56 protein-coding genes, 1 tRNA gene and 3 pseudogenes (2 of these 60 only partly in view) are annotated in these 56,063 nt (G+C 59.0%); 42 read left to right on the forward strand and 18 right to left on the reverse strand.

From position 1 onward, the window contains the following. The 4 genes from AWB80_RS08175 to AWB80_RS08190 all read left to right on the forward strand — a co-directional run. On the forward strand, nucleotides 1-345 hold the 3' end of the coding sequence (locus tag AWB80_RS08175) for a vWA domain-containing protein (RefSeq protein WP_244206450.1). The gene continues 846 nt to the left of window position 1, outside the view; only the last 345 of its 1,191 coding nucleotides appear in the window; its start codon lies off the left edge, out of view; the stop codon is at nucleotides 343-345. Further along, on the forward strand, nucleotides 336-878 hold the full coding sequence (locus tag AWB80_RS08180) for an SRPBCC family protein (protein WP_061174141.1): 543 nt from the start codon (nucleotides 336-338) through the stop codon (nucleotides 876-878). Before AWB80_RS08175 ends, AWB80_RS08180 begins: the two co-directional genes overlap by 10 nt. Continuing rightward, nucleotides 851-1,870: an XdhC family protein gene (locus AWB80_RS08185; protein ID WP_061174142.1), complete on the forward strand. Its 1,020-nt coding sequence runs from the start codon at nucleotides 851-853 to the stop codon at nucleotides 1,868-1,870. The genes AWB80_RS08180 and AWB80_RS08185 overlap by 28 nt, the downstream gene beginning before the upstream one ends. A gap of 132 nt (nucleotides 1,871-2,002) precedes the next feature. Next, nucleotides 2,003-3,211, forward strand: coding sequence for a PepSY-associated TM helix domain-containing protein (locus AWB80_RS08190; RefSeq protein ID WP_244206438.1), 1,209 nt, complete (start codon nucleotides 2,003-2,005; stop codon nucleotides 3,209-3,211). A gap of 29 nt (nucleotides 3,212-3,240) precedes the next feature. Here AWB80_RS08190 and AWB80_RS08195 read toward each other — a convergent pair whose 3' ends face one another. The 3 genes from AWB80_RS08195 to AWB80_RS08205 all read right to left on the reverse strand — a co-directional run bounded on the left by AWB80_RS08195 (nucleotide 3,241) and on the right by AWB80_RS08205 (nucleotide 5,427). Next, the gene (locus tag AWB80_RS08195) at nucleotides 3,241-3,963 is read right to left on the reverse strand and encodes a PepSY-associated TM helix domain-containing protein (protein WP_061174143.1); all 723 of its coding nucleotides are present in this window, start codon (nucleotides 3,961-3,963) and stop codon (nucleotides 3,241-3,243) included. A gap of 177 nt (nucleotides 3,964-4,140) precedes the next feature. Then, nucleotides 4,141-5,172: a serine/threonine protein kinase gene (locus tag AWB80_RS08200; protein ID WP_061174144.1), complete on the reverse strand. Its 1,032-nt coding sequence runs from the start codon at nucleotides 5,170-5,172 to the stop codon at nucleotides 4,141-4,143. Between the two features lie 42 nt (nucleotides 5,173-5,214). Then, on the reverse strand, nucleotides 5,215-5,427 hold the full coding sequence (locus tag AWB80_RS08205; protein ID WP_061174145.1) for a hypothetical protein: 213 nt from the start codon (nucleotides 5,425-5,427) through the stop codon (nucleotides 5,215-5,217). A 326-nt stretch (nucleotides 5,428-5,753) separates the two neighbouring features. Here AWB80_RS08205 and AWB80_RS08210 point away from each other — a divergent pair, with 326 nt between their 5' ends. Then, a complete protein-coding gene (locus AWB80_RS08210) occupies nucleotides 5,754-7,016 on the forward strand; it encodes an MFS transporter (protein WP_208635626.1) in 1,263 nt (420 codons plus the stop codon). A gap of 223 nt (nucleotides 7,017-7,239) precedes the next feature. Continuing rightward, nucleotides 7,240-7,425, forward strand: a complete 186-nt coding sequence (locus AWB80_RS08215; protein ID WP_061174146.1) for a hypothetical protein — start codon at nucleotides 7,240-7,242, stop codon at nucleotides 7,423-7,425. Between the two features lie 41 nt (nucleotides 7,426-7,466). Here AWB80_RS08215 and AWB80_RS08220 read toward each other — a convergent pair whose 3' ends face one another. Continuing rightward, a complete protein-coding gene (locus tag AWB80_RS08220; RefSeq protein WP_061174147.1) occupies nucleotides 7,467-8,171 on the reverse strand; it encodes a dienelactone hydrolase family protein in 705 nt (234 codons plus the stop codon). Nucleotides 8,172-8,713: 542 nt separating this feature from the next. Between AWB80_RS08220 and AWB80_RS08225 the strand changes: the two genes are divergently transcribed. Beyond that, a complete protein-coding gene (locus AWB80_RS08225; RefSeq protein WP_061174148.1) occupies nucleotides 8,714-9,859 on the forward strand; it encodes a branched-chain amino acid ABC transporter substrate-binding protein in 1,146 nt (381 codons plus the stop codon). A gap of 54 nt (nucleotides 9,860-9,913) precedes the next feature. Here the strand turns inward: AWB80_RS08225 and AWB80_RS08230 are convergent, their stop codons facing one another. Beyond that, nucleotides 9,914-11,137, reverse strand: coding sequence for an MFS transporter (locus tag AWB80_RS08230; RefSeq protein ID WP_061174322.1), 1,224 nt, complete (start codon nucleotides 11,135-11,137; stop codon nucleotides 9,914-9,916). A gap of 162 nt (nucleotides 11,138-11,299) precedes the next feature. Here AWB80_RS08230 and AWB80_RS08235 point away from each other — a divergent pair, with 162 nt between their 5' ends. The 3 genes from AWB80_RS08235 to AWB80_RS08245 all read left to right on the forward strand — a co-directional run bounded on the left by AWB80_RS08235 (nucleotide 11,300) and on the right by AWB80_RS08245 (nucleotide 13,968). Continuing rightward, a complete protein-coding gene (locus AWB80_RS08235; RefSeq protein WP_061174149.1) occupies nucleotides 11,300-11,980 on the forward strand; it encodes a HugZ family pyridoxamine 5'-phosphate oxidase in 681 nt (226 codons plus the stop codon). A 359-nt stretch (nucleotides 11,981-12,339) separates the two neighbouring features. Beyond that, nucleotides 12,340-12,642, forward strand: coding sequence for an H-NS histone family protein (locus AWB80_RS08240; RefSeq protein WP_061174150.1), 303 nt, complete (start codon nucleotides 12,340-12,342; stop codon nucleotides 12,640-12,642). 132 nt (nucleotides 12,643-12,774) lie between these two features. Next, entirely contained in the window at nucleotides 12,775-13,968 is a 1,194-nt protein-coding gene (locus AWB80_RS08245; protein WP_061174151.1) for a cation diffusion facilitator family transporter, read from the forward strand. Between the two features lie 6 nt (nucleotides 13,969-13,974). Here AWB80_RS08245 and AWB80_RS08250 read toward each other — a convergent pair whose 3' ends face one another. From AWB80_RS08250 to AWB80_RS08260, 3 genes are all read right to left on the reverse strand, one after another. Beyond that, the gene (locus AWB80_RS08250) at nucleotides 13,975-14,433 is read right to left on the reverse strand and encodes an Lrp/AsnC family transcriptional regulator (protein ID WP_061174152.1); all 459 of its coding nucleotides are present in this window, start codon (nucleotides 14,431-14,433) and stop codon (nucleotides 13,975-13,977) included. Nucleotides 14,434-14,528: 95 nt separating this feature from the next. Then, nucleotides 14,529-15,164: a 3'-5' exonuclease family protein gene (locus AWB80_RS08255; protein WP_061174153.1), complete on the reverse strand. Its 636-nt coding sequence runs from the start codon at nucleotides 15,162-15,164 to the stop codon at nucleotides 14,529-14,531. After that, a complete protein-coding gene (locus AWB80_RS08260) occupies nucleotides 15,161-15,805 on the reverse strand; it encodes an MBL fold metallo-hydrolase (RefSeq protein WP_061174154.1) in 645 nt (214 codons plus the stop codon). Before AWB80_RS08260 ends, AWB80_RS08255 begins: the two co-directional genes overlap by 4 nt. 665 nt (nucleotides 15,806-16,470) lie before the next feature. On the opposite strand from AWB80_RS08260, the gene AWB80_RS08270 reads away from it, so the two are divergent. Further along, nucleotides 16,471-17,079 carry a septal ring lytic transglycosylase RlpA family protein gene (locus AWB80_RS08270; protein WP_061174155.1) on the forward strand — a complete coding sequence of 203 codons (609 nt, stop codon included), beginning with the start codon at nucleotides 16,471-16,473 and terminating at the stop codon, nucleotides 17,077-17,079. A 54-nt stretch (nucleotides 17,080-17,133) separates the two neighbouring features. Here the strand turns inward: AWB80_RS08270 and rsmI are convergent, their stop codons facing one another. Next, a complete protein-coding gene (gene rsmI, locus AWB80_RS08275) occupies nucleotides 17,134-18,024 on the reverse strand; it encodes a 16S rRNA (cytidine(1402)-2'-O)-methyltransferase (protein ID WP_061174323.1) in 891 nt (296 codons plus the stop codon). A 47-nt stretch (nucleotides 18,025-18,071) separates the two neighbouring features. On the opposite strand from rsmI, the gene AWB80_RS08280 reads away from it, so the two are divergent. The 7 genes from AWB80_RS08280 to AWB80_RS08310 all read left to right on the forward strand — a co-directional run bounded on the left by AWB80_RS08280 (nucleotide 18,072) and on the right by AWB80_RS08310 (nucleotide 22,673). Beyond that, nucleotides 18,072-18,458 (forward strand): YraN family protein, encoded by a 387-nt coding sequence (locus AWB80_RS08280; RefSeq protein WP_087131115.1) that lies wholly within the window; start codon nucleotides 18,072-18,074, stop codon nucleotides 18,456-18,458. A 103-nt stretch (nucleotides 18,459-18,561) separates the two neighbouring features. After that, nucleotides 18,562-19,149: a phosphoheptose isomerase gene (locus tag AWB80_RS08285; RefSeq protein ID WP_061174324.1), complete on the forward strand. Its 588-nt coding sequence runs from the start codon at nucleotides 18,562-18,564 to the stop codon at nucleotides 19,147-19,149. A gap of 24 nt (nucleotides 19,150-19,173) precedes the next feature. Beyond that, nucleotides 19,174-19,980 (forward strand): BON domain-containing protein, encoded by an 807-nt coding sequence (locus AWB80_RS08290; RefSeq protein WP_061174157.1) that lies wholly within the window; start codon nucleotides 19,174-19,176, stop codon nucleotides 19,978-19,980. A gap of 2 nt (nucleotides 19,981-19,982) precedes the next feature. Then, the gene (locus AWB80_RS08295) at nucleotides 19,983-20,321 is read left to right on the forward strand and encodes a c-type cytochrome (RefSeq protein WP_061174158.1); all 339 of its coding nucleotides are present in this window, start codon (nucleotides 19,983-19,985) and stop codon (nucleotides 20,319-20,321) included. A gap of 67 nt (nucleotides 20,322-20,388) precedes the next feature. Further along, a tRNA-Ala gene (locus AWB80_RS08300) sits at nucleotides 20,389-20,464 on the forward strand. Nucleotides 20,465-20,847: 383 nt separating this feature from the next. Continuing rightward, the gene (locus AWB80_RS08305) at nucleotides 20,848-22,056 is read left to right on the forward strand and encodes a tyrosine-type recombinase/integrase (RefSeq protein WP_061174325.1); all 1,209 of its coding nucleotides are present in this window, start codon (nucleotides 20,848-20,850) and stop codon (nucleotides 22,054-22,056) included. A 29-nt stretch (nucleotides 22,057-22,085) separates the two neighbouring features. Then, nucleotides 22,086-22,673, forward strand: a complete 588-nt coding sequence (locus AWB80_RS08310; protein ID WP_061174159.1) for a hypothetical protein — start codon at nucleotides 22,086-22,088, stop codon at nucleotides 22,671-22,673. Nucleotides 22,674-22,796: 123 nt separating this feature from the next. Here AWB80_RS08310 and AWB80_RS43130 read toward each other — a convergent pair whose 3' ends face one another. Then, nucleotides 22,797-23,597: a fimbria/pilus periplasmic chaperone gene (locus AWB80_RS43130; RefSeq protein WP_143327992.1), complete on the reverse strand. Its 801-nt coding sequence runs from the start codon at nucleotides 23,595-23,597 to the stop codon at nucleotides 22,797-22,799. A 331-nt stretch (nucleotides 23,598-23,928) separates the two neighbouring features. On the opposite strand from AWB80_RS43130, the gene AWB80_RS08320 reads away from it, so the two are divergent. Together AWB80_RS08320 and AWB80_RS43135 are read left to right on the forward strand one after the other, a co-directional pair. Further along, entirely contained in the window at nucleotides 23,929-24,600 is a 672-nt protein-coding gene (locus AWB80_RS08320) for a LuxR C-terminal-related transcriptional regulator (protein WP_061174161.1), read from the forward strand. A gap of 218 nt (nucleotides 24,601-24,818) precedes the next feature. Continuing rightward, on the forward strand, nucleotides 24,819-25,106 hold the full coding sequence (locus AWB80_RS43135; protein ID WP_143327993.1) for a hypothetical protein: 288 nt from the start codon (nucleotides 24,819-24,821) through the stop codon (nucleotides 25,104-25,106). Between the two features lie 361 nt (nucleotides 25,107-25,467). On the opposite strand, the gene AWB80_RS08330 is transcribed toward AWB80_RS43135, so the two are convergent. Further along, a complete protein-coding gene (locus AWB80_RS08330) occupies nucleotides 25,468-25,896 on the reverse strand; it encodes a PRC-barrel domain-containing protein (RefSeq protein ID WP_087131116.1) in 429 nt (142 codons plus the stop codon). Between the two features lie 412 nt (nucleotides 25,897-26,308). Here AWB80_RS08330 and AWB80_RS08335 point away from each other — a divergent pair, with 412 nt between their 5' ends. The 6 genes from AWB80_RS08335 (at nucleotide 26,309) to AWB80_RS08360 (ending at nucleotide 30,904) form a co-directional block, all read left to right on the forward strand. Next, nucleotides 26,309-26,512: a helix-turn-helix transcriptional regulator gene (locus tag AWB80_RS08335; protein ID WP_087131118.1), complete on the forward strand. Its 204-nt coding sequence runs from the start codon at nucleotides 26,309-26,311 to the stop codon at nucleotides 26,510-26,512. Nucleotides 26,513-27,036: 524 nt separating this feature from the next. Then, nucleotides 27,037-27,216 (forward strand): hypothetical protein, encoded by a 180-nt coding sequence (locus AWB80_RS08340; protein WP_087131119.1) that lies wholly within the window; start codon nucleotides 27,037-27,039, stop codon nucleotides 27,214-27,216. Next, entirely contained in the window at nucleotides 27,209-27,634 is a 426-nt protein-coding gene (locus AWB80_RS08345) for a hypothetical protein (RefSeq protein WP_061174165.1), read from the forward strand. Before AWB80_RS08340 ends, AWB80_RS08345 begins: the two co-directional genes overlap by 8 nt. Next, nucleotides 27,631-27,861: a transcriptional coactivator p15/PC4 family protein gene (locus tag AWB80_RS08350; protein ID WP_061174166.1), complete on the forward strand. Its 231-nt coding sequence runs from the start codon at nucleotides 27,631-27,633 to the stop codon at nucleotides 27,859-27,861. Before AWB80_RS08345 ends, AWB80_RS08350 begins: the two co-directional genes overlap by 4 nt. Next, nucleotides 27,858-28,193, forward strand: a complete 336-nt coding sequence (locus AWB80_RS08355) for a hypothetical protein (protein WP_061174167.1) — start codon at nucleotides 27,858-27,860, stop codon at nucleotides 28,191-28,193. The genes AWB80_RS08350 and AWB80_RS08355 overlap by 4 nt, the downstream gene beginning before the upstream one ends. Then, a complete protein-coding gene (locus AWB80_RS08360) occupies nucleotides 28,190-30,904 on the forward strand; it encodes a DUF927 domain-containing protein (RefSeq protein WP_061174168.1) in 2,715 nt (904 codons plus the stop codon). Before AWB80_RS08355 ends, AWB80_RS08360 begins: the two co-directional genes overlap by 4 nt. A gap of 1,286 nt (nucleotides 30,905-32,190) precedes the next feature. On the opposite strand, the gene AWB80_RS08365 is transcribed toward AWB80_RS08360, so the two are convergent. Next, nucleotides 32,191-33,015: a hypothetical protein gene (locus AWB80_RS08365; RefSeq protein ID WP_061174169.1), complete on the reverse strand. Its 825-nt coding sequence runs from the start codon at nucleotides 33,013-33,015 to the stop codon at nucleotides 32,191-32,193. A 299-nt stretch (nucleotides 33,016-33,314) separates the two neighbouring features. Next, the gene (locus AWB80_RS43880; protein WP_160147421.1) at nucleotides 33,315-33,491 is read right to left on the reverse strand and encodes a hypothetical protein; all 177 of its coding nucleotides are present in this window, start codon (nucleotides 33,489-33,491) and stop codon (nucleotides 33,315-33,317) included. 249 nt (nucleotides 33,492-33,740) lie between these two features. Here AWB80_RS43880 and AWB80_RS08370 point away from each other — a divergent pair, with 249 nt between their 5' ends. From AWB80_RS08370 to AWB80_RS08410, 11 genes and pseudogenes are all read left to right on the forward strand, one after another. After that, nucleotides 33,741-34,400, forward strand: coding sequence for a flavin reductase family protein (locus AWB80_RS08370; protein WP_061174170.1), 660 nt, complete (start codon nucleotides 33,741-33,743; stop codon nucleotides 34,398-34,400). A 52-nt stretch (nucleotides 34,401-34,452) separates the two neighbouring features. Next, the gene (locus AWB80_RS45285) at nucleotides 34,453-34,587 is read left to right on the forward strand and encodes a hypothetical protein (protein ID WP_279628642.1); all 135 of its coding nucleotides are present in this window, start codon (nucleotides 34,453-34,455) and stop codon (nucleotides 34,585-34,587) included. 39 nt (nucleotides 34,588-34,626) lie between these two features. Continuing rightward, complete coding sequence (locus tag AWB80_RS44845; RefSeq protein WP_244206439.1) at nucleotides 34,627-34,764, forward strand: hypothetical protein; 138 nt, start codon at nucleotides 34,627-34,629, stop codon at nucleotides 34,762-34,764. Nucleotides 34,765-35,431: 667 nt separating this feature from the next. Continuing rightward, the gene (locus AWB80_RS08375; RefSeq protein WP_087131121.1) at nucleotides 35,432-37,087 is read left to right on the forward strand and encodes an oleate hydratase; all 1,656 of its coding nucleotides are present in this window, start codon (nucleotides 35,432-35,434) and stop codon (nucleotides 37,085-37,087) included. 883 nt (nucleotides 37,088-37,970) lie between these two features. Continuing rightward, nucleotides 37,971-39,887, forward strand: a complete 1,917-nt coding sequence (locus AWB80_RS08380) for a YadA-like family protein (protein ID WP_087131123.1) — start codon at nucleotides 37,971-37,973, stop codon at nucleotides 39,885-39,887. A gap of 126 nt (nucleotides 39,888-40,013) precedes the next feature. Continuing rightward, nucleotides 40,014-41,027 (forward strand): DUF535 family protein, encoded by a 1,014-nt coding sequence (locus AWB80_RS45540; RefSeq protein ID WP_087131124.1) that lies wholly within the window; start codon nucleotides 40,014-40,016, stop codon nucleotides 41,025-41,027. A gap of 507 nt (nucleotides 41,028-41,534) precedes the next feature. Beyond that, the gene (locus AWB80_RS08390) at nucleotides 41,535-42,731 is read left to right on the forward strand and encodes an efflux RND transporter periplasmic adaptor subunit (RefSeq protein WP_061174173.1); all 1,197 of its coding nucleotides are present in this window, start codon (nucleotides 41,535-41,537) and stop codon (nucleotides 42,729-42,731) included. Between the two features lie 2 nt (nucleotides 42,732-42,733). Then, nucleotides 42,734-44,746, forward strand: coding sequence for an ABC transporter permease (locus AWB80_RS08395; RefSeq protein ID WP_061174174.1), 2,013 nt, complete (start codon nucleotides 42,734-42,736; stop codon nucleotides 44,744-44,746). Beyond that, the gene (locus AWB80_RS08400; RefSeq protein ID WP_061174175.1) at nucleotides 44,739-46,196 is read left to right on the forward strand and encodes an efflux transporter outer membrane subunit; all 1,458 of its coding nucleotides are present in this window, start codon (nucleotides 44,739-44,741) and stop codon (nucleotides 46,194-46,196) included. Before AWB80_RS08395 ends, AWB80_RS08400 begins: the two co-directional genes overlap by 8 nt. Nucleotides 46,197-46,447: 251 nt before the next feature. Continuing rightward, entirely contained in the window at nucleotides 46,448-47,389 is a 942-nt protein-coding gene (locus tag AWB80_RS08405; RefSeq protein ID WP_160147423.1) for a phosphotransferase, read from the forward strand. Between the two features lie 87 nt (nucleotides 47,390-47,476). Beyond that, nucleotides 47,477-48,014: pseudogene (locus AWB80_RS08410) on the forward strand (IS66 family transposase); the annotation flags it as partial. Nucleotides 48,015-48,205: 191 nt separating this feature from the next. Here the strand turns inward: AWB80_RS08410 and AWB80_RS44850 are convergent. Further along, nucleotides 48,206-48,457 (reverse strand): annotated as a pseudogene (locus AWB80_RS44850) (MFS transporter); the annotation flags it as partial. On the opposite strand from AWB80_RS44850, the gene AWB80_RS42920 reads away from it, so the two are divergent. Further along, nucleotides 48,417-48,584 carry a hypothetical protein gene (locus tag AWB80_RS42920; protein ID WP_208635627.1) on the forward strand — a complete coding sequence of 56 codons (168 nt, stop codon included), beginning with the start codon at nucleotides 48,417-48,419 and terminating at the stop codon, nucleotides 48,582-48,584. The pseudogene AWB80_RS44850 and the gene AWB80_RS42920 sit on opposite strands and share 41 nt — an antisense overlap. 171 nt (nucleotides 48,585-48,755) lie before the next feature. Here the strand turns inward: AWB80_RS42920 and AWB80_RS08420 are convergent, their stop codons facing one another. Then, the gene (locus AWB80_RS08420; protein WP_061174177.1) at nucleotides 48,756-49,079 is read right to left on the reverse strand and encodes a hypothetical protein; all 324 of its coding nucleotides are present in this window, start codon (nucleotides 49,077-49,079) and stop codon (nucleotides 48,756-48,758) included. 450 nt (nucleotides 49,080-49,529) lie between these two features. Then, the gene (locus tag AWB80_RS08425; protein WP_061174326.1) at nucleotides 49,530-50,174 is read right to left on the reverse strand and encodes a TetR/AcrR family transcriptional regulator; all 645 of its coding nucleotides are present in this window, start codon (nucleotides 50,172-50,174) and stop codon (nucleotides 49,530-49,532) included. 236 nt (nucleotides 50,175-50,410) lie between these two features. Between AWB80_RS08425 and AWB80_RS08430 the strand changes: the two genes are divergently transcribed. Continuing rightward, nucleotides 50,411-50,884, forward strand: a complete 474-nt coding sequence (locus AWB80_RS08430) for a nuclear transport factor 2 family protein (protein WP_061174178.1) — start codon at nucleotides 50,411-50,413, stop codon at nucleotides 50,882-50,884. Between the two features lie 24 nt (nucleotides 50,885-50,908). After that, nucleotides 50,909-52,345 carry an MFS transporter gene (locus tag AWB80_RS08435; RefSeq protein WP_061174179.1) on the forward strand — a complete coding sequence of 479 codons (1,437 nt, stop codon included), beginning with the start codon at nucleotides 50,909-50,911 and terminating at the stop codon, nucleotides 52,343-52,345. 361 nt (nucleotides 52,346-52,706) lie between these two features. Here AWB80_RS08435 and AWB80_RS08440 read toward each other — a convergent pair whose 3' ends face one another. Then, entirely contained in the window at nucleotides 52,707-53,666 is a 960-nt protein-coding gene (locus tag AWB80_RS08440) for a LysR family transcriptional regulator (protein ID WP_061174180.1), read from the reverse strand. A gap of 95 nt (nucleotides 53,667-53,761) precedes the next feature. On the opposite strand from AWB80_RS08440, the pseudogene AWB80_RS08445 reads away from it, so the two are divergent. After that, nucleotides 53,762-54,513 (forward strand): annotated as a pseudogene (locus tag AWB80_RS08445) (SDR family NAD(P)-dependent oxidoreductase). Nucleotides 54,514-54,797: 284 nt separating this feature from the next. Here AWB80_RS08445 and AWB80_RS08450 read toward each other — a convergent pair. Continuing rightward, nucleotides 54,798-55,385, reverse strand: a complete 588-nt coding sequence (locus AWB80_RS08450) for a DUF308 domain-containing protein (protein ID WP_061174181.1) — start codon at nucleotides 55,383-55,385, stop codon at nucleotides 54,798-54,800. A 156-nt stretch (nucleotides 55,386-55,541) separates the two neighbouring features. Between AWB80_RS08450 and AWB80_RS08455 the strand changes: the two genes are divergently transcribed. Then, nucleotides 55,542-56,063 carry the beginning of an HD domain-containing phosphohydrolase gene (locus tag AWB80_RS08455; protein WP_061174182.1) on the forward strand. 960 nt of this gene lie beyond the right edge of the window, so the window shows 522 of its 1,482 coding nt (coding positions 1-522); it begins with the start codon at nucleotides 55,542-55,544; its stop codon lies beyond the right edge, outside the window.

The following is a 56,063-nucleotide window of genomic DNA, read 5'->3' on the forward strand; positions in this document are numbered from 1 at the left end:
ACGCGCATCGGCGCGGCGCTCGCGGAGTTCAATCGACGCTGGGCGCGCCGCGTGCTCGCCGGCCGGGCGACGGTGCTGCTCGTCACCGATGGCCTCGATCACGACGCCATCGACGTGCTCGACGCCGAGATGCGCAGGCTCAAGCGCTTTGCGCATCGGCTCGTGTGGCTCAATCCGCTGCTGCGCTTCGCCGATTTCACGCCGCGCGCGCGAGGCGTGCGCGCGATCCTGCCTCACGTCGACGCGATGCTCGCGGCGCATAACCTCGACAGTCTCGGCGCCGTTGGCCGGGAACTCGCCGCCCTGTCGCGACCCAAGTCCTTAGGAGCTGCTTCATGGAACTGACCGAAACGCACACGTTGCCCGTATCGCAGGCGCGCACGTGGGAAGCACTCAACGACACGTCGATGCTGAAGGTCTGCATTCCGGGCTGCGACAGCATCGACGCGGACGGCGAAAATGCGTACAACGTCGCGATGACGGCGGCGGTCGGCCCGGTGAAGGCGCGCTTCAAGGGCAGAATGGAGCTGACGAATATCGACGCCCCGCATACTTATACGATCGTGTTCGAGGGCCAGGGCGGCGCGGCCGGTTTCAGCAAGGGCAGCGCGACCGTGAATCTCGAACCCGGCGCCGATGCCGACACGACCACGCTCACCTACAGCGCGAACGCGCAGGTAGGCGGCAAGCTCGCGCAGATCGGCTCGCGGCTCGTCGACGGCGCGGCGCGTAAGATTGCGGGAGAATTTTTCAAGCGATTCAGCGCGCAGTTGCAAGGCGGGCAGGAATCACAGGACGCAGCCGCCGACGATGAAAGCGGCGGAGAAGGGCAGGAGAAAGGAAAGAAATCATGGACAGCGTGGATCTCGAAGTCCTGAAGAACAGCGCGCGATGGCTCGAAGACGGGCATCGCGTGCTGCTCGTGACGGTGGTGAAAACGTGGGGCTCGTCGCCGAGACCCGAAGGCGCGATGCTCGCCGTGCGTGGCGATGGCCACGTCGTCGGCTCGGTGTCGGGCGGGTGTATCGAAGACGATCTCATCGAGCGGGTGCGGCAGCGGGGCATCGAGCAGACCGAGCCGGAAGCGGTGAAGTACGGCATCAGCGCGGAAGAGGCGCATCGCTTCGGCTTGCCGTGCGGCGGAACGATCCAGCTCGTGCTGGAGCCTTTGACGACAGCGAGCGGTATCGCGCAACTGTGCACGGCGGTGGAAAGCGGCCAGCTCGTTGCGCGCACGCTCGACATGGCGACGGGCGCCGTGCGCCTCGAACCCGCGCAGGCCACCGACGGCGTGCTGTTCGACGACGCGCGGCTTTTGACCATCCACGGTCCGCGCTATCGCATGCTGGTGATCGGCGCGGGACAGTTGTCGCGGTATCTGTGCAGCATCGCGGTCGGGCTCGACTATCAGGTGACCGTCTGCGATCCGCGCGAGGAATACACGGAAGAATGGGACGTGCCGGGCACGACGATCGTGCGCACCATGCCCGACGACACCGTCATGGACATGAAGCTCGACGAACGCTGCGCGGTGATCGCGCTCACGCACGATCCCAAGCTCGACGATCTCGCGCTGATGGAAGCGTTGAAGACGCCGGCGTTCTATGTCGGCGCGCTGGGTTCGCGGCGCAATAACGCGGCGCGTCGCGAGCGGCTCAAGGAATTCGATCTGAGCGAGGCCGAGCTGGCGCGCCTGCATGGGCCGGTGGGTATCTATATCGGCAGCAGGACGCCGCCGGAGATCGCGGTGTCGATTCTCGCGGAGGTGACGGCGGCGAAGAACGGCGTTTCGCTGCCCGAGCTATTGCAGGTCGAAGGCGCGAAGGCGGCGCGCGAGGTCGCGGGGAAGGGCGAAGTGTGCGGCGTTTGAGCGCGTCGCAATTATTACAAAAACCTGACGATATGCGGTCCGCGCGCATCGTGCGACCATATAATAATCGTTCTCATTTGCGCGGCCGTTGCGGCTGACGCGATTCGTCCTTCAGTTCAGAATCTTTATCGAATGCCCGGCAAGTTTCTGACCGGCGGAGATCGGCGTGCAGCCGCGCGCGCCGATGCGTCGCCCGACACGCGCACGCCCGCGGACAAGCGTCACATGAGCCAGCGCGCGCTGCGCGCGTGGTCGATCGTGCATCGCTGGACGAGTCTCGTCTGCACGGCGTTCATGCTGCTGCTTTGTCTCACCGGTTTGCCGCTCGTGTTTGGGCACGAACTCGACATCCTGACCGGCGATGCGATCGAAGCGCCCGCGCTGCCCGCATCGCAAGCCGATGCGCGCGCGAGCTACGACGCGGTCCTGCGCGCCGCGCTGAAGACGCATCCCGGCCACGTGCCGCAATACATGATCTGGGAGCCGGACGAGCCGCTTTTGCCGATCGTCGTGAGCGCGCCTCACGCCGACACGCCACCCGACGACACTCTCAGCACCACCGTCGACGCCCGCACCGCGCAGCCGCTCGGCATGCCGCCGGGCAAGGGTTCGCTCAAGTTCGTCCTGCTGAAGCTGCACGTCGACATGTTCGCGGGGCTGTTCGGCAAGCTCTTTCTCGGCGCGATGGGCGTGGTGTTTCTGGCGGCGATCGTGTCGGGGATCGTCGTGTATCTGCCGTTCTGGCGCAAGGTCGGGCTCGGGCGCGTGCGGCTGAAAAAGAAGCGCCGCGTCGTGTGGCTCGACTGGCACAACGCGATCGGCATGCTGACGCTCGCGTGGGCGTTGCTCGTCGGCGCGACGGGATCGATCAACACGCTCGCCGATTTAATGCTCGAAGCGTGGCGCAACGATCAGCTCGCGCAGATGGTCGCGCCGTATCGGGACAAGCCGCCGGTGACGGTGCGCGCGTCCATCGACGATGCCGTGAAGACGGCGCGAGGCGTCGCGCCGGACATGATTCCGTCGTTCGTCGCGTTTCCGGGGACGCGCTTCGCGAGCCCGCATCACTATGCCGTGTGGATGCGCGGCGACGGCATTCTGACGACGCGGATCATGCGGCCGGTGCTCGTCGATGCATCGACGGGCGCGCTCACCGATGCACGCGAATTGCCGTGGTATCTGAAGGTGCTGCTCGGCTCGCAGCCGCTGCATTTCGGGGATTTCGGCGGGATGCCGCTCAAGATCTTCTGGGCGGCGTTCGATGTGCTGACGATCGTGGTGTTGGGGAGCGGGCTTTATTTGTGGCTCACGCGGCATAACCCGAGGAAGCGGCGGGGCTGATACACCGGCACGACCCGACCGCAACTACTTTAAATCAACCCGCAAACAATCGCCGCAATCAGCGACGCCGCCACGATCACCACCCCGGCCGTGCGTTTCTTGTTGAGCTCGGTCCACAGCAGCACGCCTGTCAGCGACAACAGGACGATGCTGCCCGCGAACGTATCGATGAGCAGCACCCAGCCCGCGCTCAGGCCCACACCCTTGTGCAGGTTGGTCATCATCGCGAGGAAGGTGTTCTCGGTGCGCTTCACCGAAACAAAGTTGTTGCCCACCCAGTACTCGGCCATCACGCTGCCGCCCGGCGACGCCACCATCGCCGACCACTGTTCCGGCTGCATCGTGCTCTTGTCGCCCCAGCCGACCGGATGCGCCGGCTCGCGGCGCGTGCGCCCGAGATTGCCTTCGATCTTCAATTCCTTCTTGAGCCACGTGCCCATGTCGCGCGGCGTCTTGAAGCCTTCGGCGGGCAGCGGCATCTGCATCTGCGTGACCTGCGGCTCGCCGGTCGGAATGCGCAAAGTCGCACGATGATTCAGCAGAAATCCGGTCGTGCCGAACAGCAAGCCGAGCAGCGCGCCCCACAGGCCGATCCAGCCGTGCACCTTGCGCAGCCACTTGAGAAAGGTCGAGCGCCGCGAGCGGTTCTTGCGCACGAACTGCTCGGCATCGTCGATGAGGCGCCCGTGCGGACGATATTGCGTCGAGCCGCTCGTCGCGGGCTGCGGATTCAGTGTGTCGGGCGCGTTCACGCGTCTCTCCAGGATTCGGGCATTGGCAGGCAAAACCGCGCCCCGATCGGCTAGACGCGCGGGAACGCGTGGCGATCGACGAAAGGCGGGCGAATGAGAATTGTTATCATTACATGCGGAAAAGCGCTTTTCAACGATTTGCGCCGATGCAGTCGCATGCGTTTGTCACAAAAAATTTCACACGGGCCAGAGCGGGCCTTCGTGCATCGCGCCGACTTGCTCGCGCAATTCGAGGATGCGGTCTTCCCAATAGCGCTGCGTGTTGAACCAGGGAAAGGCGGCGGGAAACGCCGGATCATGCCAGCGCCGCGCGAGCCACGCCGAATAGTGAATCAGCCGCAAGGTGCGCAAGGCCTCGACCAGATGCAATTCGCGCGGATCGAAATCGCAGAAATCTTCATATCCGGCGAGCAGGTCCGTCAGCGCGCGCGATGCGTCCGCGCGGCCCGCCGGCAGCAGCAGCCACAGATCCTGAATCGCCGGGCCCATGCGGCTGTCGTCGAAATCGACGAAATGCGGGCCGGCGTCGGTCCACAGCACATTGCTCGGGTGACAGTCGCCGTGCAGACGCAGATGCCGCACGTCGCCCGCGCGTTCGAAGCATTGCGCGACGCCTTCGAGCGCCATCGACACGACGGCTTCCCAGGCTTCGCGCACATCGGCCGGAACGAAGCCGTGCGTCAGCAGAAACTCGCGCGGTTCGTGGCCGAAGGTGTGGATATCGAGCGTCGGCCGCTCGCGATACGGCTCGATCGCGCCCACCGCGTGAATCCGCCCGATGAAGCGCCCGAGCCATTCGAGCGTGTCGCTACGATCGAGATCGGGCGCGCGTCCGCCACGCCGCTCGAAGATGGAAAAGCGAAAACCATCGAACTCGTGCAGCGTCGTTCCTTCGAGCACGCGCGCCGGAACGGCCGGAATCTCGCGCGCGACGAGGCTCGCGACGAACGCGTGTTCTTCGAGAATCGCGGCGTTCGACCAGCGTTGCGGCCGATAAAACTTCGCGACGACCGGCGCGCCGTCTTCGACGCCAACCTGATAGACGCGGTTTTCGTAGCTGTTGAGCGCCAGCTGGCGGCCGTCGGTGCGCTCGCCTGCGGGAATCAGCACGCTGTCGAGCGCATCGAGCACGCGTTCGGGCGTGAGGCCGGAGAAGGGCGGCGCGTCAGCTGCGGGCGCGCCCTGGGAATCGGGATGGATCGAGTTCATCCCGGCATTGTGCCGCGCCTTCGCGCGGAACGCGCCGCTTTCTCAATGCACGACCGTGTTCGCCGGGCGAACGATATCGCCCGTATCGATCAGGTCTTCGAGAAAGAACGGCTCCGTATTGAGCAGTTTGGTCACGCCGGGCTCGCCCTCGTACCACGCGACCATCGCCATGTCGCCGAGAATACGCATGACGATGCCGCGCGCGCCCTGGGGCACGGCAATATGCACTGAGCGGACAATCGAACCGATTTGCATGATGAATCCCCGTTTCAGCGCCGGCTGAGGATTAAAGCGCCGGTCAAATGTATTTCACCAAGCACAGGCTTTTCACGGCTCGTGCACCAGACTTATCGCCGCGTCATTGTTTCGAGAGGCGCGACATGCGCGGTCTTCATGAACGACTGTGCTCTAACTTTAGCGCATGGTGGCGCTTCAGCGGACGCCAATCGCCGCGTTGTGTTGCCGATCGCAGACGCGAAGCAGTAATTACGTGGTCATCGTCGCCGAAAAGTGCTTGCCGTATTAGGCGAAACCCTTAGGTTCGGCGTATCGTTGAGAGTTTTTCAGCGGAGACTTCATTCGTGAACGCTTCACCGGCGCCGCAGCGCCCGACTTCCAAGGGTAACGCGCAACGCAGCGCCGACGCAGCGCCGTATCTCGAGCGAGGCTCGCGCGCGTACTGGCGCGCATCGCTTGCGCTGCTGTTCGCCGGATACGCGACCTTCTCGCTGCTGTACTGCGTGCAGCCGCTGCTTCCCGAGTTCACGAAGGCGTTTGGCGTCAGTCCGGCGGTCAGCGCGCTTGCCGTGTCCGTGAGCACGGCGGCGCTGGCCGTCGCGATATTCATCGCGGGATTCGTCTCGGAAAGCTGGAGCCGTCATCGGTTGATGACGCTTTCGCTGCTGGCGTCGTCGGTGCTGACGGTCATCGCCGCCTTGCTGCCGGACTGGCACGCGCTGCTCATCGTGCGCGCGCTCGAAGGCTTCGCGCTCGGCGGCGTGCCCGCGGTCGCGATGGCGTATCTCGCGGAGGAAGTGCATCCCGAAGGCCTCGGCCTCGCGATGGGTCTCTATGTCGGCGGGACGGCCATCGGCGGGATGGCGGGGCGCGTGATCAGCGGCGTCCTCGCGGATCTGTTCAGCTGGCGCATCGCGATCGGCGGAATCGGCTTGCTGGGCTTGCTCGCCACGCTCGCGTTCCGCGCGCTGCTGCCGCCGTCGCGGTGCTTCGAGCCGCGGCGCGGCGTCGGGTTCGCGCATCATCGGCGCTCGCTCGCCGGGCATCTGCGGCATGGCGGTCTGCCGTTTCTGTTCCTGATCGGCTTCGTGCTGATGGGCAGCTTCGTCACGCTCTACAACTACGTCGGCTACCGGCTGCTCGGCGCGCCGTTCCAGCTCAATCAGACGCAGATCGGCGCGATCTTCACGGTGTATCTGACGGGCGTGGTCGCGTCGCCGTGGTCCGGCAAGATGGCCGATGCGTTCGGGCGTGGCCGCGTGCTGATCGCGAGTCTCGTCCTGATGATGCTCGGCATCGCGCTCACCTTGTCGAATTCGCTGACGGTGATCATCGTTGGCATCGCGTGTCTGACTTTCGGGTTCTTCGCGGGGCATTCGGTCGCGAGCGGCTGGGTCGGACGTCTCGCCGCGCAGGCGAAAGGGCAGGCGGCCGCGCTCTATCTGCTCGCGTATTACATCGGATCGAGTCTGATCGGCTCATATGGCGGTCACTTCTGGACCGCGTTCGGATGGCCGGGCGTCGCGGGATTGATCGGAGTGCTATTGCTTCTTGGGCTTGCAGGCGCGCTCTGGTTGAACCGGCGCGAACGCGTTGCGGCCGCCTGATTAGAAAGCCGATTGAAATAAGAAGAAGATAAGGGTTTTTACGTGTCCGCTTAAAAATGCCGCGCGCAACGCCTTGTGCCATAAGGTTCTGCGTCACGTCATCGTCTTCCGCCGCACGAAGTTGGCCCGACGCCTCGCATTGAGCCGCCTATACTCGAATTGTCGATGCAGCTTTTCCACGCGCGACACTCGAAGCCAGAAGCAGGACGATGGGAGACGCACAATGACGACGTACTTCACGATCGGCGACTTCATTCTGATCATCCCGATGGCGCTGGCTGGCGCACTGTTCCTCGGGGCCATTCCCTGCGCGACGCATTTCAAGAACAACGTGCTGCGTGTGTTCGGCGCGCTGCTCGGCGTGCTCGCCGCGTTTCTTCTCGTGGAAGGATTGCCGGCGCTGATATAGCGAGCGCGCCATTCAGGCACGCTCGCCCAGGCAGGCTTCTGCTACAGATATTCGCCGATGAAGGTCAGCGTGCGTCCGTGCGCGAGCGCCGACGCCTTCGCGTTGTATGACGCGCGATCGCCACAGTTGAAGCCGTGGTCGGCTTGCGGATAGACGTACAGCGCCGAATCCTTGCGGCCCGCGAACTCCTGGCGTACGGCGTCGACCGCGTCGGCGGGAATGTGTGCGTCGAGTTCGCCGTAGTGGAACTGCATCGGCACCTTGACCTGATCGGCCTTGTCGAGCGCGTTCTGAATGCCGCCGCCGTAATAGGCCACAGCCGCATCCACCGAGCCCTGCGCCGCCGCGAGATACGCGAGCCGGCCGCCGAAGCAATAGCCGATCGCCGCGACCTTGCCCGCCACTTCGGGCAACGCGCGCAGCGCCTTGGCGGCCGCGCCGACATCCGCGACCGCGGCATCGAGTTGAGTCTTTTGCAGCAGTTCCATCGCCTTCTCGCGATCCGCGCCTTCGTAGCCCAGCTCGACGCGCGGCTGCGTGCGCCAGAAGACATCCGGCGCGAGCGCGACATAGCCGTCGGCGGCGTATTGATCGGCGACGCTGCGGATATGGCCGTTCACGCCGAAGATCTCCTGCAGGATGATCACGGCGGGGCCGGTGCCGGTTTTAGGCAACGCGAGATAGCCCTGGAAGCTGTCGCCATCGGCGGGAATGTCGATCCAGCGTGAAGTCACGGATACGGTCACGTCAAAGCTCCTTGTGTTTGTGAAATCGCAGGCGAGTGAGTGTGCCAGCTTTCCCTTTCAGTCGCCCTGAACGCTCGCGGCCAGGCTTGGCACGCCGCTTGACGCGCGATGGGATTTTTTAGAGGCGCTGGTCTAAACGCAAGCTGAAACGAGCTTAAAAAAACAGCTTAATGATGTCGGTCGGCAGGGATTATCGGCACACGCCCGCCGGACTTGAATGATGCCCAAACCTTTGCGCGCCGATTCTCGGAAACCCGCATGTACAGGGCGTCTTCGAAGAAACGCACCACAAACGGCGGCGCATCACAACTGGACGTTAATTGGTAGTGACACCACTATCTTAAAAAACTTCCCTAAATTAATTTGACAACCCTACACTTGCGCGCAGTGCGGATGGCGGCTGCCACGAACGGCCTGCCGGAAGGACTTGCCAAGTGCATGACGATGCATCCGGCGTGGTCGTCCACGGGACTGAGCGATCGTGATGAAAGACGGGGCACAGGGCGATTACGTTGTTTTTGGGACCGAAACTGGAGACTTACATGAACACCAAGCTTCACAAACTGTTGCCGATCAGCGCTGCAGCCGTGCTGTTCGCTACGTTGGCAACGTCCGCAGCAGCCGACCAGGTCGTCAAGATCGGTCACGTCGCTCCGCTGACCGGCGGCATTGCTCACCTGGGCAAGGATAACGAAAACGGCGCGCGGCTCGCAGTCGAAGAGATCAACGCAAAGGGTCTCACGATCGGCGGCGAGAAGATCACGCTGCAACTGGACCCGCAAGACGACGCCGCTGACCCGCGTACCGCCACCCAGGTCGCGCAGAAGCTCGTCGACGACAAGGTCGTTGCGGTCGTCGGTCACCTGAACTCCGGCACGTCGATCCCGGCATCGAAGATCTATAGCGATGCGGGCATCGTGCAGATTTCTCCGTCGGCAACGAACCCGGCCTACACGCAGCAAGGCTTCAAGACGACGTACCGCGTCGTTGCGACCGATGCGCAGCAAGGCCCGGCGCTCGCCAACTACGCGGCGAAGAATCTGAAGGTGAAGACGGTCGCTGTCGTCGACGACTCGACCGCTTACGGCCAGGGTCTCGCGAACGAGTTCGAGAAGACCGCCAAGTCGCTCGGCCTGAAGGTGATCTCGCACGACGCGACGAACGACAAGGCTGTCGACTTCCGCGCGATTCTGACGAAGATCAAGGGTGAGAATCCGGACGCCGTGATGTACGGCGGCATGGACGCGACCGGCGGCCCGTTCGCCAAGCAGGCGAAGCAGCTTGGCCTGCGCGCGAAGGTGCTCGCGGGCGACGGCGTCTGCACGGAAAAGCTGGCTGACCTCGCCGGCGACGCGACCGACAACGTCGTGTGCTCGGAAGCAGGCATGGCGCTCGAGAAGATGGACGGCGGCAAGGCGTTCGCTGCCAAGTTCGAGAAGCGCTTCGGCCAGCCGATCCAGATCTACGCGCCGTTCACGTATGACGCGGTGTACATCGTCGCCGACGCGATGAAGCGCGCCAACTCGACCGATCCGGCCAAGATTCTCGCCGCGATGCCGAACACGGACTACAAGGGTGTGATCGGCCAGACCTCCTTCGATTCGAAGGGCGATCTGAAGCACGGCGTGATCTCGCTGTACGACTACAAGAAGGGCAAGAAGACGCTGCTCGACGTCGTGAAGATGTAATCGAGGCGGGACTTCGGTCTCGACAGGCGCGCGGAGCCGAAAGGCCCGCGCGCCTTATATTTTCCAGCGCCTGAGAATGCGCGGCCCGATCACCGTGATGATCAGGCAGCACGCCGCGACGACGCATAGCCCGATCGGCAGATTGCTGATCTGCGCGACGCCGCCGATCAGCACCGGACCGAGCAGCAGGCCGAAGTAAGCGAGACCCGCAACCTGCGCCAGCCCTTCGGCCGCCGTCACGCCTTCGACGCGCGCCGCCGCCGCGAACAGCACCGGCATCATGTTCGCGAGACCGAGACCCATCAGCGTGAAGCCGGTCATCGTGACGATGGTGTTCGGCAAGACGAGCGCCATCACCATGCCGATGAACGCGAGCCCCGCGCTGCCGAAGATCAGTTGCGGCGCGCCGAAGCGCGCGCGCACCGCGTCGCCGCCGAAGCGTCCGGCCGCCATGCCGCCGGAAAACGCCGCGTAAGCCGCGCTCGATACCGACGGCGTGGCCTCGACGATATCGCGCATGTAGACGGTGGCCCAGTCGTACATCGCGCCTTCCGCGATCAGCGCGACGAGCGCGAGACCGCCGAGCGCCCACAGCGCGCCCGAGCGCCAGCGATTTGACGACGACGCTTTCGCGTGTTCGTCGTGGTGCGGCACGTGCGGCAGCACGGCGGGCATCGACACGAGCAGAACGAGCAGACTCACGCCCGACGCCAGCGCGAGATGCACCGCAGGCGCGAGCCCGTGCGCGAGCAGCGCGCCGCCCGCCGCCGCGCCCGCCATGCCGCCGATACTGAACATGCCGTGCAGCGACGACATGATCGGCTGCCCCAATGCCTGCTCGACCGCGCTGGCTTCGGCGTTCATCGCGACATCGAGCGTCGCCATGCCGAAGCCGAACATCGCGAGGACGAACAGCAGCATCCAGTAGTACGGCGTCACGAGAATCAGCGCGCCGAAGAGCATCATCGTGATGCCGCCGGCCATGCATGCGGTGCGCGTGCCGGCGCGCGCGATCCACGATCCGGCGGTGAGCATCGCGAAGATCGAGCCGCCCGCCACCGCGAGCAGCGCGAGCGAGAGCATGCCCGGGCTCAGCCCAAATTTGTCGCGCACGGTAGGCACGTGCACGCCCCACGACGCGTACATCATGCCCGCGATAAAGAACACGGCCATCGTTGCGTAGCGGGCGCGGGCGCGCGTGACGCGCGGAAGGCTGCGATGCAGCGCGAGCGTCGGATTGGACTCGGGGGCGGAGGATGCAGTGGTGGAGTCGGACACGAAAAAAGCCGTTTTGGGAAGTTGCGCGAAAGGTTGCAGGCAAGGCAACCTGAGATGATGCCATCGGACGCGAAGGCTTTCGATTCTATCCAACGGCCAGGAGACACGCTCGGAGCCGCTGCATTACCATCGTCCGGTCATCGACGAATTCACGAGGCCCGGATGAACATTCCGCCACAAGCGCCGCTCCATTTGCTGCATCGCGTATCGGAAGGCACGCTCGCCACGCATTCGCGCGAGCCGCGCGGCTTTCCTTATCCGACGGCTTTGCCGTTCGCGCTCACCGTGCAGCACATGCCGATGCTGCTCATCAGCCATCTCGCCGAGCACACGCGCAATCTTCACGCCGATGCCCGCGCCGGATTCCTGGTGGCGCACGTAGCGGGCGGTGGCGTGCTGGAGGGCCAGCGCCTGACGATGCTCGGCAGTTTCGCGCCCGCGAACGCCAGTGAAAGCGACGACCTTGCGCGGCGTTATCTGCGATATCACCCGGATGCGGCGCGCTATCTCGCACTCGGCGATTTTTCATTCTGGGTGATGTCGCTGGAACGCATGCGGTATATCGGCGGTTTCGGCGCGATGGGATGGCTCGGCGGCGACGAACTCGATTCGCTCGATCCGCTTTCCGCGTCCGATGAAACTGCGCTTTGCGAATATTCCGATGCTTATCAGGGCCGTCCGGAGAATCTCCAGTTATTGGGGATAGACCGGTACGGCTGCGATCTGCTGCTTGCTGGCGCCCGCAATCGTTTTACATTCGATTACCCCAAGCTGACGAACGCGGATTTGAAGGCTGCGCTTATCGATTGTTTTGAGCGCGAAGGCGGCATTCCGGCGCAATAGCGCGGGCTTGTTGCGGCCCGATTTTGCTTTGGGTCAGGCGAATTTCGGAACGAAACGTGTCGAAGTTGTCATTTCATGAAATTTTGCAGTCGCAGGCAATTGCGGTGTTTTCATCCGATGCCAATGGTCAGCCTTGAACTCGTCGCGCCCGCTGTTTTTACGTAAGAACACCGGGGTGCCCGGACTTCGGAATTATCGGCAAATGTTACGAAGAAATTTGCAGATCTTCTTTTAAGTGGCAATACGCACATGCCGCGATAATACGAACTGTGTTAATCTGCGTGCCAGTCCGAGGTTATACTCACAACTGAAAGCGAGCGCATCGATTCGCAAGTCAGCAAACCACTTAGGGAATTGCCATGCCTTCATACAAAGAACTCCTCGCACAACGCGAGTCCCTTGAACGCCAGATTGAAGAAGCGAAGTCGCGCGAATACGCCGAAGTGCTTAATGAGATCAAGCAGAAAATGACGGATTACGGCATTACGCTTGCGGAACTGGCTGGCGGCCGGGGCGCGAAAGGCGCAAAGGCGGCGCGCAGCCGCTCGGGCGTCGCGCCGAAATACCGCGACCCGGAAAGCGGCAGCACGTGGTCTGGCCGTGGAAAGCCGCCGAAGTGGATCGCCGGGCAGGATCGCGACAGCTTTCTGATCGGCAAGTAAGTTCTGAGCCGGATCCTGAATTAGAAAGGCCGCGTCGTCGACGCGGCCTTTTCATTTCCGGAGCCCGACGCTGGGCGCGAAGCAGAGTACCGCCTGATAAAATGAAAAAATGCATGTGACGAGAGATATTACATGTCGCTTTCGACGACGCGCGTGGCGGAGAAACAAGACGTTGCGCGAAGGACCACCTGGACGAGCATTGCGCTAAACAGCGTACTCGCCACGGCGCAACTCGTCGTCGGGTTCGTTGCGCACTCTCAGGCATTGATTGCAGACGGCATTCATTCGATCGCGGATATCGTGTCGGATTTTATCGTTTTGATTGCCAACCGGCACGCCGGCGCCGCGCCTGACCTCGACCATAACTATGGGCATAACCGCTATGAAACGGTCGCCTCATTATTCCTCGGCGGATTGCTGGTCGCGGTCGGCGTCGGAATGTTGTGGCGCGCCGGTACGCGCATCGTCGATCTTCAGAATATCCCGCCAGTAAAGGCGGGCGCGCTCGCAGTCGCGACAATCGTGCTGGTTTCGAAGGAAGCGCTGTTTCGCTTTATGCTGCGCGCCGCTGAACGCGTGCGTTCCGCGATGCTCGTCGCAAACGCGTGGCATGCGCGGTCGGATGCGGCGTCTTCACTGGTCGTCGCGCTGGGGATTATCGGCAGCCTGGCGGGATTCCGAATTCTGGACCCGATCGCGGCCGCACTCGTCGGTTTTCTGATCGGGAAAATGGGATGGACGTTCGCGTGGGACGCTTTACAGGATCTTTCCGATCGGGCACTCGATCAAACGACCACGGACGATTTGCGTAATATTTTGTTAAACACATCGGGCGTGCGTGAGGTTCACGAACTCCGCACCCGGAAAATGGGCGATCTCGCCATCGTCGATGCGCACATTCTCGTCGATCCTCTGATTTCGGTTTCGGAAGGGCACTACATTGCCGAATCGGCGCGCGCAAATGTGCTGGCCGATCAGCGCGTCATCGATGCGCTCATTCATGTCGATCCCGAGAGCGACGCGCTCAATCCGCTGCCGGGCAATTTTCCATTGCGTTCGACCGTGAGCGACGTAGTGCGCGCAGCCTTCGCGCAAAACGGACTGCCGGTCGCGGCGCTGAATCTGCATTATCTGAGCAGCGGCTTCAACGTCGACGTCGTGTTGCCGGCATCGGGCGCGGCAGATACAGCCGCCAGGCTGAAGGCGATCGATTTCGACGCACTGAAGCGGAAGATCGGCGCGCGCGAGATCCGCGTGACGCAGGAACTCGGCGTCACGCCTGCAACGGCAGTGACGCCGACGCGCGTGACGGATACGTCGCGCTGACAGCCGTCAGAGCGGCAGTTGCGTATCGAACTTGATTTCGCGCAGCACAACGCTCGTTCGCACCTGCGCGACGGCAGGAATCTTGAAGATGCGATCGTGCAGAAAGGCGTCGTACGCCTTGATATCCGGCGCGACGATCTTGAGGATGTAATCGGCCTCTCCGGTCGTGCTGTAGCACTCGGTGACTTCCGGGCAGGTCGAGATTTCGCGCTCGAACTGCTCGACGCCGCCTTCGGTGTGCCGCGTGAGATGGATATGCGCGAGCGCGCAGACGTGCAGGCCGAGCTTCTCGCGATCGAGCAGCGCGGTATAGCGCTGAATGACGCCCGATTGCTCCATGTCCTTGATGCGACGCCAGCAAGGCGTGCTCGACAAGCCGACCTGGTCGGAAATTTCCTGAACGGAGCGCCGCGCGTCAAGCTGCAGAAGACGCAAGATTTTTTGTGAGAATGTATCGAGAGTCAACTGCGCCTCCGTTCGGTCGCGATCTGACTCTAATGGTAGAGGCGCCAGAAAAGAAACGCAATGCAATGCGCCCGCACTGAGGGAGTTTCCCTAACTCACTGGCCTGACGGCGCGTTTTTCCCTTCGCCGCCTTCGTTCGATTCCGCTGATGTCAGCGTCTGCTTCGCCTGCGAGGCGCGCAGCTCGGCGAGCATGTTGCAAAAGAGCGCGCCTTGCTCGATTGCGTCATCGAGCGCCACGTGCGTGTGCGGCAGATCGTCGAACCAGTGCTTCGGCAGACGCGGCTTGATCGCCTTGCGATACGGCAGGCCGGTCATCGCAAAGGCGAGCGTCTTGATGTCGAGCGCCGACCACGAGAACGGGCAGCGCTCGGCGAAGCGCATCATGTACCAGAACATATAGGTGAAGTCGAAGCCCGCCGGATAGGCGACGAACACCGGCTTGCCGGGCAGCGCCTCTACCCATTCGACATAGGCCGGCAGCGCGATCTCGGCTTTCTGCAAATCCTTGCGGCACGCGGCCCACGCGTCGGGCTGCGTCTTCCACCACGCGGCCTGCACCGGATGCGGCGCCGCGCCTTCGAGCGTTTCGAGGTTCGCGGAGAATGTGCCGATGAGCTGCTTGTCGGCCGTGTACGCCGCCGAGGCAAAGCTCAACATCGAATGCGGGCCGGGAATCGGGCCGTCGGCTTCGACGTCCGTGCTGACATAGATTTCGGGAATCGCGTTCACGCCGTCACTCCGTCGCGCACGAATGGATTGCTGCGCCGTTCCTCGCCGAATGTCGATGCCGGACCGTGACCGGGAACGAACGTGACGTCGTCGCCGAGCGGCCAGAGCTTTTCCCGGATCGAGCGGATGAGATCGGCGTGATTGCCGCGCGGGAAATCCGTGCGGCCGATCGAACCGGCGAACAGCACGTCACCGACGAACGCCAGCTTGTGCTCGCGGCTGAAGAACACGACGTGGCCCGGCGTGTGGCCAGGGCAGAAATAGACGTCCATCGATTCGTTGCCGAACTGCACGGTGTCGCCATCGGCGAGCCAGCGCTCGGGCGTGAACGCTTCGGCGTTCGAGAAACCGAAGCGTTCGGTCTGGGCGGGCAACTGGTCGATCCAGAACGCATCCTCGCGATGCGGTCCTTCTAGTTGTATGCCGTAATGCGTTGCGAGCGCCTTCGCGCCGCCGCAATGATCGAGATGCCCGTGCGTCAGAAGAATCTTTTCGACAGTCACGCCCTGCCGTTCCACTTCCGCGATGATGCGCTCGATGTCGCCGCCCGGATCGACCACGGCGGCGCGCTTCGTCGCCTCGCAGATGACGATGGAACAGTTCTGCTGAAAGGGCGTCACGGGAACGAGAATGACTTTCATATGACTGTCGCCGGTGCAAGTCGGGCTGTAAAAACGTCCATTGTACCGGTGTCGCATCACACGCGAAGAAGGCCGGCGAGCCGCTCAAAATATGCCAAAAAGCGGCAATTCTTACGCTCATAGCGAAAATCAATGACGATCCATGCAGTCTGGCGAGACGAACCCCGGTTTTTTTGTATAATGGCACTACTTGTGCATGGAGCTAACCATGCCGTCAATAGGCGAGTGCCGAAACGCTAGTGCGTTTTTACAATCGCCGTCAGTACGCTGTTGGGGGCCAAAAGCCTCGCAATTGCAACTCAAGCACCCATCAGATGGGTGCACACGTCTTGTCCGGCCAGACGCCGCGCGTCTGTCAGATGGCTTTTGCAGTCATCACGCCGGATGGGGCCTACGCCGCCGTTCCTGCGCTCGCACTTGGTTTTTCAGCGCACGAACGTGATGCCACGTTCGATGGCGGCATGTGGGGTCTGGTCAGGCTGCCGGGGACAGGTTGCGCCAGACGTGAACGATAACCGGGCATTTGCGGCACGAGTACGCCGCGTCCGAGCAAGGCTCGCCGTTCGCTTGACCGAACGGCGTTGTGCTTTGCACGGCAAAGCCTCGAGCAGCCTTGCGCGCGCCGACCAGCGCAGCGCGGCCGCTCCTTTTACGTTGGTAAACCTATGAAAGCTCGATTTATTCGACATGTCGGGAGCCTGCTAGCAGTTGGCGTGCTGGCCGGTTGCGCCACGCCGGGTTCGGGCGATGTCGCGTCCAATCCTCAGACCACGAACTCCACCAGCACGAGCAGTGCCCGCTCGACGGCACCGCTCGCGTTCGACTCGCACCTGTCCGCGCTGCCGGCCGACAAGCCCGCGCAACCGGCACAGTCGCTCTCCGACGCCCAGCCGATCACGACGGGACCGAACGTCGGCGAATTCGAACAGAAGGGCAAGGCGTCGTGGTACGGCCGGATGTTCCATGGCCGCAAGACCGCCAGTGGCGAGAAGTTCAACATGAACGCGATGACCGCGGCGCACCGGACGCTGCCGCTCGCATCGTGGGTACGTGTGACGAACGAGTCCAACCACAAGACCGTGGTCGTGAAGATCAACGATCGTGGTCCTTATGTGCATGGACGCGTGATCGACTTGTCGTATGCTGCCGCGGCGGTGCTCGGCATGCGTGGCGCCGGCACGCAGAAGGTGAAGATCGAAGGTCTCACGCAGCAGGAAGCGCGTGCCGCGCGTGAAGAACAGGCTCAGGCGCTCGCCGACGACAACGTGAACTGATCTCGCGCTGCAACTTGCAGAACCATGACGGGCTGTCTTTCGACAGCCCGTTTTCTATTCTTCTTCCGATTCGTCGCGTTTGGCGAGCTTCAGTGCGCGCTCGTAGAGTCCGCTGCGCGATGCGCCCGTCAACGTCGCTGCGATGCGCGCGGCGCTCTTCACCGACAACTCGTCCAGCAGCATCGTGAGCAACGCGTCGTGCGCGTCGTCGGCATCCTGCGTTTCGGGCGCGCCTTCCACCACCAGTACGAATTCTCCGCGCTGTCGATTGGCATCGGCTTCGAGCCACGTTGGCCCTTCGGCCAGGGTGCAGCGATGCAGGCTCTCATGTAACTTCGTCAACTCGCGCGCGATCAGCAGTTGCCGTTCGCCTCCGAAGGCTTCGGCAAGCGCGCGCGTTGTCTCGACGATGCGATGCGGCGCCTCGTAGAACACCAGCGCCATCGGATGATTCGCGAGCGAGCGCAGTTGCGCGGCGCGCTGTTTCGCCTTCGTCGGCAGAAAGCCCGCGAACGAAAAGCCGCTGACCCATGCACCCGCGGCGCTCAACGCTGTCGTGAGCGCGCTCGCGCCGGGAAGCGGGATCACGGGCAGGCCGGCTTCGCGCACGGCATCGACGAGGCGCGCGCCGGGATCGGAGATGCCGGGCGTGCCGGCATCGGATACGCATGCGATGCGCTCGCCGTTCTTCAGATGCTGGATCACGCGTTCGGCGGCGCTGCGCTCGTTGTGCTCGTGCACGGCGATCGACGGCTTCGAGATGCCGTAGCGCGCGAGCAGCTGCGCGGTGTTGCGCGTGTCTTCCGCCGCGATGCGATCCGCGAGTGCGAGCACATGCAGCGCGCGCACGGTGATGTCCGCCGCATTGCCGATGGGCGTGGCGACGACGTATAGCGCGCCTGTCGGATAGTGCTGCCCGGCGGCGAGTTCGGAGATCTGAAGCATGAGCGCGGGCGTCGAAGGAAAGGACGTCATTTTGCCATGCGCGATCCCTGCGGCCAGTCGACAACTTTTATGGAGGCGCCTTGTCCAAAACGCTCGGCGATGCTTTCGAGGCTCACGCGCTCGAATTCCTGCAGCGGCGGCGCATGCGCCTCGTCGCGCGCAACGTGACGTGCCGCGGCGGCGAGATCGATCTCGTCATGCTCGATGAACGCGACGCGCTCGTATTCGTCGAAGTGCGCTCGCGAACGAGCGGCCGCTATGCGAACGCCGCCGCGAGCATCGATGCGAGAAAGCGCGCGCGTCTCGTGCTTGCCGCGCAGCATTTTCTCGCGACATGGCGTGGCGCGTTGCCCGCGTGCCGCTTCGATGTCGTCGCGTTCGATGCGGGCCGCATCCAGTGGATGCCCGATGCCTTTCGCGCCGACGAAGCATGAGCGCGGTTCATCGCCGGGTGCATGCGGTAAACTGCGCAACAACCGACGCTTTGAGCGTTCAAGCCAGATACCGCCGCGCGCCGCGGCCTATGATCGAGAGTCGATGTCAGTCGAACGTATTCAACAGCAATTCCGCGACAACGCGGCACTCACACTCGAAGCACTCGACGCGCTGGCGGTTCCGATCGCGGCCGCCATCGACACGCTGTTCGGCGCACTCGCCAATGGCAACAAGATTCTCGTCTGCGGCAACGGCGGCTCGGCTGCCGACGCGCAACGCTTCGCCGCGCAACTGATCGGCCGTTTCGAACGCGAGCGTCCGGGCTTGCCGGCCATCGCGCTCACGACCGATACATCGATTCTCACGGCTATCGGCAACGACTATGCGTTCGAGCAGATCTTCTCGAACCAGGTCCGCGCGCTCGGTCAGGCGGGCGACGTGTTGCTCGCGATCAGCACGTCGGGGAACTCCGTCAACGTGCTCGCGGCGATTCAGGAGGCGCACGAGCGCGAGATGATCGTGATCGCGCTGTCCGGCAAGGGCGGCGGCGCGATGTCCGATGTACTCGCCGATACCGACATCCATATCTGCGTGCCGTCCGATCGCACGGCGCGCATCCAGGAAGTGCATCTGCTGACCATTCACTGTCTGTGCGACGGCATCGATGCGATGCTGCTCGGCGACGACTGAAACTGACAAGGGGGAACGGAGTTGATGAACAAGACACGCGTCAAGGCGACATTGGCCCAGGCCACGCTCGTGGTGGGCATGCTGTCGGGAGTTGCATTGACGTTGCAGGGCTGCGCCCTCGCGGTCGTCGGCGCGGCGGCTGGCGGAACGTTGATTGCCACGGATCGTCGCACGCTCGGCGCGCAGACGGAAGACCGCGAGATTCAGGTGAAGGCGCTTTCGCGCATCAACGAGAATCTGCCCGATACGGCGCATGTCAACGTGACAGTGTTCAACCGGCGCGTGCTGCTGACCGGCGAAGTGCCCGACGAAGCGTCGAAGCAAAAGGCCGAGGCGGTCGTGCGCGACATCAACAACGTGGGGAGCATCGTCAACGAACTGTCGGTTCAGGGCGCGAGTTCGATTTCATCGCGTGCGAACGACTCCTATCTCGAAGGCCGCGTGAAGACCGCGATGGTCGGCGAGAAGGACTTGCGCGCGAACTACTACAAGGTGGTGTGCGAGCGCGGCGTGGTCTATCTGATGGGTCTCGTCACGCAGGACGAGGGCGCGCATGGTGCGGATGTGGCCGCGCGCGTACCGGGCGTCGAGCAGGTGGTGAAGGTGTTCCAGTACATCAAGCCTGAAGAGGCCAAGGCACTGGAAGCGGCGGCGGCGTCCGATGCGAGCGCGGTGTCGGCGGCGAGCGCGCCGGCTGAAGCGACGGTGGGCACGGTGCCGGATTCGGGCGTGACGTCGCGTCCGCTGGATATGCAGTCGCCCGCGCCTGTGAAGAACTCGGATGTGCATCCGGGCAATCCGAATCCGGTTTCGGCTCCGGCGGTGAAATAAATATGGTGCGTGTGATTTTCGGCGCGGTGTTGATCGCTGCGTCTTTGGGCGTGTCGGCCGCCGAGCAGCCCGTGTCTTCTGCCAATGCGATGGCGATCGCGCGCAGTAATGCCTGCATGGGCTGTCACGCGATCGATCGCAAGCTCGTGGGGCCGTCGTTTCAGCAGATCGCGGAGAAATACAAGGCCGATCCGCAGGCGAGCGCGAAGCTGGAAAAGAAGGTGAAGAATGGCGGCGCGGGGGTGTGGGGGGCGATTCCGATGCCCTCGCATCCCAGGATGAGCGATGGGGACATCAGGACCGTAGTTGCGTGGGTTTTGATGGGGGCGCCGGAGAGGTAAACGGCGAGCGGGATCGCCCGGAGGCTTGCGTGTGGGCGATTTGGCTGTGGTACAATTTTTCTTCGTTGGGGGGGTAGCTCAGCTGGGAGAGCGTCGCGTTCGCAATGCGAAGGTCGGGAGTTCGATCCTCCTCCTCTCCACCACACGATATTCTCAGGCAGTCTCAGAAAGTCCCGAAACCCCGCAGCCAGCAAGGCTCGCGGGGTTTTTTCATTCCAGTGTCATCCGACATCATCCTATGTCATGCCACGTCATGCGGGGCATATTCAGGGGGCATGCCTAGCCGCCACATGGACGATGCCCCCAGCACGATTCACGGCGCTTTGACGCGCTCCTCAGGCCAGTGGCCGGAACTCTTGATTCAATCTCACAGCGCTCCCGCGCTCCCTCAAGGGCAAGCGGTCGATCAATTACTGCACGTTATATACGGATACAAAAAAGTTCTAACGCGATCCCCTCTAAAGCCTTGACGAATGTAGGGTTTTCAGCCGATTCTAGATAGCCGTTGTTTGGTATGAGGAATGCGGTGTCGTTGACGGATGTAGCTATAAAAAACGCGCGCCCCAGGGACAAGGCATATCGAATCACCGATGGTGCCGGAATGTACCTGGAGATTACCCCATCCGGCGGTAAGCATTGGCGGCTGAAATATCGATTTTCCGGTAAGGAAAAGCGACTCGCTCTTGGGTCGTATCCGCTGGTTTCGCTCAAGGATGCCCGCAGGCGTCGTGACGACGCTCGCCGTTTATTGGCTAACGGCATCGATCCAGGCGTTGAGCGTCGTATCCAGAAAGCAGCCGCTGTCGCACGTTCGGCCAATAGCTTTGAGGTTGTTGCTCGTGAGTGGTTCGCAAGACAGGCTCCGACGTGGGCAAGGTCGCACGCCGATAAGGTCATTGCTCGTCTCGAGAATGACGTCTTCCCGTGGCTAGGCGGTCGGCCAATTGCGGATATCTCAGCACCCGACGTCCTCGCCGTCCTACGGCGCGTGGAGAAGCGGGGAGCTCTTGATACGGCTCATCGTGTTCACCAAAACTGTGGTCAGGTATTTCGCTACGCTATAGCGACAGGTCGTGCGTCTAGAGATGTGTCGGCCGACCTGCGTGGAGCGCTCGCGCCCGCGCAACACACCCACTTCGCGGCGATCACTCAACCGCAAGAGGTGGCGGAGCTGTTGCGTGCCCTTGACGGCTTTCAGGGTACCTTCGTCGTGCAATGCGCGCTACGGCTCGGCCCGCTACTTTTCGTACGGCCAGGAGAGCTTAGAACCGCGCACTGGAGGGACTTTGATCTTGAAGGTGCGCAGTGGCGCTATAACGTTTCCAAAACAAGAACTGACCATCTCGTTCCGCTATCCACCCAGGCGGTGAGCATCCTCAGCGACCTCCACGCTCTTACGGGACATAGGCAGTTTGTATTTCCTGGACGTGACGTACGTAAGCCGATGAGCGGCGCGGCGGTCAATGCGGCGCTTCGGAGACTGGGCTACGACACGAAAACAGAGATAACTGGGCATGGGTTTCGAGCGATGGCACGAACAATCCTTCATGAGCAGCTTCGATTCCCATGCGAGGTGATTGAACATCAGCTCGCCCATCGAGTCGCCGACAACCTTGGAACGGCATATAACCGCACGAAATTCATCGACGATCGTGTGCGCATGATGCAAGTGTGGGCAGACTATCTCGACAAGCTCAAAGCGGGTTCGCCTGTTGCAGCCGTCGATGCGCGCTAGTCTGACACAGACCATGCGACCAAACGCCGATGGACTTCATCGACTACCGCTTTTGGGTAGCGCTCGACAAGTGGACCGCAAGGGAGGCGGCGCTTCTGCTTGACGCGAAGGACCCGTACCTGCACTCGAATTTCGACATCCGATCGAAGGGCGGTCAACCGGGATACGAGAAGGCAAGGCTGATTGCCGCAGTCATCAAACGCACGAACTGGGGACGACGCTACGGTGTCTGTAAATGGGAGGTGAAGGAGGATCCTATATATATATGCGATGCGGTGCGGCATGCCGGCTTCACTTTACCGGCTCCGTTGATTCGTGAACTCGCGAAACGCCAATCGCGTGAAGAGCCAAGAGCGGCGCCAAGATTCGGCGAAGGCGACGGCAGCAAAAGTGCAGCAACAAAAGAACGTCAAACGATGCTCAAGATGATCATTGGGCTGGCAATGGGTGGCTATCGTATGGATCCGGACGCCCACCGAAATCTACACGCAAAAGAAATGCGACTTGATCTCGAGCGTGCAGGTGTCGCCCTTGACGATGCGACCATTAAAAAGTATCTCGACGAAGCGCGCCGCTTGCGACGATCCGTGCTAGACGGGCAAAGGCAGATTGATTGAGACGCCTCGCGCGGAGCGCCTCTGTGTTCTCACCTCTGGTTGAGCCGCTTCTCCGATCGAGGCTTACGTCTCGTCGTTTCGCGGAGTCCAGCCAGGATAGGCGGACCTGGTCACAACCGCTGATCAGTTCACGCCAGCAATTTGAGCTGTCACAGCAGAGTGTTTGGTACGGAGGTCCAGAGGTAGATCGACGGTAAGCGCTGATTCTCCTGTGAAGCTTTCCACAGTGATTCGGACGGCAACTGACTGCATTGGGGCAGATATGTTTCGCACTAGCATCCATGAAAACGCCGCGACATAGCGCTGGGGGGCAATGAATGTACTCATCGAGGGGAGCAATATCAACTCTGGGCGCAGGCGCAGTACACGAGCGCTCGAGTTCTCGATAATCACGTCGCCATGCTCCGTGAGTCTGGCGAACACTGACTCATGTATGGCGTTTGTCGGCACGATGCCGAAGGGCCGCACTAGCAACGGTAGTGACGTTTCTGCTTCGTCGGCTGACAAGTTTGGAGTCGCTCGAATCCATTCGAAGCGAGCACGGAATAATTCTTCGCAGGCGACGTCGCGAGCGACAAGTGAAAATTCAATTATCGCGCTGTCACCGACGTCGATTTGACAGAGAGAGGGCATTACAAAAACGGATGTCGCTTGGCTCTCGGGAAGTCGATGCATTGACGAGTAAACGATGAGTTGGTTAGTGCCGACGTTTCGCAGTTTTAAGCGGGCGTAACGAGTGTCTGAGCCAAGAACAACGCACTGCTTGTCAAACGAAAGCGCATTTTGGAGCTCAGATCGGCGCTCGTGACCACCCTGATGTAATGACGGTCGATCAAGATGGCCTTTGCGAGCGAAGCGGCGCTTCGGCCGGGATTGCGGCAATAGTTTGAACCAAATTTTTTTAAGCTTTTTATTTTGTGACATTGAGAGACTCCGCACTGGATAACGCTCCTCATAGCCGCACCGTCTTTCATCTTATCTTGAGGCAATTGTCTTATGCAGCAGTATTTGTTTCAATCATAATGTGTCCGATGACAGTTCGTACCAGTACGATTCGCCTGTTACATATTGTCGCGGTGGGCAACTGGATATCATTCATTCAATATCTGAATGTTGGGTCTTCCAAAGACTGTCCAATATTTCGTACTTGTCTGATTGAGCGGGTAGCTTTCCGTACTCTAACCTTAGGCCTTTTGACGCAGCCTATCGGCCGCAGCCAGTTCGAAAGATACCTTAGAGAAATAAGGCGACAACATTGTCTATAAAAGTTATTGCGGCCGACAGTCACCCGGTTACTGCGCTGGGCATTGAGACAGTGTTAAGGCAGTGCAGTGGCGTGACAGTTATTGGCATACTGCGCAGCGCTATCGAGATATCAAGCCTTGCAGCGACTAATGCTTTTAATGTGATCGTCATGGATAAGGAAGCGGCCTCGAAATGCATAGGCGGAACAACCATTCCACTTATAAAACTCATCTTGGACGAGTTCCCTGGCGTGGGGGTTGTCTTGCACTCTTGTGCTCGTAATGCTGCATACGTGGCGACGCTTTCTCAACTGGGCGTACACGCGATGCTCGATGAGGACGATGTGATTATGCATCTTCACGTGGCCATTAGAGTGGCGAATGCGAGAGCCAACTATATTTCGCCCAAGCTCGCTGAGATGAGCGTAATCGAACCGCTTATATCTGGGGATGTAAGACCGTTGTCTCGCTGTGAGATCCATGTCATTCGATCTGTCCTTTCAGGGCATTCCGTAAAGGAAATCTCGTTGACGCGTTTTAGATCCAAACAAACGATAAGCACGCACAAAAAGAACGCTATGCGGAAGTTGCAGGTTACGTCCGACGCTGAGCTCTTTAGAGCGTTTTCCGAAGACGATTTCGTTCTTGTGGAACTAACTTGCGCGGATAATTCGCGCAATTAATGAATGAACGAGTGAATATTATGGAGTCTGTTATCCCAAAGCGTGTGGGCGCTATGTGTTTATGCATCATTCAGTGCGTGGTTGCGGTCCTCTTATCCGGGTGCAATGCTCCTGTCATCGAGCACTATCATCGTTTCGCAAAATTAAGTCCTGAACGCCGTCCAAAAATTAAGGGCTCAGTGGTCACGATAATCGAGACGGAAGTGCTCGAAACACAGATGAGCGAGCTCAAGCTGCAAGGATATGAACTCCTCGGCGTCTCCTGCTTTATAGATGTTGATATAGGAAAGCGAATGGAAGGAATCAGGGAGTTGGCGAAAAAAGAGGAGGCGGAACTTGTTGTGACCTGGCAGGCACCGATGAACACTGCACATTTAAACACCCCGCCGTCAATCGAGCGACGAAAGGGTTGGGAAAGTATCAACACAGTTCAAGTACCGGTCCCGATGAAAATGTATTGCGCATTTCCGATGTCGCTTCGCCGCTTTGCCTCACCGCAGGTTTAGCTACCAGGAAGCGACTGGCGACGGCCGGCTTTCGAAGTAGGCACTATGTCGGACGCTTGTTAGCGGCGAACGGCATCCGACGCGTTGCGATAGTTATTTCTTCTGGTCGGGCTCCGGCTCAGGTTCTCCGACATCGGGGACATCGCCGGGAGTGGGGCTGGGGGCCGGCGCGTCAGGAGGAGTTGAGGGGACGGAAGTCGGGTCTATCGGATCGGACGACATTGCGGTTCTCCATAGGAATCGCGCAATAGTTGCGCAGTGATCATAGCGCAAAGACTATTCCCAAAATGAGACGAAGCAACGCCGAACCTGTCTTGCCATGGCGGTTCGGCGACCTGGGATCATTGCTGCGAACCCGCGGTCAATCGGCCTTTAGCTTACGCGGCGTCGGGGGAGTCTGGACCTTGTTGTATTCGAATTCCGGCGTGTTCTTCAGCGCTTGTTTCGTCGCTCCTGCGAGATAAAAATTGCCGTTGCGATTTTCGAGAGAAGCGATAGGAACAGCGACGTCATGAGTAGCCACACCCAAAAAGCCGCCGGCAGCAATCACAGCGGCAGACACGGTAGCGTCTGTCGTTATCACGAGATCTTTGATCGAGCCGATCTTTTCGTTCTTGTCGTTATAAACGGCTTTTCCGAGAATGCTCTTCTTCGCGCTCCACCCTTGAAGCAGCGCCTGTGACTGCTGCACCGTGACGCTCAGAGGCTGCGTCCCAGCAACTTGAGCTTGCGCGCTGACGCATGCTGCGCCGAGGATCAATGCGAGTGCGACTTGGTAGGTTTTCTTCATAGTTGACATCCTTGATTGAAAGGCTCCTCGAGTTGCAAAAATCGGACCCGATGAAAGCTTTGGCCGTCGCGGCTTGGTGACATCACCATGAGAGAACTGATGAATTCGGGTGTCGTAAGTCGCGCATCGCACTTGAACGGATGACGAAATATTGATTCATCGCCGGCCCATGGCTTTGCGTGTACTGCGCTCATCAAGCTGATTCTCAGTTGCACAAATTGCCGACTGACAGTTGATCGAAGAAGTCGATGCCTCAGGTACATCTTGGCTGGAGACCTTACTGCATATAGCCCAGCATCCGAATTCGGGTGTGACGTTCATCGGATTAGGACAAGCCCGAACTTGGTGGCGCGAAGCTTTGGCTTGCGCGTCCGGATGAGCCGGACCCGCGCTTCTCAAAGAGGACGAGGTCATGAGCATTCAAACTCCGCAAGCAATTTTGCGCCGGAAGCAAGTAGAGGCGTTGACTGGGCTGTCGCGATCTACGATCTATGCCCGGATCAGTCAGAAGACGTTTCCTGCGCCTATTGCTCTTGGGCCGCGCTGTGTTGGTTGGCGTCTGGGCGACATCGAGGCCTTCCTCGTCGCGCCTGCAACGTATCGCGTGGAGAACTGAGCATGCTGGCCACTTTATCCGGAAACTGCGCATTGCCCCGAAACCGACGCTCGGTAGTCGATGTGCGGAGTTTTCCTTCTAGCGGAGTCGATGCGGATCGTGCGCTGTGCAAGGCAGCGCATCTCGGTCGTGGCCGCTGCGCGGTGGGTAGCGCCACATACTGGCGGCAGCCGGAAGTCAAAAAAAGGGCCGGCACAGTGGCCGGCCAAGAAGACAACCCCAATAGCGATGCTAGTCGAGCCCGCGCGCACGCGCCATTGGACTGGTACGAAATTGCGATCGGCTTGACGCACGCCGAATCGGTCGTTTATTCTCCGGGAACGGTGCTCAAAACACCATGTCTAGCGGTCAAGCCACCCCGTCAGTCCGTGGCTTTTGTTTCGCCTATTGGTTTTGCTCCAATGGGCGGGAGTGCGGCTAATAAAAGACCCGCAAGGGGAATATGCCCGCCGTCTAGACACGGTTTTGAGCTCCTGCCCACCCGTCTCAAAAACGGGCCGATCGTCTCGTCTAGGAGCAAAGCCATGCATGGCACTACCTTCGCTCGTCCCGAGCAAACGTATCCTCCGCTTCAAATCCAGATCATCAATCGAGCTCTGCGCGACGCTGCGCTTGCGCCCAGCGTGAATGATGCCCTTGACTGTTGCGCCGATGCTCTGCTGCATCTCGCCGAAATCATCCGTGCGGAGGTGTCTCATGGCTAAGACTCGAAGCCACACCACAATACCGCATGGCCTCGGCGCTGCTGGGATGCTTGAATTCTTCTTCGAGCGTTTCGACACGTCGACCGCTTCGGATAGCGAGTTGGACTTCCTCTCTGGCTGCTCCGAAGCCGCCACGCTCCAGGCGTTCTCGTTTTCTTCGCTTGCCTCCAACGCAGCATGTGCGATCGATCTCGCTCGAGAAAGCGCGCACCTCGGTGCCTGTGAGCGCGCTGGCGCGCGGATCGATCATTCGACTTTGCTTTTTCAACTTGCGAGCGAATTCAAGCTCATCGGGCAGATGATGCACATCGCATCGGAGGCGGATTGGTGTTTGCGTCAACGCCTGTCAGACCGTCTCAGAGTCGAACTTTTTCGTCGTGATCAGACCGATGAGTACTCCTCACGGGAGGGCGCATGAGAGCGATCGACAACGAGCGCGTTGTGCTCGACATACAGAAAAGCGCGACGCAACGTATCCGCATCTCGCATCGTTGGTACAAGGGACGCCGCTACGTCGATATTCGGTTGCTGGTGGCCGATCGCGCGGGAGACTTCGTCCCAACACGGCAGGGCATCTCTGTGCGCCCGGAATTGCTCGGGCAGGTCATTCAGGCGCTGGCGTTGGCGGTGAGGGAGTCCGTATGAACGAGACCTACAAGCTCGGCATTGCGATCGGAGAAGGCAAATACGCAAGCCCAAGCCAATGCCTTTTGATGTGCGGCTTTCTCGTGTTCGAGGCCAAGCATGCGGACGAAGACCTGCGGCAATACGCTCGCCGTGTGCTCGACGCGGTGTTTGCTGCGGCCGCGGCGAACGGTTTCCGCCGTAGCGATTTGCTTGAGACGTTGATGTCCAAGGGTGAGCGTACACCCCGAATTTTGAACCTCGCTCGGCAAGCAACGGCGGCTATTGGTGACAACCTCGCATTCGTCCGTGTGATTGCGCAGGCGGGCGTGCGCGCGGAGGGCGGTCAATGAGCACTGTCTTCGATAATCATCAGCGGATCTTGGAGGCGCTCTCTTTCATCCCGCCGGACGTTGACCGTGACACGTGGTTTCGCGTTGCTGCTGCCATCAAGCATGAGGAAGGCGATGGCGGCTTCGAGACATTCGACACGTGGAGTCAGGGTAGCCCGAATTACGCTGCAGCCGACACCCGCGATACGTGGCGCTCGATCAATCCGAATGGCGGCATCACGATCGGCACGTTGTTCGCGATCGCTAAGAAATACGGATTTAATCCGCGTTCGAAATCGGGAACGGTGATCGATCCGACGGAGGTCGAGCGTCGTCGCGCCGAGCGAGATGCTCGCGTGGCGCACGAGTCGCGGCAGCGAGCGGTGGCGCGCAAGCACGCCGCAACGCTTGCGCTTGCCGTCATCGAGAAGGCGTCGCCCGCGCGAGATGACCATCCTTATCTGAAGCGCAAGGGTCTAGCAGCGGCGACGACCCTTCGCGAACTCGACATTAAGGGGCTTGAAAAGCTTATTGGTTACCGTCCACAGTCCAGTGGCGTGCAGCTTGAAGGGCGGATCCTCATCGCGCCGGTGATGATCGACGGCGCGATCACCACCGTCGAGATGATCGATGAATCTGGGCGCAAGTCCGCCTTGGCGAACGGTGAGAAAGCGGGCGGCTGTTGGTTTGCATGCTCCCCATCGAATGAATGCGAGCGCCTCCTCATCGCCGAAGGTGTCGCGACGGCGCTATCAGCCTATCTGTGCACGGGCCACCCGACGGTGGCCGCGCTCTCGGCGGGCAACCTGACGAAGGCTGCTCAGGCGATGCAGACTGCCCATCCGAACGTCGAAATCACCGTCCTCGGCGACCTCGGAAACGGGCAACAAAAGGCGATCGAAGCGGCGCGAGCCGTCGCGGGCGCCGTCGCCTTGCCCGAGTTCGGCGACGAACGCGGTGAGGAGGATACCGACTTCAACGACATGCACGTGCGGTTCGGGGCGGCCGCTGTTGCTGCACAGATCGCGGCCGCCACGTCTCCCGTCGACGGCGATCAGCCCGACAAGGATTGTGTGCCCCGCGGCTTTACAGTGACCGAACGCGGTGTCTTTTATAAGGATGATGACGGAATGCCGCACTGGATTTGCTCGCCGCTTCACGTTCGTGCACTGGTGCGCGATCGTGCCTCGGAGAATTGGGGGCGACTACTAGAATGGAAGGACGCTGACGATCACCCTCATGTCTGGGCCATGCCGATGGAAATGTTGCGTTCAGACGGTGCGGACATGCGCGGCGAGCTCGCTCGGTTGGGGCTGGACATCTCCCCTAGTTTCCGCGCGCGCAACAAGCTGACGGAATACGTGACGACAGCCAAACCAAAAGCTCGTGGGCGGTGCGTCACGCGCACCGGCTGGCACAACGGCGCGTTCGTATTTCCGGACCGGACGATCGGCGAGTCAGACGAGCGCGTGATCTTCCAATCGGAAGTCGTGATGCGCACGTATTCGCAAGCCGGCACACTGGAGGACTGGAAGCGCGACGTTGCGGCTTACTGCTCGGGCAACTCCCGGATGCTCGTTGCCGTGTCGACCGCGTTCGCGGGAATGATGCTGGCGTACTCGGGACAAGAATCGGGTGGGCTGAACATCGTCGGCGATTCGTCGACGGGCAAGACGACGGCGCTTCGAGCGGCGTGTAGCGTCTACGGCGGTCCCGACTATATGCAGCGGTGGCGTGCGACGTCGAATGGCCTCGAAGGTCTTGCAGCACTTCATAACGATACGCTGCTCGTGCTCGACGAGCTGGCGCAAGTCGATCCGCGCGAAGCGGGCGAGATCGCCTACATGCTAGCAAACGGCACTGGAAAGGCACGCGCGGGGCGAACCGGCTCGGCGCGGGCCAGGCAATCGTGGCGGCTGCTGTTCCTGTCGGCCGGTGAGATCGGGCTCGCGCAACACATGCAGGCTGGGGGCAAGAAGGCCAAGGCGGGTCAGGAGGTACGGTTGGTCGAGATCCCGGCCGATGCGGGTCAGGGCTTCGGTCTCTTCGAAACGCTGCACGGGCAAGCCGGCGGCGCGCAGCTCTCGGCGTTGATCAACGAGGGCTGCGCCCGTAGTTACGGCGTGGCGGCGATCGAAATGCTCAAGGCGCTAGCGAAGGAGCCGGATGTGATCGAACAGTACCTGCGTCAGGAGACCGCGACGTTCCTTGCCGAGCACTTACCGGCTGACGCTAATGGCCAGGCACATCGCGTGTGTCAGCGGCTCGCCCTCATCGGACTGGCAGGCGAGTACGCGACGGATCGCGGAATCACTGGATGGCACACCGGTGAAGCACTCGCAGCGGCGGCGGCGTGTTTCCGAGCATGGTTAGAGAATCGAGGCGGCGCAGGCAATCACGAGCACGCTGCAATCCTCTCGCACGTAAAGGCATTCTTCGAGGCCCACGAAGAATCGCGATTCACCGACCTCAATGATGTTTCGGACCGTCCAACCATTAATCGCGCCGGGTTTAGGCGCGCAGTTGATGGAGCTTCGGAATACCTTGTCTTCCCGGAAGTTTTTAAGCGCGAGGTATCTCAAGGCTTTGATCCGAAAAGCGCTGCCAAAGTGCTTGTGGATGCGGGTTGGATCCGCGGTTCGCCCGACGGGAAGTATCAACGAGTAGAGCGCATTCCGGGGAAAGGGACCACACGCGTCTATGTATTCACTTCCCGCGTCTGGTCTTCGTAACGCATCTCTCGCGATCATCGAAAAGTCGGTGTAACTGGTGTAGCAGGTGTAACGCATCCTCGAAAGCCCTGTCGCGTAAGCCTTTCTGCGTTACACCAGCTACGCAATCGCGTTACACCGTTACACCGACACCTGCCCCCATGCTAGACCGTGTTACACCTGGAGGTGTAACACGCAATCGGTGTAACGCAATCGGTGTAACGCGGAGAGTCTTGCCCAGCTTGGGTTTGCGGCTAACGTTACACCTGCTACACCTGTTACACCAAAATTGTGTGGCGGGTAGAACTGCGAGTGCGAGCCAGCGGAGGTCGCGAACAGCGTAACAGCCGTAACAGCGGAAAAAAAACGGATGCGTAATAGTTTTTTGGAAGTGCATCATAGCGCTGGGCAGTTGAATCGGCCCGCGCGGAACTTGGTTGCCATGTGGCTTTGTGTTTTGTGCATGACTAAGCACGGTGGTTCGGCGTATGTTGAGAAGCGGATGTTCGAAATAGTGGGGCGATCATTGCACCGGCCAATTCGTAAAGTGAGCGAAGTTATCTCGGATATACGGAGAGTCCCGCGCTTTTAGCCAAACTGCGTATGCGCCCGCTAGAAAGTTGAAGATTAATAATATTGCGGCTAGAGTCTTGAGGAATTTCATGCCAATCATAGTAACTTTGGTTTGGTAGTATTGGAGATATAATCATCGCCTCTCGATATCAGAGGTCTGTACGTAATACGGAGGTCGTCTCTCTTTATGACAGGTGCTATTAGACAAGAAGCCGGGCTGCTCGCAAATCTGACTTGTCCTGAAAATGAACGCATTTCGTTCCTGAGATGATTCCTTCGGACTTAGGTTGGCTGATGATGCTCTCGGAGCCTGGAGGAGTGCCGACCTCGCTGCGCATTGCGAGCGTCGCAAAACCTACGCGGAATCGGTTTTGAGGTAGGCGAAACGCCCACCTTGCGGAGATATGTGAAACGGGTTCTGCTAAATGCTGGGCAGACCCTCTGTGGTTCATGCTGTGGCCGAAAGCTTGGCCGCTGCTCTACCCCCAACGAGGGTTGAACGAGACACTCATCTCGAGTGGCGACGGAAACGAAATGGGCGACTGAACCGACGTCCCTTTTTCTTATACGTAGTGGCGAGAAAGTGGCGATGCACTGTTACAGCTCTCCGCTGTTACGCTTGCGCAGTTACGCGCGAAGCCCGGCCCAGCAAGGGTTCAAGGAATTCTGTAACAGCGTTACTGCTGTAACAGCGAAAAATATAGATGACTGAGACCTTTCCGGGACCGACTCGTCTAGGCTCTGGGATCCGGTGCAGATTCGGCTGCCAACGGGGCGTGCGCGACTTCCTTGGGACCCTCGCCCCACCACTTACCGATTTCGACAGAAATCTTCGTCAGACGCAGCGCCAACGCAGAGGCAAGCAGCACCGCTCCCACTTGCTTCATCGTGTCATCAGGCTCTTTGATCGGAGATTTTTGTTGCGACGGCAGGTAGTTCAGCGCTCGAACGGCCTCCTCTCCATTTTTGAGCCACTCTCGAACACTCCATGGGAGGTTGGGAAGCGTGAGTCCATATTTGACGATGTCGTCGAGCGCGCTCAATAACGTTGAAAGGTCGTTCGAGTTACCGACTTCGTTTCCCTTTTGTGTAGCTTTTGAGATGAGCGAGCGAATTTCGATACAGGCTCTTCCTTGATCATTTGCACGGCACTGGTCGGCTTCTGGACCAGTCAAGCCAATCGGCCAGGATTTGATGTCGTTTCGGATGTTCTCCGCAAATTCGGCGTATATCCGCGTCGACTCTTGATTTTCCAAAACGATCGCGCCTACGATGAGCCCGACGACAGCCGTTGACACGTACAGATAGTCCATTAGCTTGGGCAAATGGGGCGACGCATCTTCCCGACGTGCATAGCAACACCAATGAAACACAACTAGGCCAACGATAAACGTGGATATGACGATAGCGTAAACGACGCTCACAGATTCGCGATGCTGGCGGTGATACCAAAGCGCCACAATCAAACCGAGGACTGGAACGATTACCAGCATACACAACAGCAGGAAGATGGCATCACCCAGTACTCGCTTGGTCATTGGGCGGGCAGGTCCAAGCATAGCCGTTCCTTTTTACGTGTCGGATTGATCTAATCCCGTGCGACGGAAGCTTTCAGAAGCATAGGCGAAAGATTGTAGTTTTCAATGCTGCCCGCCAAGCACACCGCATAAATGGTCCCCTCAGGTTCCGAAGAACCCAGGAGACCATCAGCCCTGTGACTTTTTTTGCTGCTCCGGTTGTCGACCCTAGTGAAATCAGTCACCTACGTCAGTCACCCGCCAAGCTATGAAAACCGAGAAGACCTCGGTCGGTCCGACGTTTGCTTCTATCGATCGTCCGACAGCTTGCAAAAAATTCATCAACGTTGAGCGAAAGCTTCGAACGTACGTTGGTCGGTGGTGCCGAAGGCAGTAATAACCTGTAGATGGCCATTAGTCGTTTGAATGGGAATTTCTTGGGAATAGTCAGCGAATTGTTGGCTTACGCAAGATGACAGACACGCCGCACCGACCAACAAAAGGGTGGTTGCCTTCATGACCTCGTCTCCAATTTCTCACGTCAAAAGAACGATGGTTCGACCTTGAGGATTGAATGGCCGGTTTCTGAGGGGATGCGACGCTTGACTGCCTGAGCGATCTACGCGCGAATCACGCTTCCTGGCCGCTCAAGGACGACCACCTCGGCGAAACGTTCACCCGATGAGGAATAACGAAGCAAGAACTGGAGCGTATAGAAGGCGGGCAGGTCGCATCATGGATGCATCCACTCACGGAGCACAAAACTCATGAACGCACCTCACGTTATCGCCGAACCACATATCCTCTATTTAGGGACGCCGGTTGCTTTGGTCAGCACCGTCAACCAAAACGGTACGGACAATCTCGCACCGATATCTTCAATATTCTGGTTGGGCTGGCGAGGCGTGCTTGGTATCGCGTCCGGCTCACAGACTACGCGCAACCTAGTTCGCTCCCGCGAATGTGTGCTGAATCTTCCGTCCGCCACTGAGGTGGGCGCTGTCGATCGCATCGCACGCACCACGGGCGTTTATCCTGTTCCAGAATTCAGGCGAGCAATGGGCTACGTCTACGAACCCGACAAATTTGGCCGTGCTGGAATGACGAGGGTGGCATCCGATACGGTAGGCGCCGCACGCGCACTTGAATGTCCGATTCAACTCGAAGCTGTCGTAGCGGCAGTCCACGGCATCGGCGAAGATAGCGATCAATTGCGCGGCTTCATCAGCTTAATCGAGGTGCGAATCCAACGCGTTCACGTTCATCCCGATCTGCTTGTGGAAGGTCATGCGAATCGGATCGATCCGGACAAGTGGTCACCGTTGATCATGAGTTTCCAAAAGTTTTATGGGCTTAGCGGCCAGGTGCACCCGTCCCGACTCGCAGAAATACCGGAACGCGCGTACGAGCCGCTATCCAAGGTGTGATCCCAACCGTCTAGGACGCTTGCGCTTCAGCTCTGGCGCGAGCTTTCTCGTTATGAATTACCTCGCGCACTGGGAACGGCTCTCGAAGGTTTGTTTAGCGTTATCGACCGGCCGCTTCCAGCCGGTTGGCGAAGATGGCAAGCGCGGCAACATCAATGAGCCGATCGAACTCGCGATCATCAACTGAGTAGATCGCTATACGCTTGCGATCGACGCCATAAACCGTGTGCCGCGCGTCGGCAACATCGCCGCGCATACAAAAGAACAATTAAGAAAACACCAGATCGAGGCGGTAGGCTATGCGCACGAAGAGGGCGTCGACCGCACGACATCCGCACCTGTCCATGGGGTGGTACCACCGTAGACTCTTGATATCCCCGACTTTCGCCTCAGGGTAGCCAAAGCCAACTGGCCAAAAACCTGAAAACCGTCCGTCAGGTTGAAACGTGAGTGCAGGCGACCAAACTGATGAGCACTATGAGCATCGCCGGCCGAAAGACAGGTGTATTGGCGCGTTGGCGGTATTCGATGTGCGCGTCGCGTGCAATGCAACAGTCAAGTTACCAGTTCGGCGTATAGAAGGAGCTCGTCTCGTGGGCTCGTCGTCACCGCTTCTGACAACGGTATCAGCGACAGACTCGCCAAAAATCTCCGGCACACCGCTCGCGTCTCGTGGTTGTCCTAAATGGCCGTAGCTATGAACCGGCCCGTGCCCTAATAGGAACCACATCAGGAGACTGCTAATTAGATCGTTGGACGTCATCTATGTGAGGGTGAAAGAAGAGTTCTAGGAAATTTACGGCATACCAAGCAGTGGGGGCAATCAGACACTGTCCAGGAAAGGATCGAACTGGTCGCAGTGCGAACGCAGTCGTCGTAGACGGAGGACCAAAGGGCTTCGCTCATCCGGTATCCGTTGATACATGGTGGATTCGGACTTGTTGTTGGTCAATTCCGTACCGGTCTGATTCTCAGGCCAGGGGTGTCGGCGTTAATCTCCACCCTCTTACCGGCGCAAACGCGATACACGCATGTTGGAGGGTAACGCAGTGAATGAACGTTCATCTCAATCGGAAGGCACACGGTCTCGCGACAAGAGCCAATGCATGAGCGACGACGGGCGGTTCTACCTTGTGGGAGGGGGCATAGCATCTCTGGCTGCGGCCGCATTCCTGATCCGCGATGCGAAGGTTCCCGGCCATCTGATCTCGATCTTCGAGGAGCTCAATAAGCTGGGAGGAAGCTTAGATGGAGGAGGTACGCCAGACGATGGATACATCATTCGGGGTGGCCGAATGCTGGAGAGCAGGTACAGTTGTACTTACGATCTATTTGATTCCATTCCTACAACGGATGGTCGCACGACTGTAACGAAAGAAATCTTCAGCTGGAACGCTAACGCTCGGACGCATTCGAAGTCACGGCTTGTAAGGGACGGTAAGCGTCAAGAATCGCCTGCATATGGTCTCGCGCGCAAACATCTCGCAACCATCGCGCGTCTCGCGGTTGAACCGGAATCGCTACTAGACGCTAGTCGCATCGACGACCACTTCGACCAAAGTTTCTTTGAGACGAATTTCTGGGTCATCTGGGCGACAACATTCGCTTTCCAGCCTTGGCACAGCGCCGTAGAGTTCCGGCGATATCTGTTGCGCTTTGCGCACATGACGCCCGGACTCAATCGTCTAGATGGAATCATGCGAACCGTCTTCAATCAATACGATTCGATGGTGGTGCCACTAAAAAAATGGCTAGGTGAGCGTGGTGTTAATTTCCGACACAACACTAAGGTTGTAGATTTACATTTCGACGAGACAGACCCAGAAGCGAGGTGCGTCTCCGGGCTCGCATGCGAAACTGGCGGCATCAAGAGCGTAGTTCCTGTGCAACGTAACGATGTAGTGCTCGTAACGCTGGGATCCATGACGGCTAGCTCTTCTTTCGGGACGACATGTCGACGGCCAAAGCTCGAATTACATGAAGGATCTGGCGCCTGGGAGCTTTGGAAGAATATTGCCGCGGGTCGTCCCAAGTTCGGGAACCCATCGACGTTCGCTGATCATGTCAATGAGTCGAAGTGGCTGTCGTTCACCGCGACGCTGCATGATCCAACCTTCTTCGAACTAATTCGCAATCTGACGGGGAACGTCCCTGGAGAAGGTGGTTTGATAACGTTTTCAGAATCGAACTGGTTGGCCTCGATCGTCCTCCCACACCAGCCCCATTTTGTAGGACAACCTCGCGACGTTCAGGTCTTCTGGGGCTATGGGCTCTTCGTCGACCGTCCAGGTAACTATGTTGAGAAGGCAATGGCTGAGTGCACTGGGCGAGAGATCCTGACAGAGATACTAGGACATTTACGAGTCGAAGAGAGTGCAGCGCGAATCCTTGATGACGCGATTTGCATCCCGTGCCTGATGCCTTACATAACGAGTCAATTTCTGGCCCGACGCCGAGGCGATCGACCACAAATAATCCCTGAGGGATGGGCCAACCTGGCTTTCATAGGACAGTTTTGCGAAGTGCCCGACGACGTCGTGTTCACAGTCGAATATTCGATTCGCTCTGCGCAAGCGGCGGTCTATAGGCTTCTCGGCATCGACCGATCGCCGCCTGCTATTCACTCTGGAAAGCATGACGTGCGCGGTCTTTACCGCGCGATGGAAGCTCTGGTCAAGAGTAACTAGGTTGATGCGGTCTCTGCGCTCAGTCCATGGGCGCCAGAGCTGTAAGCGCCTCTGGTTTGTGTGACCAAGCCCTTAGACAATCTACGTGCCAATCACGTGATCCGACTGCACTGGCCTGAGACGCGGTAGACCTCGGCATGTGTCATCTAGACGCCAGTGTTCTCGGCGCTGGGAACGAACAAGAGTTTGCGCATGAGATTCCGAACCGTACCAAGTCGACGGCGAGTCGTCGTCGGCGACCCGCGTAAAGAAAGAAGCCAATTCGGCGGACATCATCTTTTTCCAATAAATAAGGGGTATGAATGCAAGCTGTAAATTGCATGCGCAGGACGATAGTCTTAGCTTCATGCATTGGAGTTACGTGTGCACTTTTTCCGACAGTAGAAGCTGCGGGAATTCAAGATTTCGCACGGACAAATCTTATTATTGCGCCTGCGTCTGAAGGAGTTAGCAAAATCCGAGGCAAGCGGCGCGATAAGGAACGCGACCGGTCAAGACCTTCCAAACGTGAACATTGGCTGATCAGACCAGGAGAGGCTGCGGTTAAAGCGTCGCGTCCCGACAAGTTTCGTCAACGAAGTCGATCGAGAGATCGCGACGCCCACCTCGAATTGATCACAGGCTGACGGCAACGCGCCAGTGAGATTGAGCTAAGGCGCTACGCAGGAAAAAGTCTGCCGAAAGCACGGCTAGTCTTTGATCTGCCGCCGGCTTGCCAATCCCATCGGATCGGAGCAGTCGTCAGACTCATTTACTTGGACGCAATTTAAGTGGCCAAGATGCGAAGGCAAGCAAATACGGATCCAAATACCTGCCGCTCATCACAGCGGTGTTGAGGTCTGGTCGCCATGTTTGAGCGTTTTGATTTTATTTCGGTAAATCGATGCATATCAGTTCCATCTCAGTCCGAGTAGTGCTATTTCCCTTAACAGTTGCAGCTGCTGGGCCGGCCTATGCAGCTCCCCTATTAAGTTCTACAGCAAGCACGCTTGCGGACGAAGAGAGCCAAGATGTTGTTTATCACAAGGGTGCTACCTTCGGCGGGTCACCGATTGAAAAGGAACGAGCGATTTCGATCCGCACAAGAACAGAATGGGAGGGACGGTCGGCTGAGAGTCGCTTCGGGGTCAATTGGAATCCATTAAGCGATGAGATTCATTTGGGGCGAGGGGCGTCTGTGTCCGGAGATTCCCATGCCATCGCAATCGGACTAAACGCAAAGGGGAATGGCAGCGGATCGGTAGCTCTCGGCGAGAATTCGACTGCCCACTCAGCGGGTTCAGTTGCGCTCGGGAGCGGCTCTGATGCTGATAGAGCCGGCACCGTCTCAGTGGGCAACCGCGACAGAAAGCGACAGGTCGTGAATGTTGCCGCCGGCTCGGCGGAGAATGATGCGGTGAACGTCGGCCAGCTGAAGCGACTGGGTGCAAGTTTCGATGTCAACGGTAACCCGACGAATTCCCTCATCGCGTACGACGATACGTCCCGCACTGCGATCACGTTGGGTGGTCCGCGAGCTAATGGTCCGGTGAGGTTGGGCAATGTCGCCGCGGGGCGCGAGGACATGGATGCGGTAAGCCTCAAGCAGCTGAAGGACCTTGGCGCTAGCATCGACGCGGACGGTAGGGTAGGCGGCGGCTTTGTTGCCTATAACGACGGTTCGAAGGGCTCCATTACCCTGAAGGGAGCGGTGGGCACTAGGCTCACAAACCTTGCGCCTGGAGCGATCGAGTCCGGCAGTTCCGATGCTGTAACGGGGGCGCAACTACACAAAACAAATGAGACGGTGAAGGCCGTCGACGGAAAGGTGTCCGACGTCAGAGCTACCGTCGAGGCGATCGGAAAGCGAGAGATAAACAGATACTTCAGTGCGAATTCGGTGCAGCCGGCGGCGCTCGCAATTGGACCTGATGCTCTAGCCATCGGAGGAAATGCCCGCGCGAGTGGCAGAAATTCGATTGCGCTCGGATTACGTGCAAGCGCTAGTGCGGAAAACGCTGTGGCAATTGGTGCAAACTCAGTGGCGGACCGCGTAAGTAGTGTATCGGTGGGCAACAAAGGGGCAGAGCGACAGATCACGCACGTTGCCGCCGGCACCCGCGATACAGATGCCGTCAATGTATCTCAGCTCCGCGAGGCAGGCCTCATCGATAAAAAGGGGGCTGCGCTCGATGCGATCGTGTACGACGCTGGATCAAGCCGGTCGTCGGTCACTCTTGGCGGCGTCGGTGCGTCCTCGGTCGTCGCATTAACGAACGTTTCGGCGGGTCGAATTGCTGAAAGCAGCACGGATGCGGTCAATGGTAGCCAGCTATTCGCCTTGTCGTCGCGGGTAGATAAGCTGGAGAAGCCATCGCTTCATCCTGCGCCCATGCCCGACAATTCTCGTTCGACGCCGAATGGAGCGCTCGATGCGCGCAATCATGTCGTCGCGAATGTTGCAACCGGCGTCGCCGAGAGCGACGCCGTTAACGTCGGGCAGCTTAATGCCGCGATGAAGGCCGGAATTGACACCGCTTACTCGCACATCGACTCAGAAGTCGCGCGGGTTCGGATGGAAATGGAACACGACCGCAAAGATGCTTCCGGGGGCACGGCGTCCGCTATCGCGATTGCGAATTTACCGCAAGCATATCCGGGAGAAAGCATGCTCTCGGTTGCGGGTGGTACGTTCGGCGGCCAATCATCAGTCGCTCTGGGCTTATCGACTGCGACTAAGAGATGGAGCGTTAAAGCCTCCGTCACTGGCAATACCCGTGGGTCTTACGGAGGCGGCGCGGGGGCTGGGTACCGCTTTTGACCGAAAGCCACCGGTTGATTTTGATCGATGAGCAAGACGTCTCTTAGCCCGCTGCTCCAGAGCAACTGAGTTTAAAGTCCCAATCTCTGGTTGAGAGGTGTCTCGACCAGCCTTCCAGATAGACCCATGAGAAATACCATAAACGCGAGAAATTTCGAAAGGAAACCAAACTTGTTCCGCCACACGTATTTGTGCGTGGTTGCGCTTATTGCGAGCGCTTGGCGCGCTTATCCGGACAGAACGTCCTTTGCTCGTCGCAGAAGAATACGGTTCCTAATGCGAGCAGCGCTGTCGCTTAGAACCACCGTTCTTTGGTTAGATGCTTGTTCTGGGTCGAAATACCCGGGGCTTGCGGCCCACGGGGCGTGGTGTTTGGAGCGCATTCACCGCCCTTTCCTACATAAGGCACTATTTCCCAGAGAAATTCTCCGGGTGAGCTTAGAACATCAACAGTATGTTTACGGCCTTTTGCCGTCCATCTCGGTTCAGATAGCAGAAGCCAAGTGTGCCGCTATCGCATCCTTCTCAGTGGGTCTGGAAAGATGGCACGTAGCACTGGAAGTACTCGATCGCTTTCGGAAGGAGGGTGACTGGACACTTTGCATCAGAGACTCGGAGGGTGATCGCGTAGCTTCCTGCACCTTTTCCATAGCGAGCCTGAAAGGCAAGATTCCTCGACCGAGGATTCTAATCGGGTGTGTCCAGGGGCCCGATAAAAGTACCAAAGGGCGTGATCTCTTTCGGTCGTTGACGCGGAAATGGCACGGATTGCGACCTAAGCATCTAGCTATCTATCTGCTGCAGCTGATCGCTCGGGAGATCGATGCGCACAACGTACTCATCGTATCGAACGACGCGCATGTTTATTCTAGCTGGCGTTATCCGACTTTGAGATCTCGCGTTGCCGCGGACTACGGGACGCTGGCGTCCGAGTGCGGCGCGGCGAGAAATTGGCGGGGCTGGCTTCTGTTGGGAAAAGCGAAACAATTGAGTGGCGATCCATGCGCAGACCAGCCGACAACGCGTCGCCATAGACGCGGACTTCTTATCGCACAGCTGGATATGCAAGTTCGATGCGCCATACATTCTAAGCACGCCGCGTTCGAGCCTGCGAGCGCCCGCGTCTCGCCCTCGGCGTAGCAGTAGCCGTTGTAACCGTGGAGCTTTGTGTGCTTGGTCATTTCGTACTTTTCATATTCCGGACAAGGATTTACGCATCTAAAATGATCATCTGCCTAGCTTGCAAGAAGATACTGCTCCTTTGAGATACTCGCGAATAGTTGCGCTGCGAGCGTCGATGTGTGTGGGCGGGTTGACGCTGCTCGACATTTGCTGCGCCTTACGAGAGGACAACTACACGAAGCCGAGTACAAATTTTCGGCCGCGGTGCTCGACCTCAAGGCCGGCCAGTTCGCCGCAGTTCCGAGGTTGGTAGGGCTCCCATCGCTGGTTTGCTCGCCCGAGTCAGCACCAGATTGATTCGGGCGCTCCCCAACCGCTCACATGAACATCATCGGTTCCGCCGGTACGAAGCGAGGAGGTGCCCACGTGCTTGGACACTTGCGGGACGTCGCTTTTGCATAGGGATGCACGCTAGTTATCGATTTCATATTGTGCGCCGTGTGCGCTTCGAGGAGGGTTGTCGCGTTGCTCAGGAACGCTGTTCTAACTAAACGGTCTTTGATAGTCGCGTTAAGTGTATTCATTATTGCCATTTCCATCGCTGTATTGTTGTGTCGGAACTGTGACGAATCGCAGCACCGCCGCTTGGCACTTGTGGAAGAGGGGGATATCGAGGATGTAGTCCTGGCCGAAGGCACTTTGGATGGAAGAACGCAGGTCGATGTCGGCGCACAGGCTTCTGGTCAAGTCAAATCTTTGAAGGTTCGAGTTGGAGACAAGGTAACGAAAGGTCAACTACTTGCAGAGATCGACCCTACCGTTGCGGAAAACGAATTGAAGGAAGACCAGGCCCGCGAAGATGAACTTGTTGCAAAAAGGGCTGCCCGTCATGCCAGCTTGTTTGAAGCCGAGACGGCCCTGCACCGCCATCGAATAATGCTCGCGGCAGACGCAACCTCACGCCGAGAATATCTTACGGCGGAGGCCGAGTATCGACGCCAAAAGGCAAATCTGGAAGGCCTGGAAGCAGATATTCGTGGCGCTCATATGAAAGTGGAGACTGCGAAGGCCCATTTGGACTTCACAAAAATCGTTGCGCCAAGCGACGGAGAGGTTGTAGCGATCGTCGCGCGAGAGGGACAAACGGTAAATGCGCAGCAACAGACGCCAGTCATATTGAAGCTTGCAGACCTCGACACGATGACGGTGAGCGCAGAGGTGTCGGAGGCTGATGTGCATCGCATAAGCGTCGGGCAGAACGCGTGCTTCACGACCTTAGGTGAGCCGGAGCAACGCTATTGCGGGAGGCTGCGGTCGGTAGAGCCGGCACCCCGTGGGTATCTCGAGTCCGCTCGTCAGCGTGGTAGCGGCGAGGCTTCCAGGCATCAAGCCATATTCTACGACGCGCATTTCGACGTCCCTAACCCAAAGCATAGGCTTCGAATCGGAATGACCGCTGAGGTTAGTGTCGCGATCAGTGTTGCAAACAGGGTTCCAACGATCCCTTCAGAAGCAGTGGGAGCTAAGGCCCCGGACGGAAGCTATGAAGTCAAAGTTATCAACAATCGGGGCGAGATTGTACGACGTAGCGTCAGAATCGGGTTGAACAACAATGTCAAGGCAGAAGTCCGCGATGGGCTCGCAGTCGGAGAGAGAGTAATCACTGACAGCGGACCGGCGTTAAACGCGTTCGCAGACTCAGCTATCTCGGAAGGCAGCTGAACATGTCAGAGCCGCTTATTGAGCTTTCGAAGGTCACTCTTCACTATCATGCGGGCGATGAGAGCGTGCTAATTCTTGACGACATTAGCTTAACGATCAATGCGGGCGAATTCGTCGCAATCGTGGGCGCGTCTGGTTCGGGTAAGACAACCTTATTGAATATCATTGGGTGTCTCGCTCGTCCGAGCACTGGAGCATATAAGCTCGATGGCGAAAGCGTGCTCGACGCAGATCGCGAGACATTAGCGCGCCTCCGACGTGAGTACTTCGGGTTCATCTTCCAGCGTTACAACCTTCTCCCACAACTTAGCGCGACAGAAAACGTGGAGGTCCCCGCGGTTTACGCGGGCGGCCCTTCCTTTAGGCGACGGTGTCGCGCTCAGGAACTTCTAACTAGTCTCGGTTTGGGGAATCGAGTTGAGCATCGCCCCAATCAGCTTTCCGGTGGTCAACAGCAGCGTGTGAGTATTGCGCGAGCGTTAATGAACGGTGGGAAAGTTTTGCTTGGTGACGAACCCACGGGCGCGTTGGACTCGAAGAGCGCTCGAGAGGTCATGGAGACCTTCAACTCACTTCATCGTCAGGGACACACTGTGATCCTAGTGACTCACGACGAGAGGGTAGCAGAGCACGCTCACAGAATAATTAAAATTGAAGATGGCATCATTGTTGACGATAGGCCGACTTCCAAGGAAGAGTTTCGCCGCACCAGGGTTTCACCGTCTGTAGGTTCGGATTGTGCCGATCTAACGACCGTGGAAGGGAAAGCCGGTTTGACTGCTAATACCGCCATCTGCGAACGCGAGCGTCTTCTAAGCTTCATTGCTTGCCTAAGAACAAGCGTCGAAATAGCGCTAAGAAGTCTGGCAGACAATCGGCTGCGTACGGCCCTGACGATGATCGGGATCGTCATAGGCGTCGCGGCCGTAGTGTCGATCGTCGCGCTCAGCGCCGGAGCGAAAGAGCGCACCCTTGACATGATCCGTTCGCTCGGAACCAACACAATCACTTTTTGGCCCAGCGTCGATTCTGATGATGCAAAACAATCCTTGAAAAGGTCATTGACGCTTTCTGATTTGAGACTATTGTCTACGCAAAGCGAGGTTGATAGCGCGACCGCAGAAATTGAACAGGAAGTCCTCTTACAGCACGGGGGTGCTCACGGCCGCGGAAGTCTTGATGGTGTCAACAAGGACTATTTCAAGGTTCGAGGATTGCGCTTTCTAGCGGGGACGGGTTTTGATGACGATGTGGGAAAGAACTCACAGGTGGCCGTTATCAGCGAGCACGCGAGACAAAGGTTGTTCGGTCCTCACGGCGCAGCCATTGGTCAAATTATCTCTTTGAATAAGGTCCCGGCGAGAGTAGTTGGAGTCATCGAAGACAAACCCGACATGTTCTCTGATCCGAATGCATTGAACGTTTGGATGCCACTTTCGGCGGCCACGACTCGAATTATGGGGCGTCAACTGCCTAATCGACTCATCGTGCGTGTGCGAGACGGGCTCCGCGCTGATGACGCGGAAGCACGTCTCAGTAGTGCCCTTGTCAAGCGTCATGGCCGTAAAGACTTCACTACGTTAAATGCGAATAGCTTCGCTACGCTCCTCCATAAGACGGAGCACATCATGACAATTCTCATGATCGTCGTAGCAATCACAACGCTCGGCGTTGCCGGTATCGGCGTCATGAACATGATGCTAGTGTCGATAAACGAACGCACCCGCGAAATTGGAATTCGAATGGCAGTGGGGGCGAGACAAAGCGACATACTGCAGCAGTTCCTCACGGAGGCCCTCTTCTTGTGCGTGACGGGTGGGCTCATAGGCCTGATCCTGTCTCTTGGAATAAGTGCGTTCGTTTCTCATGTAGCCGACGAGTGGAAGATGCTGCATTCCCCGATTACAGCGGTGACAGCGTTTATATCTTCAACGCTAGTAGGCGTTGTTTTCGGGTTGATGCCGGCGCGCCGTGCTGCCGGGCTCGACCCAATCGATGCACTCGCTCATGAATAGAGGTCAGCTAGTGAAGTTCTTCAAACGATCTGGCAAGGCTTCGTTTGTCTTGACCGCGTTGTTGTTGACTGCATGTGCCACGCACCGATCTGCGAAGCCTGCACCAGTCGAGCTCCCGGCGAAATGGACTGCCGCAACGGTGATTGACGGGGCGCATGTTGGGGTTGATTGGTGGCAAGAGTTCGATGATCAGCGCCTTGATCGATTAGTGCGACGCGTGCTCGAATCGAACACTGATGTGCTGACTGCAGCTAATCGCCTGCGCAAAGCGAGATTAGAGGCTGCGTCCGTGGCTACGAACATGACGCCAGATGTTAGCTTGCGAGCAGGCGTTGACTGGAGCACAGACCCTGACGCGGCCCGTCGAATGCGGTCGGGCGGCGGAGGGGTCACTGCGGCGCTGAGTTATGACCTAGACATTGGAGGAAAGCTAGCAGCAGAACGTGATTCGGCGAATGGGAATGTCAATAGAGTCGAGAGTGATGGCGATTGGACTCGACTTAAGATGGTGAAAGAAAGCCTGGAAAAGTACTGGAAGCTTGGCTTTCTGAGCGAGAGCTTGAATTTCGCTGGCGAGAGCTTGGCGCATGCCAAGAAAACCCTGGCGATAGTGCAAGCGCGCTACCGCGCCGGAGATGTTTCTGAGATTGATGTCGTTGCGGCACAGCAAAAGGTGATTGCCGATGGCATTGCAATAGATAAACTCAATGAGCAAGTGCTGAAGAATCGCAACGCACTTGCAATCTTGATGGGCAATCCACCAGAGACGCCAGTTGAAATACCAGACCGACTTTCTTCCATACCCCTGAAGCCCGTAGCCGCAGGCCTGCCAGCAGACGTTATACATCGCCGGGCTGACGTCCGCGCAGCGGAATGGCTGCTTCGGCAAACGCTTTCGCAAATTGATATTGCTCGTGCACGGTTATACCCGTCACTCACGCTTACCGGTTCCGTGGGCACGTCGAGCGTAAACTTGGAGCGCTTCCTGAGTAACCCTATCGCCAATCTTGGATTAGCGGTCGCGTTGCCCTTCTTCCAATGGAACCAGACACAATTGCAAATCAAGGTATCCCAGGCAGAATTCGACGCGGCTGCCCAAGCCTTTCGGAAGACAGTCTACGTTGCACTTAGGGAAGTCGAAGATGAATTGACTATTAGCGCTGAACTTGCGCGAGAAGAGACTCAACTGCTAGAGAAGCTTGAAACAGCTCGCAAAGCAGCGCATCTCGCCAAAGTACGTTTCTTTGCCGGGCAAACGGCCGTACAGCCGTGGTTGCAAACACAGCAGTCGTTCACAGAAGCGAAGGAAGCCCTCGCGCAGATTCACTTGGATCGCCTTACAAACCGTGCCGCGCTTCTGGTTGCCCTCGGAGGCAGCATGGAGAACACAACGGCCATAGATCGCGAAGCATCAGGCGCATATGATTGCAGGCAATCGTCTCGGGGATAAGACAACGCGGCGTGAGGAACGACCGTCGAGGGCGCGCCTGCCTGAAGTTGACTATACATGGCGGAGTTTGAAGCCCGCGTTACCAAGTTCAGTGCACCATCCGGTGAAGCTAACATTGGAGATCAAGCGAGCTCAGAACGCATCTGGCTGGAAGACATTTCCGAGAAACTGCTAAGGATAGTGCGTTACGAGCTCGACAATCGCGTGCGAGAGTGGCGGCTGTCGTCGCCTGCGAGATTGGGAGGTCCGTTTTGAACGTCAGACAAGTAGAAGAGGCAATTCGGGACCAACTTGACGGAGACGTTCAGAACATCAAGCTCGTATCGAACGGGTATCACAAAGTCTTCTCGCTTGAGAGAAACGGCGAAGCGTGCTTCGTCAAAGTTTATGCCGTCCCCCTCCCGTCAGCGATCGATCCGAGTTTGGAGGTACGACTTCTGAAGGACATGGAGCGTCGCCAAGTTCAAGGCATTGTCCGTGTAGTGGCTAGCGGAGCGGTTACTCTAAGCGGGGGGCGTTCGCGCGCCTACCTTGTTTGTACTGCGGCTCGCGGTGATCGTCTGACCTTGAGTGAAGAAGATCTCGATGCGTTTGGTGCGGCGTTGGCTACGCTGCACGTACAAGCCAGCGCATCTGCAAGTGCCTTACTGCTGAATGTCTCGCCTGCTGATTACTGCAAGTACGCATCCGAAATGTTGGCTCGAGAGGCTAACGCGTTCGCGCGCGTTCGCAAGAGCTTAGACAAGGCGGCGCAAGCTATCGAAAGAGCCGGTCTCGAACACGCTTTCATCCATGGTGATGTACGGATCGACAACGCGCGCCGGTCGGAGTATGGAGTGACCTTCTTCGACTTCGAGCAGGCGTCGCAAGGACCTACCGCGTTCGATTTGTCGACGGTAGCGTGGTGGTTGGCTACGTCGTGCGATGATGAACAGCATCGCCTGTGGTCCGCTTTTTTAAGCGGATACACAAGAATCAATGACGCGTGTTTGGGATCTTTATCTCTACTCCCAGAATTGCTCATTGCAAACGAAGCGCGTGCGTTGCCTTTGCTTTTCCGCGTGGCAGGGACAAACAGTCCTGTGTGGTCATCGGCGATTGCCCAGCTCGCCGATGCGACGGGTCGCTATGAGATGGATCGACGGGCGGTATTGCCACCAGGCCTGCGCGGTACGGATTGGGTCACTCAATGACGGGCGAAGGTGGATGGAGGGCGCGAAGGCGATGAGCTCGTCGCGTGTCTCAGTCCTACGGCATGGGTACGGCGAGCTTATGAGGGACAGTTCTATGAATTACACGCGGTGCGTCTCAACGAGTTGAACACCGAAGCGCTCGAGCGTATCGGCGCGCTATACCGGATTGAAGAAACGATCCGGCGGAAACCTCCGAGCAGCGCTGCGCGGATCGCCAGGAGCACTCGCGGCCGTTGCTCGACCGATTCCATGCGTGGCTCGTAACGTCGCCGGAAACGCTCTCGCGCAAATCGGCTACGAGCGAGGCGATTCTCTACGCGTTGAACCGGTGGGAAGCGCTCAGTCGCTGTTGTGAGGATGGCCGGGTCGAAATCGACAATCTGCCCGTGGAGCGCGCATTGCGCGTGTGGCCATCGGTCGGCGCAAATATCTGTTCGCTGGAGCAGCCTCCGGCGGCGAACCTGCTGCCGCAATTCATAGTCTCGTTGGCACCGCAAAACTCAACGGCATCGATCCGGAGACTTATCTGCGCTTTGTGCTCGCTCGCATCGCTGACCATGCGATTAACCGCGTCGACGAACTCGCCCCGTGGGTCGTCACCGGTCAATTCCGACGCGCAGTCTGACCATCACGATCTCGAGTCAAGACGTCGCTCACGCTGCGCTTACGTTTCTGCACCCTGCTTCCGAAAGTGCCGGCTCGACATGATCAGTCGCTGCAAGCGCATAAAATCAGCTATCACAATGGTCTGTTATATCCGGCCGGTGTTTCGAACCTTCCCCAAGGACGTGGAGAAGGATCGTTGAAGCGTTGAAGCTACTCGGTCACGACCTGTGTCGCCGTTTGCTTCGGACGAAGTGCCGGAATGTGATTTTTCACTGCCGATAGCGATACCAGGACCAAAAGCATCGCGCCCCCAAGCATTGTCAGATACAAAGATGCTCCGCCAACAGTGATGACGACTGCTCCGGCAAAGGCGCTAAGAATCGCTCCAAGTCGGCCAAATGCAAGAGCTGACGCGGTTCCGGTGGCACGCACTCGCGTCGGGTATCCGCTGCTGAGCAAGGCCTTTCAGGAAATCAGGGTGGTTGAGGCGTTGCCGGCGCCGCCGATCTGCATCGTGCAACGCATCGGGCTGCCGTTGACGCCGGCGGCGGAGTATTTCTGCACGCTGGTGCGCCGGATCAGCGGCTGATGAAAGCCGCTGCTGCATGGACGAGGCTTGGCTATCGCATTCAATGAGGATCAAGGGGCCAAAGACCGTGACCTAACATACGCTTTTCGAGCGGTGCAAGAGCAGACAGGCGAGCCGAGCGTCGGCAGTTAGCAGCCGCTGCCCGCTATTCGCAGCGGGCATCTATCTTTCTCAAAGATGCTTCGAGACGAGCAACTGGAAGAACATGACCGGGTAGCGCAGCGGCCAGAACAACAGCATTCCAAGCTTTGCGCGCGACACATTGCTCAGAGTGTTGTAGACGGGGTGCCACTCGATCAAACCGCGGAGGACGATCCGATTCAGGGCGAACCCGAGGATGAGATATCCAAGTATCGCCATGAACGGTGAAACGATACGCGCATGGGAACAAAGGTTGATCATTACCACAAGAACGACCAAACAAACCGCATAGATTCCCATGCCCTTGCCGGTGGTCATTGCTGGGCGGCTGGACTGGCTTTGAACATCGGCCATAGCTACTCCTTTTTTATTAGAACGGCAACATTGCCTGTTGGCGTTAACGGCGCGAAGCGGGCATTCTTTAAGTGTTTCGTCTGTGATTGCTCGCGGAGGAGCAGAGTAGTCCGTCCCCTCTCTGAACTGCTGCGGCAGGCTCCGTCGCAATGTCTGTGAGACAGAAAGCGACCCGAAGCTGCCGGTCACAAGGAAGTAAATCGAATGACAGCAACGAAACGTGAAACTGTCATAGCGAGCCTTCGGCTGCGCACCCGTCTCCGATTGCGAGCATGTCATAGGCGCCAACAGACCCGGTATTGCGAAGGATGGTCTACACAACGCGCTTTACGTCTCCGATTGATTGAAGCAGGCCTTGCTGGAGGTTAAAAGTGCGAACGGTGCGCGTGGTCCGCCGATTACACTTAGCGCGTTGTTCGCCGCCCGGGCGCTCTCAGGCAATAAGGGCGCTTACTGGGTTTTGCAGAGCTTCTCAGGCATCGGATGGTCAACTGCGGCATCCCAGATGCCCATCGCATCGGTCACGGCCTTCTCGATGACGGCATGCCGGACACGATCGCGGGCGAGCACAGACAGTCCCTGGAAAAAGCAGTCCAACGCGATCGACAGCGATACCGAATCCGTGTTGCTGCGCAGTTCCCCACTCTTAATGCCGCGTTCTACGCAGTCGCGGAAGCCGGCGCGTGTGCGCCTGCGCACCTCTTGAAGCAACTGGGTGACGGCTTCGCTGCCAGTGGAACTGGCTCCGACAACCCCCAGCGCGACCATACAGCCTTTCGGGTGGCCGCTCTCAGTCTGCATTCTTGCCGACCGGAGTAGCGCCAGGAATACACCCTCCCGTGGCGGAAGCGAAGTGTCACGGAGACTACGGGTCAGCTTGCCGTAAATCTCCATGTATCGCTCTAGCGCCTCCTTGTACAGCGCCTCCTTGGACTCAAAGGCCGAATAGAAGCTGGGCGCGGAGATGCCCCCGCCGATCGCCGCCTTCAACTGCGACAAAGACGTCGATTCATAGCCATGTTCCCAGAACAGGTGCATCGCCGAAATGACCGCCGCATCCCGGTCAAACGCACGTGGCCGACCCCGCTGAACCATGAACATCTCCGTCAGTCAAAATATATATACTAGTCGATACACAATATTTGAGCAAATCGCTACTTGCAAGGTTACGCACATCGCAGCGAGCCGTTCCAACACGATGGTTGACACGGCCTTCCACGCCCCTTTATATTTGTACCAGTCGGTATGTAAAGTAAGAGTAGCGCGGGGTTCACCAAGCGAACCCCGCATTTTTTTCTTTATTTGTGTATCAATCGGTACGGAAACAATCAATGTCTAAAGAACTTGAAGCACGCCTCGACGCCATCGAAAGCCGCTTTGCCATCGATGCGCTAATCGCTAACTACGCCGAGGCGTTCGACACCATGAACGTCGAGCTGCTGGCCACTCTCTGGCATTCCGAATCGCGACTGCTCCTAGGCGCGAACGGCAACTCCGACGGCCTGAAGGCCATCCTGGCGCAAGCACGCATCAACATGAAGCGCATGCCCCACATGCATCATTGGATGGCGAACGCCCTGATCACGGTGGACGGTGACAACGGCCACGGGCTGGTGGCGGCGGACTGTCTTTTTTACGACGTCGATCAGGGCACACTTCAAGTGAGCGGCCAATACCGCGACGTCTATCAGCGACGCGAAGGCCGCTGGGCATTCCTCGAGCGCACCTTCACCATGCACTACGCCACGCCGCTCCAAAATTGGCACCCCATCACAGGAACGGAACGCTTCGGCCGCCCGGCCTGACGCGGTCCGCAGCCGTCGAGACTTATGCATATGACAACCTCTTCCACGCGTCGATGGTCCGCATTCGCGGTGTTGCTGGTGGGTGCATTTCTGCCTCCGCTGGACTTCTTTATCGTGAATGTCGCCCTGCCGTCCATCCAAAGTACCCTCCATACGAGCGCTGCAGAGCTGCAACTCGTCATTTCCGGATACGCCGCGGCCTACGCGGTCTTCCTTATCACAGGAGGACGGCTAGGCGATCTCTTTGGCCGGCGGAGGATCTTCTTGATCGGCGTTACGGGCTTCGGCCTGACATCGGTGATCTGCGGTCTCGCACCGTCACCCGCCATACTGATCCTCGGGCGTGTGCTGCAGGGCCTGAGCGCTGCCGCCATGGCGCCGCAAGGACTTGCCTCCATTCACGCCCTGTTCCCAGAGAAAGAGCGCGCGCGCGCTTTGGGCCTCTACGGCGCCGCGGTGGGACTCGCCGCCGTAGCCGCGCAGGCGCTCGGGGGTGCGTTGATCTCTGCGAACATCTTTCATCTGGAATGGCGCTTCATCTTTCTTATCAACTTGCCCGTCGTCGTCGCCGTCCTGATCTTCGGGCCACAGTTGCTACCCGACGCCCGCGGTGACAACCCGGCACCCGTCGACCGGATCGGGGTGCTACTCTGCGCGCTCACGCTGGGCCTGCTCATAGTGCCCCTGGTTGAAGGGCGCGAGCTTGATTGGCCGTGGTGGGCCTGTGCAATGCTCGTCGCGTGCCCCGTCGCTGGGGTAGGCTTCTTCCGATATGAAATGGCATACGCCCGCCGAGGCGGCGTGCCCCTAATCAGCGTGGAGCTGATACAGAGGCCAGGCCTGATGAGCGGGCTTACGGGCGTCCTGTTCTTCTACGTCGTCTCTGCTTTCTTCCTGACATTCTCCGTCTACCTCCAGGGGGCACTTGGCATGAGCCCATTCGAGACAGGGCTGATTTTCCTGCCTTTCGGGGTCGGCGCCTTCGTCGGGCCACTGACCACCCCGCTGGCCATCCGCCTCTTCGGAGACCACGTCCCCGCCATCGGCATGATGCTCGAGGTCGCCGGCTGCGCACTCCTCGCCGCCCTTGTGGCTGGCGCGCCCGGACAGATGCCGGCTCAATTTCCGCTGATCGGGGCGGTAGCACTCTTGGGATTCGGTCAGGGCTGGGCGCTGCCGACGCTGGTGCGCTCGGTTATCAATCGCGCACCGACGACCGGTTCCGGGATGATCGCGGGAATTACGAATTCGGCGTTGCAAATCAGCGCAGCACTGGGTGTCGCGGTCATCGGCGGCGTCTTCTTCAGTGTCGCGGGGACTTCGCCGGATCCGGCGACCCTGGCCAGAGCACTGGTCGTCGCAATGATGTGCGTCGGCGGCAGTCTGACCGTTTCCGCCGTCCTGTCTATCGTCGCTTCAAGATCGAGCGTTCATGCCGCTGCAAGGACCGCGCCTCATTAAGTCCAGCCTCCATCACTCTCGTCGACTCGATTTGGACGCTCGCCTGCTGACACGCTTGCGCGATCATGGCTCCGAACGCGAATGTTTCGTATGACGAGCACGAAGGAGCCGGAATAAAAGCGCCTAAATAAATCTGTCGCTGCCCCTTGGCCCGACTGAAGGGAGTCAAGCAAGCGGCTGGTATCAAGGAGAACGAGCCGTTCGGATGACGGCCTCGCGAGAGAGCCGACCGGCAGAAACTGGCCGTCTATCGCCTAATGCCGGTGACCGAGGCTGGCCCTTGCTTGGTGTCTTGGAGGAAGGGCAACTGGTCCTGTCGGTCGAAGCGCGGCTGCGGTGATGAGTGCCTTGAAGGGCTCCGCTACAGGCTAGACGATCGCTTGCCGCTGACCGTGTGCTGCGGGTAAGCGGTTAGGCAGATCGCCAGAACCTCGGCCCGGAGCCAACGATGCGCCGGGTCATGATCAAGGCGCGGGTGCCAGATCGCCGAAACATTGAACGCTTGTGTCGACACCGGCAGTTCGAACCAGTGCAGTCCATTCGCCGCAGCGTGATTCGGCGCGAACGTGTTGCCCACGCAGGACTGCGGGATGACGGCGAGCAAGTCGGACCGGCGAGCAACCTGCATCGCGCTGCCGTACGACGGCACCGTTATGGATACCTTCCGCTGCAAGCCATGAGCTGCCAGCGACACATCTACCGCGTTCGATTCTTCTCCAAGCCGCGCAGTAAGGACGTGACCTAATTGCAGCCATTTTTCGAGTGACACGCCGACGCTACTCACAAGCGGATGGTCAACGCGGCACACGCCCACGTATCGGTCACGAAACAGCAACCGAGTCAGCATCTCGGGAGCAGAAGTCTTCACGGTGCCGATCTCGAGGTCGATCTTGCCGTCTCGCAGCGCTTGGGCGTCCCAGTCCGGCTTGGGTGTGAAACGAATCTGAACGCCGGGCGCCGTGCCATTGATTTGGTCCATCAGCGCGGCGCCGAGAAGATCGATGAATCCTTCGCCAGCTCGAACGACGAAGCGCTGCTCCAGAGTTGCAGCGTCGAACCGGTACTCTGGTGGCTTCAGTAGAGCCTCCGCTTCGCGGGTCAAGGCGGGAAGACGCTCACGCAACTGCTCGGCATGGGGCGTAAGGACAAGCGAGCGGCCCGCCTGAAGTAGTAACCGGTCACCCGTGGCTGCCCGTAAGCGTGCGAGCGTACGGCTCATGGCCGAGACACTCACGTGCAGACGCCGCGCCGCTGCAGTGACACTGCGCTCGCTTAACAGCGCGTCCAAGGCTGTAAGAAGATTGAGGTCAACGCGTGACATCGATCCAGCATATCCGATTCGGGATAGGTATGGCGCGTCGTGCAATCATGGATTGCAGGTAAGGCGTCTGGTGCAACTCAGGCTTCGGTTTCAAAATGAAACCATCGCATCGATCTACCAGGAGGAGCATCGTGTCTCACGCCACTACCCCTGCTTATACCCCACAAATTTTGATTGTCGGGGCTTCGCGCGGTCTCGGCTACGCCATGGCCGCAGATTTCGTGAGGAAAGGGTGGAATGTCATCGGCACGGTCAGGGCCGGCTCCCACTCCGGCTTGCTGCACGCTTTGGCCGATGCAAACCCGCGCAGGATCGAAATCGAAACGGTGGACATCACATCCCTCGACGAGATCGAATCGCTGCGAGCGCGCCTATCGGATCGCACGCTCGATATTCTGTTCGTCAACGCTGGCACGACCAACCCCGAACCGACGCAGACCATCGGCGAAGTTTCGACTCAGGACTTCGCCGACCTGATGATCACCAACGCACTCGGTCCCATGCGGGTTGTCGAACGCCTGTCAGATCTGGTTCCTGCGGATGGTCTGATTGGAGTCATGTCGTCCGGGCAAGGCAGCATCGCCGACAACGAGTCCGGGCAGCGGGAAGTCTATCGTGGCAGCAAGGCGGCGCTGAATCAGTTTATGCGCAGTTTCGCGGCGCGCCAGCCTAGAGAGCGCGCGCTGCTGCTGATGGCGCCAGGATGGGTACGCACTGAACTGGTGGGCCTGATGGGCGACTCGCGATTGAAGAAAGCGTGCCCGGCGTCGTCGATGTTCTAGTGGAAAAGCAAGGACGCCCCGGCCTGGAGTTTCTCGACTATCGCGGTAACACCGTGCGGTGGTGAGATAAAGATGCTGGATCGCTTTTGACAGACCGGCGCGGGGCTCGAGCGTAGCGAGGTCTGACCTTCGCCAGCGTCGCTTATCGCTGTGCAAACTTGCGGTTGAAATGCGCGTTTGGCGCGCCGGTGCCTCTCCAGGCGTAACGGTCGGTGTGTATTCATCTTGGACGAGGTCAAGTCGTCTTCTACGCGGGAAATGCCTCCGTCCAATATGCAGATTTTCTCGACCGTCGCGTGATCATGCATTGCCGGTATCCTGGCCGAATCGTATCGGGGGCATCACTCGTTCAAGACGCCCTAGCGCGATCGCGCCGGAATTCTCCGGCTGACAACCAGACCGCCGAAATAAGGAAGTACACGGCACCGACGCCGGCGTAGCCTGCTACTTTAGAAATGGCCAGCGTGAGCGGCGCGGGTGCAAGCGCGATGAAGAGGAACCCTGCAAGCGCCGACTGCGCGCCGCTGAGGATCATCGCCCATTGCGCGCCGAATCGTTTCCAGCGTCGTAACGCAGTCGCGAGTTGAAGCAGTCCCGACAGAACGGCCCAGATGCCGAATACGCTCAGAACCCACGTTGTGTCGGTCTTGAGCGCGACAACGACCGCGGCAGTCGTGGCTGCGCTGATCGCGACATTGATCATCTGCGTCCGGTTGTTCCGACTTCCACCGCTTCGCGACATGTCGACATAGTTCGCAAGCGCATCCCACGCGGGGTAAATGACTAACAGCACGGCTGCGCTCGCCATCGAATGCAAGCCGACCGCGAAGGCCAGCGCAACCCAAACGACTGACACCGCCGTTCGCGTGAAGTAATAGTGTTTGAGCCAGCGCTCGCCGCTGACACGCGTTTTATCGGGAAATGGATAGTCGGACATGCTTGCTCCTTGCGAAGATTGACTTAAGGGTCACGATGACCGACAGATTCGCACCTCGCGCGCACGCCAGGTATCGGTCGAATGACCGATACGAGGTAAAAAAGCGCGCTCGCGTATAGTGAGCGCATCTCCGTGCACCCCTCTCGCTGACATCCTATGACCGACCAGCAAGCCGGCCGTCCCCTGTCGCTTGTGTTCGATTGCATGAAGGCGTTAGCCTTCATCGGCGACTTGAGCATGGGACAGCCGACCGACCACTCGCCCCGCACTGCATGGCTCGCCGCGCATCTCGCACGTGCAGCCGGTCTCGCGACGGCGGACGCCGACGCCGTGCGCGAAGCGGCCTTGCTGCGCTGGTCCGGTTGCACGGCGAATGCGGCGGGTTTCGCGCACACCTTCGGCGACGACGTGGCATTTCGCCGTGCGATGCTCGAAGAGCATCCGGACTGGGCCGAACCGCTCGAAGCGCTCGGCGATGCGGGTGCGGCGCTCACGCCGCTCGCCGTGACGCACTGCGAGGTTGCGGGAGAAGTGGCCCGCATGCTAGGGCTGTCGCGCGCGACGGAGACGGCGTTGCGTCATATCTTCGAGACGTGGGATGGACGCGGCTTACCTTCGCATCTTGCGGCTGAGGCCGTGCCTGTGCCGGTGTTCATCGTCTCGCTGGCAGGCGATCTA

The organism is Caballeronia pedi, assembly GCF_001544915.2.
Classification (GTDB): domain Bacteria; phylum Pseudomonadota; class Gammaproteobacteria; order Burkholderiales; family Burkholderiaceae; genus Caballeronia; species Caballeronia pedi.

Excerpts from the sequence above, each read along its gene's own strand:
- AWB80_RS08180 (WP_061174141.1), top strand. The coding sequence starts at position 336 with ATGGAACTGACCGAAACGCACACGTTGCCCGTATCGCAGGCGCGCACG.
- AWB80_RS08185 (WP_061174142.1), top strand. The coding sequence starts at position 851 with ATGGACAGCGTGGATCTCGAAGTCCTGAAGAACAGCGCGCGATGGCTC.
- AWB80_RS08190 (WP_244206438.1), top strand. The coding sequence starts at position 2,003 with ATGCCCGGCAAGTTTCTGACCGGCGGAGATCGGCGTGCAGCCGCGCGC.
- AWB80_RS08200 (WP_061174144.1), bottom strand. The coding sequence starts at position 5,172 with ATGAACTCGATCCATCCCGATTCCCAGGGCGCGCCCGCAGCTGACGCG.
- AWB80_RS08205 (WP_061174145.1), bottom strand. The coding sequence starts at position 5,427 with ATGCAAATCGGTTCGATTGTCCGCTCAGTGCATATTGCCGTGCCCCAG.
- AWB80_RS08215 (WP_061174146.1), top strand. The coding sequence starts at position 7,240 with ATGACGACGTACTTCACGATCGGCGACTTCATTCTGATCATCCCGATG.
- AWB80_RS08225 (WP_061174148.1), top strand. The coding sequence starts at position 8,714 with ATGAACACCAAGCTTCACAAACTGTTGCCGATCAGCGCTGCAGCCGTG.
- AWB80_RS08235 (WP_061174149.1), top strand. The coding sequence starts at position 11,300 with ATGAACATTCCGCCACAAGCGCCGCTCCATTTGCTGCATCGCGTATCG.
- AWB80_RS08240 (WP_061174150.1), top strand. The coding sequence starts at position 12,340 with ATGCCTTCATACAAAGAACTCCTCGCACAACGCGAGTCCCTTGAACGC.
- AWB80_RS08245 (WP_061174151.1), top strand. The coding sequence starts at position 12,775 with ATGTCGCTTTCGACGACGCGCGTGGCGGAGAAACAAGACGTTGCGCGA.
- AWB80_RS08260 (WP_061174154.1), bottom strand. The coding sequence starts at position 15,805 with ATGAAAGTCATTCTCGTTCCCGTGACGCCCTTTCAGCAGAACTGTTCC.
- AWB80_RS08270 (WP_061174155.1), top strand. The coding sequence starts at position 16,471 with ATGAAAGCTCGATTTATTCGACATGTCGGGAGCCTGCTAGCAGTTGGC.
- rsmI (WP_061174323.1), bottom strand. The coding sequence starts at position 18,024 with ATGCTTCAGATCTCCGAACTCGCCGCCGGGCAGCACTATCCGACAGGC.
- AWB80_RS08285 (WP_061174324.1), top strand. The coding sequence starts at position 18,562 with ATGTCAGTCGAACGTATTCAACAGCAATTCCGCGACAACGCGGCACTC.
- AWB80_RS08290 (WP_061174157.1), top strand. The coding sequence starts at position 19,174 with ATGAACAAGACACGCGTCAAGGCGACATTGGCCCAGGCCACGCTCGTG.
- AWB80_RS08295 (WP_061174158.1), top strand. The coding sequence starts at position 19,983 with ATGGTGCGTGTGATTTTCGGCGCGGTGTTGATCGCTGCGTCTTTGGGC.
- AWB80_RS08310 (WP_061174159.1), top strand. The coding sequence starts at position 22,086 with ATGGACTTCATCGACTACCGCTTTTGGGTAGCGCTCGACAAGTGGACC.
- AWB80_RS43130 (WP_143327992.1), bottom strand. The coding sequence starts at position 23,597 with ATGTCACAAAATAAAAAGCTTAAAAAAATTTGGTTCAAACTATTGCCG.
- AWB80_RS43135 (WP_143327993.1), top strand. The coding sequence starts at position 24,819 with ATGAGCGAGCTCAAGCTGCAAGGATATGAACTCCTCGGCGTCTCCTGC.
- AWB80_RS08330 (WP_087131116.1), bottom strand. The coding sequence starts at position 25,896 with ATGAAGAAAACCTACCAAGTCGCACTCGCATTGATCCTCGGCGCAGCA.
- AWB80_RS08335 (WP_087131118.1), top strand. The coding sequence starts at position 26,309 with ATGAGCATTCAAACTCCGCAAGCAATTTTGCGCCGGAAGCAAGTAGAG.
- AWB80_RS08340 (WP_087131119.1), top strand. The coding sequence starts at position 27,037 with ATGCATGGCACTACCTTCGCTCGTCCCGAGCAAACGTATCCTCCGCTT.
- AWB80_RS08345 (WP_061174165.1), top strand. The coding sequence starts at position 27,209 with ATGGCTAAGACTCGAAGCCACACCACAATACCGCATGGCCTCGGCGCT.
- AWB80_RS08350 (WP_061174166.1), top strand. The coding sequence starts at position 27,631 with ATGAGAGCGATCGACAACGAGCGCGTTGTGCTCGACATACAGAAAAGC.
- AWB80_RS08355 (WP_061174167.1), top strand. The coding sequence starts at position 27,858 with ATGAACGAGACCTACAAGCTCGGCATTGCGATCGGAGAAGGCAAATAC.
- AWB80_RS08360 (WP_061174168.1), top strand. The coding sequence starts at position 28,190 with ATGAGCACTGTCTTCGATAATCATCAGCGGATCTTGGAGGCGCTCTCT.
- AWB80_RS08365 (WP_061174169.1), bottom strand. The coding sequence starts at position 33,015 with ATGCTTGGACCTGCCCGCCCAATGACCAAGCGAGTACTGGGTGATGCC.
- AWB80_RS43880 (WP_160147421.1), bottom strand. The coding sequence starts at position 33,491 with ATGAAGGCAACCACCCTTTTGTTGGTCGGTGCGGCGTGTCTGTCATCT.
- AWB80_RS08370 (WP_061174170.1), top strand. The coding sequence starts at position 33,741 with ATGAACGCACCTCACGTTATCGCCGAACCACATATCCTCTATTTAGGG.
- AWB80_RS45285 (WP_279628642.1), top strand. The coding sequence starts at position 34,453 with ATGAATTACCTCGCGCACTGGGAACGGCTCTCGAAGGTTTGTTTAGCG.
- AWB80_RS08375 (WP_087131121.1), top strand. The coding sequence starts at position 35,432 with ATGTTGGAGGGTAACGCAGTGAATGAACGTTCATCTCAATCGGAAGGC.
- AWB80_RS08380 (WP_087131123.1), top strand. The coding sequence starts at position 37,971 with ATGCATATCAGTTCCATCTCAGTCCGAGTAGTGCTATTTCCCTTAACA.
- AWB80_RS45540 (WP_087131124.1), top strand. The coding sequence starts at position 40,014 with ATGAGAAATACCATAAACGCGAGAAATTTCGAAAGGAAACCAAACTTG.
- AWB80_RS08395 (WP_061174174.1), top strand. The coding sequence starts at position 42,734 with ATGTCAGAGCCGCTTATTGAGCTTTCGAAGGTCACTCTTCACTATCAT.
- AWB80_RS08400 (WP_061174175.1), top strand. The coding sequence starts at position 44,739 with ATGAATAGAGGTCAGCTAGTGAAGTTCTTCAAACGATCTGGCAAGGCT.
- AWB80_RS08420 (WP_061174177.1), bottom strand. The coding sequence starts at position 49,079 with ATGGCCGATGTTCAAAGCCAGTCCAGCCGCCCAGCAATGACCACCGGC.
- AWB80_RS08425 (WP_061174326.1), bottom strand. The coding sequence starts at position 50,174 with ATGGTTCAGCGGGGTCGGCCACGTGCGTTTGACCGGGATGCGGCGGTC.
- AWB80_RS08430 (WP_061174178.1), top strand. The coding sequence starts at position 50,411 with ATGTCTAAAGAACTTGAAGCACGCCTCGACGCCATCGAAAGCCGCTTT.
- AWB80_RS08435 (WP_061174179.1), top strand. The coding sequence starts at position 50,909 with ATGCATATGACAACCTCTTCCACGCGTCGATGGTCCGCATTCGCGGTG.
- AWB80_RS08440 (WP_061174180.1), bottom strand. The coding sequence starts at position 53,666 with ATGTCACGCGTTGACCTCAATCTTCTTACAGCCTTGGACGCGCTGTTA.
- AWB80_RS08450 (WP_061174181.1), bottom strand. The coding sequence starts at position 55,385 with ATGTCCGACTATCCATTTCCCGATAAAACGCGTGTCAGCGGCGAGCGC.